The 54,648-nt window shown below is 71.3% G+C and carries 58 protein-coding genes (2 of these 58 cut by a window edge); 29 read left to right on the top strand and 29 right to left on the bottom strand.

The window, feature by feature from the left end; genetic code table 11:
• From ABZ855_RS08590 to ABZ855_RS08580, 3 genes are all read right to left on the bottom strand, one after another.
• On the bottom strand, positions 1–337 hold the 5' portion of the coding sequence (locus ABZ855_RS08590) for a sugar kinase (RefSeq protein WP_360803064.1). 266 nt of this gene lie to the left of the window's left edge; 337 of the gene's 603 nt are visible here — the first part of the coding sequence; it begins with the start codon at positions 335–337; the stop codon falls past the left edge of the window.
• The gene (locus tag ABZ855_RS08585; RefSeq protein WP_360803061.1) at positions 334–1,524 is read right to left on the bottom strand and encodes an ROK family glucokinase; all 1,191 of its coding nucleotides are present in this window, start codon (positions 1,522–1,524) and stop codon (positions 334–336) included. Before ABZ855_RS08585 ends, ABZ855_RS08590 begins: the two co-directional genes overlap by 4 nt.
• Positions 1,525–1,653: 129 nt before the next feature.
• Complete coding sequence (locus tag ABZ855_RS08580) at positions 1,654–2,391, bottom strand: GntR family transcriptional regulator (RefSeq protein WP_360803435.1); 738 nt, start codon at positions 2,389–2,391, stop codon at positions 1,654–1,656.
• Positions 2,392–2,521: 130 nt separating this feature from the next.
• On the opposite strand from ABZ855_RS08580, the gene ABZ855_RS08575 reads away from it, so the two are divergent.
• Positions 2,522–3,535, top strand: coding sequence for a Gfo/Idh/MocA family oxidoreductase (locus tag ABZ855_RS08575; RefSeq protein ID WP_360803058.1), 1,014 nt, complete (start codon positions 2,522–2,524; stop codon positions 3,533–3,535).
• A 49-nt stretch (positions 3,536–3,584) separates the two neighbouring features.
• On the opposite strand, the gene ABZ855_RS08570 is transcribed toward ABZ855_RS08575, so the two are convergent.
• Positions 3,585–4,265 carry a response regulator transcription factor gene (locus ABZ855_RS08570; protein ID WP_360803055.1) on the bottom strand — a complete coding sequence of 227 codons (681 nt, stop codon included), beginning with the start codon at positions 4,263–4,265 and terminating at the stop codon, positions 3,585–3,587.
• A gap of 110 nt (positions 4,266–4,375) precedes the next feature.
• Between ABZ855_RS08570 and ABZ855_RS08565 the strand changes: the two genes are divergently transcribed.
• On the top strand, positions 4,376–5,410 hold the full coding sequence (locus ABZ855_RS08565) for an aldo/keto reductase (RefSeq protein ID WP_360803052.1): 1,035 nt from the start codon (positions 4,376–4,378) through the stop codon (positions 5,408–5,410).
• Positions 5,411–5,418: 8 nt separating this feature from the next.
• On the opposite strand, the gene ABZ855_RS08560 is transcribed toward ABZ855_RS08565, so the two are convergent.
• Complete coding sequence (locus ABZ855_RS08560; protein ID WP_360803049.1) at positions 5,419–6,738, bottom strand: histidine kinase; 1,320 nt, start codon at positions 6,736–6,738, stop codon at positions 5,419–5,421.
• Between the two features lie 177 nt (positions 6,739–6,915).
• On the opposite strand from ABZ855_RS08560, the gene ABZ855_RS08555 reads away from it, so the two are divergent.
• Complete coding sequence (locus tag ABZ855_RS08555) at positions 6,916–7,113, top strand: hypothetical protein (protein ID WP_360803046.1); 198 nt, start codon at positions 6,916–6,918, stop codon at positions 7,111–7,113.
• Positions 7,114–7,121: 8 nt separating this feature from the next.
• Here ABZ855_RS08555 and ABZ855_RS08550 read toward each other — a convergent pair whose 3' ends face one another.
• Entirely contained in the window at positions 7,122–7,808 is a 687-nt protein-coding gene (locus ABZ855_RS08550) for an SDR family NAD(P)-dependent oxidoreductase (RefSeq protein WP_360803043.1), read from the bottom strand.
• Between the two features lie 138 nt (positions 7,809–7,946).
• On the opposite strand from ABZ855_RS08550, the gene ABZ855_RS08545 reads away from it, so the two are divergent.
• Positions 7,947–8,807: a fumarylacetoacetate hydrolase family protein gene (locus tag ABZ855_RS08545; protein WP_360803040.1), complete on the top strand. Its 861-nt coding sequence runs from the start codon at positions 7,947–7,949 to the stop codon at positions 8,805–8,807.
• Between the two features lie 25 nt (positions 8,808–8,832).
• Here ABZ855_RS08545 and ABZ855_RS08540 read toward each other — a convergent pair whose 3' ends face one another.
• From ABZ855_RS08540 to allB, 4 genes are all read right to left on the bottom strand, one after another.
• Positions 8,833–10,194 carry an MFS transporter gene (locus ABZ855_RS08540; protein WP_360803037.1) on the bottom strand — a complete coding sequence of 454 codons (1,362 nt, stop codon included), beginning with the start codon at positions 10,192–10,194 and terminating at the stop codon, positions 8,833–8,835.
• Between the two features lie 34 nt (positions 10,195–10,228).
• Positions 10,229–10,855, bottom strand: coding sequence for a dihydrofolate reductase family protein (locus ABZ855_RS08535; RefSeq protein WP_360803432.1), 627 nt, complete (start codon positions 10,853–10,855; stop codon positions 10,229–10,231).
• Between the two features lie 103 nt (positions 10,856–10,958).
• The gene (gene alc, locus ABZ855_RS08530) at positions 10,959–12,074 is read right to left on the bottom strand and encodes an allantoicase (protein WP_360803034.1); all 1,116 of its coding nucleotides are present in this window, start codon (positions 12,072–12,074) and stop codon (positions 10,959–10,961) included.
• A gap of 75 nt (positions 12,075–12,149) precedes the next feature.
• Positions 12,150–13,490: an allantoinase AllB gene (gene allB / locus ABZ855_RS08525; protein WP_360803031.1), complete on the bottom strand. Its 1,341-nt coding sequence runs from the start codon at positions 13,488–13,490 to the stop codon at positions 12,150–12,152.
• A 237-nt stretch (positions 13,491–13,727) separates the two neighbouring features.
• Between allB and ABZ855_RS08520 the strand changes: the two genes are divergently transcribed.
• Complete coding sequence (locus ABZ855_RS08520; RefSeq protein WP_360803028.1) at positions 13,728–14,534, top strand: IclR family transcriptional regulator; 807 nt, start codon at positions 13,728–13,730, stop codon at positions 14,532–14,534.
• A 44-nt stretch (positions 14,535–14,578) separates the two neighbouring features.
• Here the strand turns inward: ABZ855_RS08520 and ABZ855_RS08515 are convergent, their stop codons facing one another.
• On the bottom strand, positions 14,579–14,947 hold the full coding sequence (locus ABZ855_RS08515; protein ID WP_360803429.1) for a DUF805 domain-containing protein: 369 nt from the start codon (positions 14,945–14,947) through the stop codon (positions 14,579–14,581).
• A gap of 590 nt (positions 14,948–15,537) precedes the next feature.
• On the opposite strand from ABZ855_RS08515, the gene ABZ855_RS08510 reads away from it, so the two are divergent.
• On the top strand, positions 15,538–16,212 hold the full coding sequence (locus tag ABZ855_RS08510; protein WP_360803025.1) for an SDR family NAD(P)-dependent oxidoreductase: 675 nt from the start codon (positions 15,538–15,540) through the stop codon (positions 16,210–16,212).
• Positions 16,213–16,280: 68 nt separating this feature from the next.
• On the opposite strand, the gene ABZ855_RS08505 is transcribed toward ABZ855_RS08510, so the two are convergent.
• Together ABZ855_RS08505 and ABZ855_RS08500 are read right to left on the bottom strand one after the other, a co-directional pair.
• Positions 16,281–16,961 (bottom strand): SDR family NAD(P)-dependent oxidoreductase, encoded by a 681-nt coding sequence (locus ABZ855_RS08505; RefSeq protein ID WP_360803022.1) that lies wholly within the window; start codon positions 16,959–16,961, stop codon positions 16,281–16,283.
• Between the two features lie 33 nt (positions 16,962–16,994).
• A complete protein-coding gene (locus ABZ855_RS08500; RefSeq protein ID WP_360803019.1) occupies positions 16,995–17,939 on the bottom strand; it encodes an NADP-dependent oxidoreductase in 945 nt (314 codons plus the stop codon).
• A gap of 100 nt (positions 17,940–18,039) precedes the next feature.
• On the opposite strand from ABZ855_RS08500, the gene ABZ855_RS08495 reads away from it, so the two are divergent.
• Positions 18,040–18,744 carry a helix-turn-helix domain-containing protein gene (locus ABZ855_RS08495; RefSeq protein WP_360803016.1) on the top strand — a complete coding sequence of 235 codons (705 nt, stop codon included), beginning with the start codon at positions 18,040–18,042 and terminating at the stop codon, positions 18,742–18,744.
• 388 nt (positions 18,745–19,132) lie between these two features.
• Here the strand turns inward: ABZ855_RS08495 and ABZ855_RS08490 are convergent, their stop codons facing one another.
• Entirely contained in the window at positions 19,133–19,417 is a 285-nt protein-coding gene (locus ABZ855_RS08490) for a DUF5955 family protein (RefSeq protein ID WP_360803013.1), read from the bottom strand.
• 212 nt (positions 19,418–19,629) lie between these two features.
• Here ABZ855_RS08490 and ABZ855_RS08485 point away from each other — a divergent pair, with 212 nt between their 5' ends.
• Together ABZ855_RS08485 and aceB are read left to right on the top strand one after the other, a co-directional pair.
• Positions 19,630–20,229: a nucleotidyltransferase family protein gene (locus ABZ855_RS08485; RefSeq protein WP_360803010.1), complete on the top strand. Its 600-nt coding sequence runs from the start codon at positions 19,630–19,632 to the stop codon at positions 20,227–20,229.
• 130 nt (positions 20,230–20,359) lie between these two features.
• Positions 20,360–21,982 (top strand): malate synthase A, encoded by a 1,623-nt coding sequence (gene aceB, locus ABZ855_RS08480; protein ID WP_360803007.1) that lies wholly within the window; start codon positions 20,360–20,362, stop codon positions 21,980–21,982.
• Positions 21,983–21,994: 12 nt separating this feature from the next.
• On the opposite strand, the gene ABZ855_RS08475 is transcribed toward aceB, so the two are convergent.
• The 3 genes from ABZ855_RS08475 to ABZ855_RS08465 are packed head-to-tail and all read right to left on the bottom strand — an operon-like array spanning position 21,995 to position 24,769.
• Positions 21,995–22,300, bottom strand: coding sequence for a SelT/SelW/SelH family protein (locus tag ABZ855_RS08475; RefSeq protein WP_360803004.1), 306 nt, complete (start codon positions 22,298–22,300; stop codon positions 21,995–21,997).
• A complete protein-coding gene (locus ABZ855_RS08470; protein ID WP_360803001.1) occupies positions 22,297–23,211 on the bottom strand; it encodes a HipA family kinase in 915 nt (304 codons plus the stop codon). The genes ABZ855_RS08475 and ABZ855_RS08470 overlap by 4 nt, the downstream gene beginning before the upstream one ends.
• Positions 23,212–23,251: 40 nt before the next feature.
• Positions 23,252–24,769: an IucA/IucC family protein gene (locus ABZ855_RS08465; protein ID WP_360803426.1), complete on the bottom strand. Its 1,518-nt coding sequence runs from the start codon at positions 24,767–24,769 to the stop codon at positions 23,252–23,254.
• Between the two features lie 147 nt (positions 24,770–24,916).
• On the opposite strand from ABZ855_RS08465, the gene ABZ855_RS08460 reads away from it, so the two are divergent.
• From ABZ855_RS08460 to ABZ855_RS08450, 3 genes are read left to right on the top strand one after another with little or no spacing between them, the layout of a single operon-like run.
• The gene (locus ABZ855_RS08460; RefSeq protein WP_360802998.1) at positions 24,917–26,434 is read left to right on the top strand and encodes an IucA/IucC family protein; all 1,518 of its coding nucleotides are present in this window, start codon (positions 24,917–24,919) and stop codon (positions 26,432–26,434) included.
• Between the two features lie 46 nt (positions 26,435–26,480).
• Complete coding sequence (locus tag ABZ855_RS08455) at positions 26,481–27,743, top strand: VWA domain-containing protein (RefSeq protein WP_360802995.1); 1,263 nt, start codon at positions 26,481–26,483, stop codon at positions 27,741–27,743.
• Entirely contained in the window at positions 27,743–28,588 is an 846-nt protein-coding gene (locus ABZ855_RS08450) for a hypothetical protein (RefSeq protein ID WP_360802992.1), read from the top strand. The genes ABZ855_RS08455 and ABZ855_RS08450 overlap by 1 nt, the downstream gene beginning before the upstream one ends.
• A gap of 96 nt (positions 28,589–28,684) precedes the next feature.
• Here the strand turns inward: ABZ855_RS08450 and ABZ855_RS08445 are convergent, their stop codons facing one another.
• Positions 28,685–29,329, bottom strand: a complete 645-nt coding sequence (locus ABZ855_RS08445) for a helix-turn-helix domain-containing protein (protein WP_360802989.1) — start codon at positions 29,327–29,329, stop codon at positions 28,685–28,687.
• Between the two features lie 87 nt (positions 29,330–29,416).
• Between ABZ855_RS08445 and ABZ855_RS08440 the strand changes: the two genes are divergently transcribed.
• The 4 genes from ABZ855_RS08440 to ABZ855_RS08425 all read left to right on the top strand — a co-directional run bounded on the left by ABZ855_RS08440 (position 29,417) and on the right by ABZ855_RS08425 (position 32,444).
• Positions 29,417–30,625, top strand: coding sequence for a pyridoxal phosphate-dependent aminotransferase (locus ABZ855_RS08440; RefSeq protein ID WP_360802986.1), 1,209 nt, complete (start codon positions 29,417–29,419; stop codon positions 30,623–30,625).
• A gap of 50 nt (positions 30,626–30,675) precedes the next feature.
• The gene (locus ABZ855_RS08435; protein ID WP_360802983.1) at positions 30,676–31,224 is read left to right on the top strand and encodes a hypothetical protein; all 549 of its coding nucleotides are present in this window, start codon (positions 30,676–30,678) and stop codon (positions 31,222–31,224) included.
• Between the two features lie 63 nt (positions 31,225–31,287).
• Positions 31,288–31,935, top strand: a complete 648-nt coding sequence (locus tag ABZ855_RS08430) for a hypothetical protein (RefSeq protein ID WP_360802980.1) — start codon at positions 31,288–31,290, stop codon at positions 31,933–31,935.
• 86 nt (positions 31,936–32,021) lie between these two features.
• Positions 32,022–32,444 carry an acyl-CoA thioesterase gene (locus ABZ855_RS08425; protein ID WP_360802977.1) on the top strand — a complete coding sequence of 141 codons (423 nt, stop codon included), beginning with the start codon at positions 32,022–32,024 and terminating at the stop codon, positions 32,442–32,444.
• Between the two features lie 216 nt (positions 32,445–32,660).
• Here the strand turns inward: ABZ855_RS08425 and ABZ855_RS08420 are convergent, their stop codons facing one another.
• From ABZ855_RS08420 to ABZ855_RS08395, 6 genes are all read right to left on the bottom strand, one after another.
• A complete protein-coding gene (locus tag ABZ855_RS08420) occupies positions 32,661–34,034 on the bottom strand; it encodes an 8-oxoguanine deaminase (protein ID WP_360802974.1) in 1,374 nt (457 codons plus the stop codon).
• Between the two features lie 13 nt (positions 34,035–34,047).
• A complete protein-coding gene (pucL, locus tag ABZ855_RS08415; protein WP_360802971.1) occupies positions 34,048–34,983 on the bottom strand; it encodes a factor-independent urate hydroxylase in 936 nt (311 codons plus the stop codon).
• Positions 34,984–34,989: 6 nt separating this feature from the next.
• Positions 34,990–35,406 carry a hydroxyisourate hydrolase gene (gene uraH / locus ABZ855_RS08410; protein ID WP_360802968.1) on the bottom strand — a complete coding sequence of 139 codons (417 nt, stop codon included), beginning with the start codon at positions 35,404–35,406 and terminating at the stop codon, positions 34,990–34,992.
• Between the two features lie 16 nt (positions 35,407–35,422).
• Positions 35,423–35,935 carry a 2-oxo-4-hydroxy-4-carboxy-5-ureidoimidazoline decarboxylase gene (gene uraD, locus ABZ855_RS08405; RefSeq protein ID WP_360802965.1) on the bottom strand — a complete coding sequence of 171 codons (513 nt, stop codon included), beginning with the start codon at positions 35,933–35,935 and terminating at the stop codon, positions 35,423–35,425.
• A 196-nt stretch (positions 35,936–36,131) separates the two neighbouring features.
• Positions 36,132–37,721, bottom strand: coding sequence for an acyl-CoA carboxylase subunit beta (locus ABZ855_RS08400; protein WP_360802962.1), 1,590 nt, complete (start codon positions 37,719–37,721; stop codon positions 36,132–36,134).
• Positions 37,722–37,811: 90 nt separating this feature from the next.
• Positions 37,812–38,603, bottom strand: a complete 792-nt coding sequence (locus ABZ855_RS08395; RefSeq protein ID WP_360802959.1) for an AfsR/SARP family transcriptional regulator — start codon at positions 38,601–38,603, stop codon at positions 37,812–37,814.
• 257 nt (positions 38,604–38,860) lie between these two features.
• On the opposite strand from ABZ855_RS08395, the gene ABZ855_RS08390 reads away from it, so the two are divergent.
• The 4 genes from ABZ855_RS08390 to ABZ855_RS08375 all read left to right on the top strand — a co-directional run bounded on the left by ABZ855_RS08390 (position 38,861) and on the right by ABZ855_RS08375 (position 43,473).
• Positions 38,861–39,166 carry a hypothetical protein gene (locus tag ABZ855_RS08390; RefSeq protein ID WP_360802956.1) on the top strand — a complete coding sequence of 102 codons (306 nt, stop codon included), beginning with the start codon at positions 38,861–38,863 and terminating at the stop codon, positions 39,164–39,166.
• Entirely contained in the window at positions 39,160–41,448 is a 2,289-nt protein-coding gene (locus ABZ855_RS08385) for a TOMM precursor leader peptide-binding protein (RefSeq protein ID WP_360802953.1), read from the top strand. The genes ABZ855_RS08390 and ABZ855_RS08385 overlap by 7 nt, the downstream gene beginning before the upstream one ends.
• An 85-nt stretch (positions 41,449–41,533) precedes the next feature.
• Entirely contained in the window at positions 41,534–42,808 is a 1,275-nt protein-coding gene (locus tag ABZ855_RS08380) for a histidine kinase (protein ID WP_360802950.1), read from the top strand.
• Positions 42,809–42,858: 50 nt separating this feature from the next.
• Positions 42,859–43,473: a response regulator transcription factor gene (locus ABZ855_RS08375; protein ID WP_360802947.1), complete on the top strand. Its 615-nt coding sequence runs from the start codon at positions 42,859–42,861 to the stop codon at positions 43,471–43,473.
• Between the two features lie 21 nt (positions 43,474–43,494).
• On the opposite strand, the gene ABZ855_RS08370 is transcribed toward ABZ855_RS08375, so the two are convergent.
• From ABZ855_RS08370 to ABZ855_RS08355, 4 genes are all read right to left on the bottom strand, one after another.
• Positions 43,495–44,739, bottom strand: coding sequence for an acyltransferase domain-containing protein (locus tag ABZ855_RS08370; protein ID WP_360802944.1), 1,245 nt, complete (start codon positions 44,737–44,739; stop codon positions 43,495–43,497).
• A gap of 24 nt (positions 44,740–44,763) precedes the next feature.
• Complete coding sequence (locus ABZ855_RS08365; protein WP_360802941.1) at positions 44,764–46,503, bottom strand: fatty acyl-AMP ligase; 1,740 nt, start codon at positions 46,501–46,503, stop codon at positions 44,764–44,766.
• 41 nt (positions 46,504–46,544) lie between these two features.
• Positions 46,545–46,754, bottom strand: coding sequence for an acyl-CoA carboxylase subunit epsilon (locus tag ABZ855_RS08360; RefSeq protein ID WP_360802938.1), 210 nt, complete (start codon positions 46,752–46,754; stop codon positions 46,545–46,547).
• Between the two features lie 87 nt (positions 46,755–46,841).
• Positions 46,842–47,525 (bottom strand): hypothetical protein, encoded by a 684-nt coding sequence (locus tag ABZ855_RS08355; protein ID WP_360802935.1) that lies wholly within the window; start codon positions 47,523–47,525, stop codon positions 46,842–46,844.
• A gap of 223 nt (positions 47,526–47,748) precedes the next feature.
• Between ABZ855_RS08355 and ABZ855_RS08350 the strand changes: the two genes are divergently transcribed.
• The 9 genes from ABZ855_RS08350 to ABZ855_RS08310 all read left to right on the top strand — a co-directional run bounded on the left by ABZ855_RS08350 (position 47,749) and on the right by ABZ855_RS08310 (position 54,545).
• Positions 47,749–47,991 (top strand): DUF6059 family protein, encoded by a 243-nt coding sequence (locus ABZ855_RS08350; protein WP_360802932.1) that lies wholly within the window; start codon positions 47,749–47,751, stop codon positions 47,989–47,991.
• Positions 47,992–48,045: 54 nt separating this feature from the next.
• Positions 48,046–49,797 (top strand): acyl-CoA dehydrogenase, encoded by a 1,752-nt coding sequence (locus ABZ855_RS08345; protein WP_360802929.1) that lies wholly within the window; start codon positions 48,046–48,048, stop codon positions 49,795–49,797.
• Positions 49,798–50,209: 412 nt separating this feature from the next.
• Positions 50,210–50,962, top strand: a complete 753-nt coding sequence (locus ABZ855_RS08340; protein ID WP_360802926.1) for a 4'-phosphopantetheinyl transferase superfamily protein — start codon at positions 50,210–50,212, stop codon at positions 50,960–50,962.
• A 76-nt stretch (positions 50,963–51,038) separates the two neighbouring features.
• Positions 51,039–51,800 carry an alpha/beta fold hydrolase gene (locus ABZ855_RS08335; protein ID WP_360802923.1) on the top strand — a complete coding sequence of 254 codons (762 nt, stop codon included), beginning with the start codon at positions 51,039–51,041 and terminating at the stop codon, positions 51,798–51,800.
• Positions 51,801–51,828: 28 nt separating this feature from the next.
• Positions 51,829–52,650 (top strand): AfsR/SARP family transcriptional regulator, encoded by an 822-nt coding sequence (locus ABZ855_RS08330; protein ID WP_319212513.1) that lies wholly within the window; start codon positions 51,829–51,831, stop codon positions 52,648–52,650.
• A gap of 47 nt (positions 52,651–52,697) precedes the next feature.
• Positions 52,698–52,967 (top strand): acyl carrier protein, encoded by a 270-nt coding sequence (locus tag ABZ855_RS08325; protein ID WP_319212511.1) that lies wholly within the window; start codon positions 52,698–52,700, stop codon positions 52,965–52,967.
• On the top strand, positions 52,964–53,707 hold the full coding sequence (locus ABZ855_RS08320; protein WP_360802919.1) for an SDR family NAD(P)-dependent oxidoreductase: 744 nt from the start codon (positions 52,964–52,966) through the stop codon (positions 53,705–53,707). Before ABZ855_RS08325 ends, ABZ855_RS08320 begins: the two co-directional genes overlap by 4 nt.
• Positions 53,707–54,096, top strand: coding sequence for a SchA/CurD-like domain-containing protein (locus ABZ855_RS08315; RefSeq protein ID WP_319212508.1), 390 nt, complete (start codon positions 53,707–53,709; stop codon positions 54,094–54,096). Before ABZ855_RS08320 ends, ABZ855_RS08315 begins: the two co-directional genes overlap by 1 nt.
• Positions 54,093–54,545, top strand: a complete 453-nt coding sequence (locus tag ABZ855_RS08310) for a DUF1772 domain-containing protein (RefSeq protein ID WP_360802916.1) — start codon at positions 54,093–54,095, stop codon at positions 54,543–54,545. The genes ABZ855_RS08315 and ABZ855_RS08310 overlap by 4 nt, the downstream gene beginning before the upstream one ends.
• Before the next feature lie 72 nt (positions 54,546–54,617).
• Here the strand turns inward: ABZ855_RS08310 and ABZ855_RS08305 are convergent, their stop codons facing one another.
• A protein-coding gene (locus ABZ855_RS08305; RefSeq protein WP_360802913.1) for a SchA/CurD-like domain-containing protein crosses the window boundary here: on the bottom strand, positions 54,618–54,648 show its end. 380 nt of this gene lie beyond the right edge of the window; 31 of the gene's 411 nt are visible here — the last part of the coding sequence; its start codon lies beyond the right edge, outside the window; its stop codon occupies positions 54,618–54,620.

Genomic DNA, 54,648 nt, shown 5'->3' with positions numbered 1-54,648 from the left:
GGCTGGTGCGCCAGTTGTTCGTCTCGTAGTACGCGACCTTCGTCGACAGGATTCCCGGGCCGTCGGCCACGCGCGGGACGGGCACCTCGTAGATGTGGCGCTGCACCTTGGACGGCCATGCCTTGGTGAGGCCGCGCGCCGCCCACTTCCGTTCCTTGTCCAGGCCGCTGTCCCGGCTCTGGTTGGCGGAGATCACCAGATAGCCGGCCGGGACACCGATGAGCAGCACGATGATCAGCAGGGTCAGGGCGCGGCGGCGGATCATGTGGCCGCGGTCCTCGGGCGGCCCGGGCGGCTCGTCCGGGGTCATGGCCTGGCGGGGCAGGGAGGCGGTCACTGCGGCCCCTGGGTGGCGCGGCGGGTGGTCTCGACGAACTTCTCGAAGCGCTCGTACCGCTCGACGCGGCGCCGGTTGGCGCGCCGGAAGCGGCGGGCGACCAGGCGGGCGAGGTCGGCGGCGCCCACCATGCCGGCCTCCGGACCGAGCTGGGCGCGCGCGATGCGGGCCTCCGGCCGGTAGCCGCGGCCGGTGAGGTGCCGGCGGAAGGCGTCCCGGGCGGGGCCGATGAGCAGGTCGTCGGCGGCGGAGACACCGCCGCCGATGACGAAGCAGGAGGGGTCGAGGGCGGCGGCCAGGTTGGCGATGCCGACGCCGAGCCACTGGCCGATGTCCTGGAGCAGCTCGATGCACATGGCGTCGCCCTCGCGGGCCAGCTCGGTGATCATCGGGCCGGTGATGTCGGCGATATTGCCCTTGACGTGCTCGATGATCCCGTACGCCACCGGGGAGTCGGCGGCCGCGAGTTCGCGTGCCTCTCTGACCAGCGCGTTGCCGGAGCTGTACTGCTCCCAGCAGCCTCGGTTGCCGCACGGGCAGCGGTGGCCGCTCGGCACCACCTGCATATGGCCGAACTCGCCGGCGACGCCGAACTTGCCGCGCTTGACCTGGCCGTCCTCGAGGATCGCGCCGCCGATACCGGTGCCGAGCGTGATCATGACCAGGTGGTCCTCGCCGCGTCCGGCGCCGAAGCGCCACTCCGCCCAGGCGGCGGTGTTGGCGTCGTTGTCGACCAGGACGGGGACGGCGAGCCGGCCCGCGAGGCGGTCGCGCAGGGGCTCGTTGCGCCAGGACAGGTGGGGGGCGAACAGGACGCGACTGCGTTCGGCGTCGACCCAGCCGGCCGCGCCGATGCCGACGGCGTGCACGTCGTGCCGGTCGGAGAGGTCGAGGACCAGCTCGGTGATGGTGTCCTCGACGACCTTGGGGCTCTTTGACTTGTCCGGGGTCTCGGTGCGGAGCTTCTCCAGGATGTTGCCGTCGGCGTCGACGACTCCGGCCATCACCTTCGTGCCGCCGATGTCGATGCCGACGGTGGGCACGCGGGGGGCCGTGAGGTGGGAACGGCGCTCACGCGTGCCGACAGTGCGCAGGGCGGGGGCTCTGCGGGAGCCGATGGGGGCGCCGGCCTCTCTGGCGGAGCCGGCCAGTGCCCTGGGGAGTGCGAGGTCGCGGTAGCTGCTCATCGGGAGTGATTGTGCCTCACCGGCGAGGGGGGTGCGTTGCGGGGGAGCAATGGGGGGTGTGCGTTGTTCGCCGGGTGCGGGTGGGTTGTGGTTGCTCGCGCAGTTCCCCGCGCCCCTAAGGGCTGCGCCCTAGGGGCGTACCAAGAGCTGGAATTCGAAGGAGTAGCGGGTGGGGCGGTAGGTGTGGGTGCCGAATTCCACTGCTCTGCCTGTGTCGTCGAAGGTGGTGCGTTGCATGGTGAGGAGGGGGGCGCCCTCGTGTTCGGCGAGGCGTTCCGCCTCCTCGGGCGTCGCGCCTCGGGCGCCGATCGACTGGCGGGCGCTGTGCAGGGTGATGCCCGCGGTGCGCATCAGGCGGTACAGGCCGGTGGCCTCCAGTTGGGCGGTGTTCAGGTCGAACAGGCCCGGCGGCAGGTAGTTGCAGAGGTACGCCATCGGCTCGCCGTGCGCCATCCGCAGCCGTTCGACGCGGTGCACGTCGCTGTCCTCGGCCACGTTGAGCGCGGCGGCGACCTCGGCGGAGGCCTGGACGACGGTGTTGACGAGGACCCTGGTCGCGGGGCGCTGGCCCGCCGCCTCCAGGTCGTCGTACAGGCTGCTCAGTTCCAGGGGGCGTTTGACCTGGCTGTGCACGACCTGCGTGCCGACACCCCGGCGGCGTACGAGCAGGCCCTTGTCCACCAGGGACTGGATGGCCTGGCGGACGGTGGGACGGGACAGGCCGAGCCGTCCGGCCAGCTCTATCTCGTTGCCCAGCAGGCTGCCGGGAGTGAGTGCTCCGTGCTCGATCGCGGCTTCGAGCTGCTGGGACAGCTGGAAGTAGAGCGGCACCGGACTGCTCCGGTCCACACGGAGTTCCAGCGGCACTGTCGGGTCCACATCTGGTTTCGGCACGGGCCGAGCGTAGCTGTGGTGCTTGTTGACGGGAAGTCGTGTAGTTCGATTGTCCGGACATACGCATTGACAGCGTGCCTGGTCGGACCCCAGTTTGGTTCTCATGCGCATCGGAGTCATCGGGACGGGCCGAATCGGCACATTCCACGCGAACACCCTCAGCCGCCATCGTGAGGTCGGGGGCTCCCTCATCGTCACGGACGCGGACAGCGGGCGAGCGCAGGATCTCGCGCACCGTTTAGGAGCCACGGCCGCACCGGGTGTCGACGAGATCTTCACCTGGGGCGTGGACGCCGTGGTGATCACGGCGGCGACCTCCGCACACGCCGAACTGATCGGTCGGGCAGCACGCTCGGGTCTCCCGGTGTTCTGCGAGAGGCCCATAGCGCTCGGTCTGCCCGCCACCCTGGCCGCGATCGCGGAGGTGGAGGCGGCCGGGACGATCCTCCAGATGGGCTTCCAGCGCCGTTTCGACAGCGGTTACACCGGGGCCCGCGAGGCCGTGCGCTCCGGGAAGCTCGGCCGGCTGCACACCGTCCGCATGATGACCTCGGACCAGACGCCGCCCCCGCCCGACTATCTGCCGCTGTCCGGCGGTCTGTACCGGGACACCCTGATCCAGGACTTCGACATCCTGCGCTGGGTGACAGGGCACGAGATCGTCGAGGTGTACGCGACGGGGTCGGACGCCGGGCCCCCGATGTTCCGCGAGGCGGGCGACATCGGTACGGCCGCCGCGGTACTCACCCTGGACGACGGCACGCTCGCCACGGCGACGGCGACGCGTATGAACGGCGCCGGGTACGACGTCCGCATGGAGCTGGCCGGCGAGCTGGACCAGGTCGGTGTCGGCCTGGACGACCGTACGCCGATCGCGTCGACCGAACCGGCCGGACCGCCGGCCGCGAGCAAGCCGTGGACGGGCTTCCTGGAGCGCTTCGGGCCCGCCTACGAGGCGGAACTGTCGGCCTTCGTCGAGGTGGTGCGCGGCGAACGCGCCAACCCGTGCGACGGCCGCGAGGCACTGCAGGCCCTGCGCGTCGCCGAGGCCTGCGAACTGTCCAGACGGGAGCGCAGACCCGTACATCTCGCGGAGATTCCGGGCGGCTGGGAGTGAGCAGCGGGGAGGGCGGCCGCGACCGCGCCGGGCGGCCGTCCGCCGCGCTTCAGGGGCCGTCCCGACCGTCCTCGTCCAGGAGGCCTGCGTCGTACGTCAGCAGGGCGATCTGTACCCGGTTGTTGAGGTCGAGTTTGGCGAGGATGCGGGAGACGTGCGTCTTGACGGTCGGCACGCTCATGTAGAGGGCCGCGGCGATCTCGGCGTTCGACCGGCCCCGGCCCACGGCGACCGCGACCTCGCGTTCGCGTTCGTTCAGCGCGCCGATCCGTTCCCGGGCGCCGGCCCGCCGGGTGTCGGCCGTGCCCGCCACCGCGTGGGCCATCAACTGGCGGGTCACCGCGGGCGAGAGCACGGGGTCCCCCGCCGCGACCCGGCGTACGGCGGCCAGGATCTCGGCGGGCGGGGTGTCCTTGAGGACGAAACCGGCGGCGCCCGCGCGCAGGGCGCGCAGTACCTGGTCGTCGGCGTGGAAGGTGGTCAGGACCACGACCTGCGGGGCGCCCTCGAGAGCCCGGAGCCGTTCGGTGGCGGCGAGGCCGTCCACCGTCGGCATCCGGATGTCCATGAGCACGACGTCCGGGCCGGTGCGGCGGACGAGTTCCTCGACCTCGCCGCCGTCGGCGGCCTCTCCGACGATCTCGATGTCCTCGGCGCCGCCCATCATGAAGGACAGGCCTGCCCGTACCAGGGGGTCGTCGTCGACGAGGAGCAGTCTGATCACGGTCATGGCCCTACGTAATCACGGCGGCGGCATCACGGTTGTGCGGCGCCCGGACGTTTCCGTGTGCCGCACGGCTAGATTGCCGACCTGAACTCCCGTGTAGTGAGGGGCCTTTCGTGCGTTACCGGCTGCTGGGCCGAACCGGCCTGCGTGTCTCCGAGCTCTTCCTGGGAGCCATGACCTTCGGTGAGCAGGGCGGGGTGGGAGCGCCCAAGGAGGAGTGCGCGCGCATCCTGGACGCGTACGAGGACGCCGGCGGCAACGTCGTCGACACCGCGATCAACTACCGCGGTGGTGCGAGCGAGACGATCCTGGGCGAACTTCTCAGAGGGCGGCGCGACCGTCTCGTACTGTCCACGAAGTACACGATCTCGCGTGACGGCTCCGATCCCAACGGCGCGGGCAACCACCGCAAGAACCTGGCGCTGTCCCTGGAGACGAGCCTGCGCCGGCTCGGCACCGACTACGTCGACGTGTACTGGGTGCACATCTGGGACCGCGCCACGCCCGTCGAGGAGACCATGCGTGCCCTGGACGACGCCGTGCGCTCGGGGAAGGTGCTGTACGTCGGTATCGCGGACGCGCCGGCCTGGGTGGTGTCCCGGGCCAACACCCTGGCGGAGTGGCGGGGTTGGTCGCAGTTCGCGGCGCTGCAGGTGCCGTACAGCCTGCTGAACCGGGACATCGAGCGTGAACTGCTGCCCATGGCGGAGATGTTCGGGATGTCGGTGGCGGCCTGGAGTCCGCTGCACAACGGCATTCTGTCCGGCAAGTACACGCGCGCGCGTGGCATCGCCCCCGACGAGTCGGTGCGGCTGTCCGTGGACGCGATCGGGGAGCGCGAGCACACGGTGGCGCGGGCGGTGCAGACGGTGGCGGACGAGCTGGGCGCCTCCCCGGCGCAGGTGGCCATCGCGTGGACCATGGCGCACTCCCCCGCCGTGCACCCGATCGTCGGAGCGCGCCGGGTCGAGCAGCTCACCGAGAACCTCGGCGCGGCCGAACTGGCGCTGCCCGCGGGCCTGGTGGCGAAGCTGGACGAGACCACCGGGTTCCGGCCCGGCTTTCCGACCGAGTACATCGAGGAGACCTCGGCCTGGGTGTACGGGGAGGCGGGACTGCGGGTGATACCGCGTACGGCGACGGGTTGAGGTCGGCTTCAGGGGCCCCACGGCAGCCACGCGCGTACCGCGAACCCTCCGTCCGCTCCCTCGCCGTGTTCGAGTCGGCCGCCCGCGAGGGCCGCGCGTTCGGTCAGGCCGATGAGACCCTGCCCTGAGCCGGGGACGGGCGGGACCTCCCCCGGAGGTGCGGGATTGCGCACGGAGACGGTCAGGCCGTCGCCCGGGGCGCCCGTGAGGCGGACGGTGACCTCGGCGCCGGGGGCGTGCTTGCGGGCGTTGGTGAGGGCCTCCTGGACGATCCGGTAGGCGGTGCGGCCGACGGAGGCGGGGACGGCGGCCGGTGCCGTCACCCGGCTGTCCAGCACGATCTTCATACCGGCCGCGCGGGACTCGGTCACGAGCGGGTCGAGAGCGGCGAGCGTCGGCTGCGGGCGCCCGGCCTCCTCCGCGTCGCCTGCCCGCAGGACGCCGATGATCTCCCGCAGGTCCTGGAGGGCCTCGTGGGCGCTCTCCCGGATGACTCCGGCGGCCCGCGCGACCTCCTCGCGGGGCGCGTCGGGCCGGAACTCCAGGGCGCCCGCGTGGACGCTCAGCAGGGTGAGCCGGTGGGCGAGTACGTCGTGCATCTCGCGCGCGATGGCCTCGCGGGCGAGCCGTTGCGCCTGCTCGGCCCGCAGCGCGGCCTCCGTCTCGGTCCGCCGCAGCCGGTCCCGCAGACTCAGGGTGAGCTGCCGCTTGGCCCGCACGAACATGCCCCAGCCGACCGCGGTCGCGGTCAGCAGGATGCTGAGGATCACCGAGACGACGTACGGCAGGTCCGGGTCGGGCCGCGCCCAGTAGTAGAACGGGACCACCACGGCGGAGGCCGCGCCGACAAGGCCGGCGTACCGGAAGGGCCGGTGCACGGCGAGGGAGAAGAGGGCGACCAGGCCGGCACCGCCCGCGGTGCTCGAGACGAGGCTGACGGCGACCATCGCGACGGCGAGGCCGAGCGGCCAGCGGCGCCGCAGCCATACGGCGGCGCAGGCGAGGGCGCCGAACCACTGGTCGACGAGGGCGACGGTATGAGGGGTGTTCGGGTCGTCGGCCAGGGCGTGCGCGCCCAGCACACCGACGAGGACGGCCAGCAGGAAGCAGGTGAAGTCGACGACCCAGTCCCGCGCGGTACGCCGGGGCCGCGCGGCCGTGCCGAAGCGGCCCAGCCATCTCCGCGCGGGGCCGGAGCCGGGGTCCGCGCCGGAGTCGCTTCCGGGTCGCGGACCGAGTTCTTCCAGCAGGGCCGACGGGAAGAGCCATCGCCGCCCCGGGAATGCCGTCGGGGCCTCGGAAACGGATGTCGGCCTGTCACCACTCACGGTCGACAAATCTACGCAGGGACGGGCCGCGCCGCCCGCCCCGCTTCGTGATCGTCGACCAAAGTCGGCCCACCGCAGACTTTCGGCGCGGATTCGGCGCGGACCGGCGACTTCGGGAGAGCGGGAATCGCCCTGCGGCCGATGGAAGCGGAGGGCGCGCCGGGCGAGGATCCCGGTATGAAGCAGCTACTGGAGATCGTCGGGTTCGTCGCTCTGGTGCAGGGCGTCGCGGGCCTGCTGCAGGAGTTCACCGACCTGCACTGGGGCCTCGTACACAAGATCGGTTTTCTTGACGGCTACGAGGTCTACGCGAGCGTGACCCTGCTCGTGCTGTCGTTCGCGCTGTTCGCCGCCGCCGAGAGCCGCCGTGGTTGATGAGGGCGTCAGTAGGTGGCCCTTCCGCCGCTGATGTCGTAGACCGCGCCCGTGGAGAAGCTGACGCGGTCCGACGCGAGGAAGGCCACGAGTTCGGCCACCTCCTCCGGGCGCCCGATGCGCTTCATCGGGATGAGCCCGGTGATGTGGTCCAGCACCTCGGGGGCGGTGGAGCCGTTCATGGGGGTCGCGATGACGGCGGGCGTGATGACGTTGACGAGCACACCGCTGGTGGCGAGTTCCTTGCCCGCGGATTTCGTCAGGGCGATCACGGCCGCCTTGGACGCGGAGTAGACCGACAGGTTGGGGTTGCCGTCCTTGCCCGCCATGCTGGCGAAGTTGACGACCCGGCCCCAGCCGCTCTCGCGCATTCCGGGCACGAAGGCCCGCATGGTGTTGACGGTCCCCAGGACATTGACGTCGAGGACGCGCCGCCACTGCTCGGGCGTGGTGTCGAGCAGCGGCGCGTTCGGTCCGACGATGCCGGCCGAGTTCACCAGGATGTCCACGGGCCCGAGTTCGCCGGCCAGCCGGCTCAGCTGCGCCGCGTCCGTCACGTCCGCCGCGATGTCCGCGCCGGCCAGGTCGAGCGTGGTCACCTCGATGCCGTCACCGCGCAGCCGTACGGCCGCGGCGGCGCCCAGGCCGCTGGCTCCTCCGGTGACGAGCGCGGTCCTGGCAGGTTTGGTCGCCATGTCATCTCATTCCAACAATCGATACGCTGGTCTAATCTTTGGAATGTCTTGGACGATACGCAGAGGTTGGACGGTCCGAAACCCCTCGGCCACCAGAAGGCCCTGCTGAACTCCCCTTCACCGCCTGGAGATTGACCCATGTATCTGATGCGCATCGGAGCCGTCGGCGCCGAGAAGCCGATCGCCCGCCTCGACGAGGACACGTACGTCGACCTCTCCGACGTCGTCACCGACTTCGACGAGGCGTTCTTCGGGTCGGGCGGCCTCGACCGCGTACGGCCCGTCGTGGCCGAGCGCGCGGCGGCCGGGCAGGTGTCCCGTTTCGCCGGAGAGCGCGTCGGCGCGCCCATCGCCCGCCCGCACCAGATCCTGTGCATCGGCCTCAACTACCGGGACCACGCGGCGGAATCCGGCATGCCGGTGCCGGACGAGCCGATCCTGTTCACCAAGTCGCCGAACACCCTGATCGGCCCGTACGACGACGTGCGCATCCCGCGCGGATCCACCAAGCCGGACTGGGAGGTGGAGCTCGGCATCGTCATCGGCAGGCGCACCAGCTACCTGGACTCGGTGGCGGAGGCGCGCGACGCCATCGCCGGGTACGTCGTCGTCAACGACGTCAGCGAGCGCGCTTTCCAGCTGGAGCGCGGCGGGCAGTGGGCCAAGGGCAAGTCCGCCGAGACCTTCAACCCCGCGGGGCCGTGGCTCGCGACCACCGACGAGATCGACGACGTCCTCGCGCTCGGCATGCGGCTCGACGTCAACGGCGTGCGCCGCCAGACCGGCAACACCAAGACGATGATCTTCGATCCGTACTTCATCGTGCACTACCTGAGCCAGTTCCTGGTTCTGGAGCCCGGTGACCTCATCAACACCGGCACCCCGCCCGGTGTCGGCATGGGCTTCACTCCGCCCGTCTGGCTGCAGCCGGGCGATGTCATGGAGCTGGCGATCGACGGTCTCGGCACTCAGCGCCAGCGCGTCCTTGGACCTCGCTGAGCCGGAGCCGTGCGCGCTTTCGTCCTCACTGGCCCCGGGACGTACGAGGTGCGGGAGCCGCCCGGTCCTCGTCAGCGGTGACGGGTGCGTCGGCATCGGTGACCGACCTCGCGGCCGGGCCCTCGGTACGGGCCCGGGTCTCCACCGCCGGGGCCAGGAAGGCGGCGCACACGACACAGGCCAGGACGACGAACATGGCGGGACGCAGGCCGACCTGGCCGCCGAGAAAGCCGAGTCCGGGTGGTCCGACGAGAAAGGCGACGTAGCCGATGACGGCGACCAGACTGACGCGTGCCGTCTGGTCCGGGCCGGACTCCCCGGCGGCCGAGAGCGCGAGAGGGAATCCGAGCGAGGCGCCAAGTCCCCACAGCAGTACGGCGGTTCCGGCCAGGACAGCGTTGTCGGAGACGATGACGGCGAGGAGGCCGACCGCACCCGAGACGGCACTGGCGCGTACGACGACGGTGCGGCCGAGGCGGTCGATGAAGAACGCGCCACAGAAGCGGCCCAGCGTCATCGCGGCGGCGAAACCGGCGTACACCAGGGACCCCGCCGTCGCGTCCATGCCGTGGCCGTCGACCATCAGCAGCGGCAGCCAGTCGTTGGCCGCTCCCTCGGCCAGCGCCATCGCCAGCACGATCCCGCCGATGAGCAGCAGCCGCCCGTCCTTCCAGACCGCCGGGCGCCGCTTGCCGGCGCCCGCTTCGTGCGCCTCGACGGGCGCGGCACGGCCCGTGCCCGCCGGGACGGCCCGCACCGCGTGGAGGAGGAGGGCGGTGGTGAGCAGGACGACCGCGGCGAGGTGCCAGTACACCGGTACGCCCGCCGCCGTCGCCGCCATGCCCGCCCCGGCGCCCAGTACCGTGCCCAGGCTGAAGCAGCCGTGCAGCGCGGGCAGGGTGGTCCTGCCGCCGACCCGCTCGACGTCCGTGCCGTCGACGTTGATCGCCACGTCGCCGACGCCCATCCCGGCGCCGAAGGCGCACAGGCCGGCGGTCACCGCCGGCACCGACGCCAGGGCGCTCCCCCAGCAGATCGCGGCCATCCCCGCGATGAGCAGCCATGTTCCCCAGACGATGACGGGCCGCGTCCCGAACCTGGACACCAGCCGTCCCGAGCAGGAGATCCCCGCCATCGAACCGAACGACAGCCCGAACAGCACCAGCCCCATGTGCGCGGTGGAAAGGTCCAGCCGGTCCCGGATCGCGGGCGTGCGCGTCACCCAGGAGGACATCGCGATCCCCGCCAGCAGGAAGAGCAGGAACAGCGCCTGCCGCCGCCGACGCACGTCCTGGTCCATGAGTGCACTTCTCCGTCCGGCGAGGCTTGGGGGCGGCTCGCGGCCGGGCCTCGACACCCCGCCCGGCTGGATAAATGTACATGCCATTTCAGCAACGGCGGAGGGACCAGGAGGCCACCGCTCAGGCGTTGTCCGGAAGTTCGTACGTGCCGTACTCCGGGCGGCCCGCGAACTCGTACGTCTGGATGGAGACGCCCGCCTCCGTCGTACGGCCCCCGGTGCGCCGGAAGGCGGTCGGGACGGCGCCCTCCGCGAAGAGGCGGCGGCCGGAACCGAGGACGACCGGGAAGGTCAGCAGGTGGACCTTGTCGACGAGGTCGAGCGCGAGGAGGGACTGCGCGAGGGCGCCGCTGCCGTGCACCTGGACCTCGCGGTCGGTGCGTTCCTTGAGGGCGGCCACCTCCTTGCCGAGATCGCCGCTCAGCACGGTCGTGTTGGCCCACTCGGGGTCCTTGAGGCCGGCGGAGGCGACGTACTTCGGCAGGGCGTTCAGCCGGGACGCGATCGGGTCCGCGGGGTCGGTGACCTTGGGCCAGTACGAGGCGAAGATGTTGTACGTGCGGCGGCCCAGGAGGAACGCGTCCACGCGTTCGAACACCTCGACCATGAACCGGCCGAAGTCCTCGTCCCCGTACGGGACGCTCCAGCCGCCGTGCTCGAAGCCGTCTCGCGGGTCCTCCTTGGGGCCTCCGGGGGCCTGGTAGACGCCGTCGAGGGTGACGAAGGACGTGAGGGTGAGGGTGCCCATGGCGGGTGCCTGCTCTCTGGGAGGGGTCTGGTTCATCAGCTCAGACCCCTCCGGCGCCCGCAACTCATCAGCGGGAGGGACAAGGACCGCCGGGTACGGCGGTTCAGCCTCCGAGTTCCTGGTGGCGGGCCCGCAGTTCGTCCGCCCCCTCCTGGGTCAGGGAGCCGAACAGGCGCAGCCGGGAGATTCCGCCGTCCGGATAGATGTCCACGCGCGCGTGCGTGCCCGTCGCCGGGGCCGGCAGGACGAAGCGGTGGTTGGTGTCGGGCTGGAGGCGGGTGCGCGGCAGGATCTCCGTCCAGTCGCCGTCCTCGCCGTCGCGCAGCGAGACCGAGGCCCAGCCCGCGCTGTTGCCCTTCAGATACGCCGTGTCGATCTCCAGGGCCCTGATCTCCGAGCGGGCCACCAGCCGGTAGCGGATCCAGTCGTTGCCCCGGTCGCGGCGGCGGCGCGTCTCCCAGCCGTCGTCCATCTTGCGGGAGCGCCCCGGCTGGATGGTGTTCGACGCCGGTGAGTAGAAGAGGTTGGACGCGTCCTCGGCCCGGCCGCCGTTCTCCAGGGCGACCACGTCGAAGGTGCCGAGCACCGCCAGCCAGTCGGGGTCCGGGGCGACCTCGCCGTACACCCGCAGGCGCGCGATCCCGCCGTCCGGGTGCTGGTTGATCCTCAGGTGTGTGAAGCGCTGTTCGAGCGACACCTCGAAGCCGTTGGCCGCGTGCCCGCCCACCTTGGTGCGCGGTACGAGCGTCGTCCACTTCACGTCGTCCGCCAGGAGTTCCTCGGGGGACGGGGAGCCGGGCACCGACACGCCCTCCACCGACACGGCCTGCGGGTAGTTGCCGCGGAAGTGGGCGGTGTCGACGACGATGCCGCGTACGACGCCCGGCGCGCCGAGCCGGACCAGCGCCCAGTCGTGGTCCTCCTCCGTCGGCCACGGGTGCTCGGCGGACGCTCCGCGCCGGCGCCGGGTCTCCCAGCCGTCCATGATCTTGCCCTTGTGCCCGAAGTGCTCGGGCACGAACTCGGCGGGCTCGGGCACCAGCATGTTCTCGCGGTCGGCGAAGAACTCGTCGTTGGCGGCGATCACCCCGGCGCCGAGGCGGCGGTCGGCGAGGTTGGCGTACTGGGTGAAGGGGAAGTCCGCGGTGCGGTGGTCCGCGTACGGGTCGCCGCCTCCGTAGGGTTTCGCGTCGCCGGTGAAGCTCGGAATCGCGGTCACGGTGATCAGTTCTGCCTTTCGGACTTCGGCCTCGGCCGGTGCGGGTGCCGTGGGAGCCGTGGGAGGGGGATCGGGTCAGGGGTTCCGGGTGAGGAGTTGTCCCTTCGGGTCGGTGAACTCGCCCTCGGACACGATGCGTTCGCCGCGCAGCCAGGTCGACCTGACGACACCGCTGAGAGTCCTGCCCGCGTATGCGGTCACCCGGTTGCGGTGCTGGAGGGCGGCCGGGTCGACGGTGAACGTCTCGTCCGGCGCGAGGACGGCGAAGTCGGCGTCCCGGCCCGCCTCGATGGCGCCCTTGCGCGCGTCGAGGCCCACCAGGGCCGCCGTACGGGTGGACATCCAGCGCACGACGTCCTCCAGGGAGTGACCCCTGCGCCGTGCCTCGGTCCACACCGCGGCGAGGCTCAGCTGCAGCCCCGAGATGCCTCCCCACGCGGTGGCGAAGTCGGCGGTCTTCAGGTCGGCGGTGGACGGCGAGTGGTCGGTGACCACGCAGTCGATCGTGCCGTCGGCCAGCGCCTGCCACAGGAGGTCCTGGTTGGCGGCCTCGCGGATGGGCGGGCAGCACTTGAACTCGCTCGCGCCGTCCGGGACCTCCTCGGCGGTGAGGGTCAGATAGTGCGGGCACGTCTCCACGGTGATCCGTACGCCCTCCGCCTTCGCCTCGGCGATCAGCGGCAGCGCGTCGCTCGACGACAGGTGCAGGACGTGCACGCGCGCGTGGAGGCGTTTCGCCTGTTCGATCAGGTTCGCGATCGCCCGGTCCTCCGCGCCGCGCGGACGCGAGGCGAGGAAGTGCGCGTACTCGGGGCCGCCCTGCTGCGGGGCCGTGCCGAGGTGGTGGGGGTCCTCGGCGTGCACGATGAGCAGGCCGTCGAAGCCGGCGATCTCGCCCATCGACCGGCCGAGCTGCTCCTGGTCGAGGTGCGGGAACTCGTCCACGCCGGACGGCGACAGGAAGGCCTTGAAACCGAAGACGCCAGCGTCGTGCAGGGGGCGCAGGTCCTTGACGTTGTCGGGCAGGGCGCCGCCCCAGAAACCGACGTCGATGTGTGCCTTGGAGGCAGCCACTTCCCGCTTCGTACGGAGGTGGTCGACCGTGGTCGTCGGCGGGAGGGAGTTGAGGGGCATGTCGACGAGGGTGGTGATGCCCCCGGCCGCCGCGGCGCGCGTGGCGGTCCAGAAGCCCTCCCATTCCGTACGCCCGGGGTCGTTGACGTGCACATGGGTGTCGACCAGACCGGGCAGCAGGACGTCGTCGCCGAAGTCCTCCAGCCGGGCGCCGGGCGGCACGTCGGCCTCGTACGGGAGTACGGCCGCGATCCGGCCGTCGGTGACCGCGACGGTGGCCGCACGCGTCCCCTCGGGTGTGATGACGCGCGTCGAGCGCAGCACCAGTTCGATGTCGGACACCCCGACCCCTCTCTGTCACCGTGAATCCCGCCGTTAACTTCCACGTAACGGAATTCAACGTTCTGTTGAAGGAGTCTTCACCGCGTGCGCCATACCGTCAAGAGTGCGACAACCTGGAGGTTTCCACAAAACGGAAGGAGAATTCCAAAAATCAGAACGTAGCTACATACAAGCAGGCCGTCAAGCAACCGCCCGGTAGGCTGCACATTCGCCTGTCAGCCGTGAAAGGAACGCGCCGTGCCGACGCCCAGCGCCAGCTCCACCGACGCAACCAAGCCCGCCGCCGCCGGCGGTGGTGTCCAGTCCCTGGAGCGTGCCTTCGATCTGCTGGAGCGCATGGCCGACGCGGGCGGTGAAGTCGGCCTCAGCGAACTGTCCGTGAGCAGCGGGCTGCCGCTGCCCACCATCCACCGGCTCATGCGCACGCTCGTGTCCTGCGGTTACGTACGCCAGCAGCCCAACCGCCGGTACGCGCTCGGCCCGCGCCTGATCCGCCTCGGCGAATCCGCGTCCCGGCTGCTCGGCACCTGGGCCCGCCCCTATCTGGCCAGGCTGGTCGAGGAGACCGGCGAGACGGCCAACATGGCGCTTCTGGACGGCGACGAGATCGTGTACGTGGCGCAGGTTCCGTCCAAGCACTCGATGCGCATGTTCACGGAGGTGGGCCGGCGCGTCCTGCCGCACTCCACCGGCGTCGGCAAGGCCCTCCTCGCCGGCTTCCCGCCGGACGAGGTGCGCTCCCTGCTCGCCCGTACGGGCATGCCGGCCGCGACGGAGAAGACCCTCACGACCCCGGACGGCTTCCTGACCGCCCTGGAGGACGTACGCCGCCTCGGTTACGCGGTCGACGACAACGAGCAGGAGATCGGCGTCCGTTGCCTCGCGGTCTCCGTCCCCGGCTCCCCCACCGCCGCCGCGATCTCGATCTCGGGCCCGGCGGGCCGGGTCACCGAGGAGGCGACGGAGAGGATCGTGCCGATACTGAAGCAGGTCGCCCTCGACCTCTCCGAGGCCCTGGCCAGCTCGGGCAACCCCGCCCACTGAGCTCCGCTCGATGCCCCGGACAGGCCGGGCCTATCAGTATCGGCTCAGGCGACGGGCTGCGCGACGGCCTTGGGAGAGGGGCCGTACCGGTTGGTGCCCGGGGTGCCGTCGAGCGTCATGCCCACGAGATAGACGATCGGGCCGACGACCGGGATCAGGGCGATGAACATCCGCCGGCCGGACTTGCCGGTGTCGTGCAACCGGCGGACCGAGACGGTCAGCATGGGCACGATGAACGGCAGCAGGAGAAGGTTCAGCAGGGGGACCTCGATCGCGAGGCCGGCCCCGGCGATCACCGCGGTGGCGATCACGTAGAGCACCGAGAACCACCAGTACTCCGCGCGCCGTGCGCGACCGGAGAACGAGGCGTACTTGGCAATGAGGCAGGTACGTACCGCGTCGGTGAACGACATGCTGGTCACGGCGGGTCCTTTCGCAAGCACTACTTGATTCGGATAGGCCATTCCGGTTCATGGCAGAGTAGCACTCGAAGCGGATAGGCCTATCCGACTACTGCTCACAGCCCCCACCTCCGACGGAGTGACGCACATCACACCTGGGGCGAGAAATAAATGGAACGCCCGGGCCACTTATCTGCATCACCGAGAATCAGGAGGCTGCCGTGCCCCAGTCCGGCGCGGGCAGTGGCGCCACCGCGGCCGGCGAAGCGCTCGCGGAACTGACGGAAGGCCGCAGGCGGGGCCTGAGCGACGAGCAGCTCCTGGAACGTCACCCCGTGCTGCTGCCCCTGCTGCCCCCGACGCTCGGCGATCGCCCCCCGCTGCCCGAGCGGACCGGGTGGACCACGGCGCCGAGGGGCGTGGGCGCGCTGCCCGTGCGGGAGGGGCTGCGGCTGCGGATCCGCTGCGGCCCATGGCAGCCGGCGCCGACGGCCCGACAAGCGGTACACCCTATCCGTTTTCGGTGGTACGGTGGAACCGGAGATCCGGATAGGCCTATCCGGATACCCCCTTCTTCGACCATGTTCCGCGAAAGGATCGCTGTGACCAGCATCGCCATCATCGGAGCCGGCCCCCAGCTGGGCCTGGCCATCGCCCGCACCTTCGGTTCCCAGGGCTTCGACGTCGCCCTCGTCTCCCGCAACCCCGAGAACCTCGATGCTCTCGTCGGCACGCTCAGCGCCGAGGGCATCACCGCGGCCGCGTTCCCCGCCGACGTACTCGACCGGGACGCACTCACCCAGGCGCTCAAGGACGCCGCCGCGGAGTTCGGCGGGATCGACGTCCTGGAGTACTCCCCGGTCGCGGGCCTGACCACGACGATGGTCACCCCCACCGAGGCCGAGCCGGCCCACGTCCAGCACGAGATGGAGTTCCAGCTGTACGGCGCCATCGCCGCGACCAGGGCGGTGTTGCCGGCGATGCGGGAAGCCGGTACGGGCACGCTGCTCTACACCACCGGCGCCGGCTCCATCGACCCCGTCCCGCAGGTCGGCAACGTCAACGCGGCCGCCGCCGCGCTGCGCAACTGGGTGCTCAACCTCCACAAGGAACTGGACGGCACCGGCGTCCAGGCGGCCCACGTCGGCATCGACGTGTCGATCGGCACGCCGGCCGTCCCCGGTTTCCCGACGGCCCAGCCCGAGGAGATCTCCCCCGTCTACTGGGAGCTGCACACCACCAGGCGCGACGAGGCGGAACTCGTCTTCAGCCTCTGATCACGCACCGTCACGGGGAGGGGAGGGAGCGGTCGCGCCCTCGCGGGGCGCGACGCAGGTCCGTTCGGTCAGGCGCTGAAGACGGCTTCGGAGCGGTCGCGCGTGTCGTGGAGGTCCCAGTACAGCGGGGCGATCTCCTCTGCCGATGCCGTCGGGAAACCTTCGGGGCCGCCCCCGCCGATCCAGACGCCGATCGCCACATGGGCGGCGTGCACACCGCTGCCGGCCAGCTCCTTGTTCAGGTTGACGACCCAGTTGCGCAGCGCCGCACCGGCCGCGTTGACGTTGCCGAGCATCGGCAAGGGGTCGACGGAGCCGCCGCCGGAGGTGAACAGCAGGGTTCCGGCGCCGGCCTCCCGCATCGCGGGCAGGACCGACCGGGTGGCCGTGACGGCGCCGTAGAGGAGGTACTCGATCTGCGGCTGCAGATTGTCCACCGTGGCCTCGGAGGGGGTGGCCAGGACGTGACCGGGCACCGGTGAGTGCGGAGCCGGTGAGTACTCCAGTACGTCGATGCCGCCGAAGCGCGCCTTCACGGCGTCCAGGGCAGCGGTCAGGGAGGGCCGGTCGAGGACGTCGGCGGGGAAGGCCTCGGCGGTGATGCCCTCTTGGCCGAGTTGGCCGACCAGGGTCTGCAGTTTCTCCTTGGTTCGGGCGATCAGGGCGACATCGAAGCCCCGGCTGCCGAAGGTGCGGGCGATGGCCAGCCCCATGCCGGGGCCGGCACCGATGATGGCGATGGTGGGCATGCTGAACTCTCCTCGTCAGTGGGTGTGCGGACCTCAGGAGCAGGCGACGGCGATCTTGCCCGGGGCGCCGGAGCTGAAGGCGGCGAAGGCCTCCGTCGCCCGGTCCAGCGGGTACGTCGCGGTGACGGGTACGCGCAGGTCGCCGGAGACCGCCTGTTCGGCCAGGGCGGTCAGGGTCGACGCGTTCGGGTCGGCCATGATCGTGTGGACGGTGACGTCCAGGTCCTTGACGGCCTCCTGGGTCACGCCGAGGGTCGAGGCGATCCGTCCGCCCGCGCGCAGCAGGCCGGAGAGTTGGGCGATGTCGCCCGCCAGTTGCAGCGCCGTGTCCACGCCGTCCGGGGCGATCGCGCGGACCTGACTCTCCAGGTCGCCGGTGAAGTCGACCACGTGGATCCGGGTGCCGGAGTCGGTCAGACCGGTGAGGAAGTCGGTCTGCGCACCGGGGCGGGCGGTGGCGATCACCTTGGCGCCGCGAGCGGCCGCGAGCTGGACGGCCAGCGATCCCACCCCGCCGCCCGCTCCGGATATCAGCACCGTCTCGCCCTCGGCCAGGGCCACCGCGTCCAGACTGTCCACCGCGGTCGCCCCGGCCACGCCGAGCGCGCCCGCGTCCATCACGGCCAGGCCCGCCGGGAGCGGGGCGACACCGTGTCCGGCGGGTACGACGACGTATTCGGCCAGCGATCCCGCACCCAGGAACGGCTTCATCACGGCACCGAAGACCGCGTCACCCACCGCGAAGCCGTCCACGCCCTCGCCGAGGGCTTCGACGGTGCCCGCGAAGTCCCCGCCGAACACCAGCGGGAACCGGTGCTCCATCATCCCCTGCAGATAGCCGGCGGCGGTGGCGATGTCGATGCCGTTCAGCGAGGCGGCGCCCACCTTCACCAGCAGCTCGCCGGCCTCCGGGCGGGGAATGTCCAGCTCGGTCACGGCCGGGGCCCCCGGAACCGAGTCCACAGTCACAGCGCGCACGACAGCACCTCTCCATAAGTGGACCGGCCTTCCCGGTTCCGCTGGCGCCGAGCGTAACAGCAGAAGCGGCCCGGGCGTTCCACTTGGCTAGAATGGCGGGATGACCTCACCTTCCGACGGGGCCTCGGACCAGCAGCCCGAGGCGAAACTCCGCGCCGACGCCGAGCGCAACCGCGATCTCATCCTGGCGGCCGCCCGCCGCCTCTTCGCCACGGAGGGACTCGGCGTGTCCATGGCTTCCGTCGCCCGTGAGGCGGGCGTCGGCAAAGCCACGCTCAGCCGGCGTTTCGCCACCCGGGAGGAGCTCATCAACGCGGCCTTCGCCGACCGCATGGACGGCTACGCCGGTGCCGCCGCCGAGGCACTGGCCGACCCCGATCCCTGGCGCGGTTTCACCGGCTACATCCACGCCGTCTGCGCCATGCAGGCCGCCGACCGCGGCTTCGCGGACGTCCTGACCATGGCCTTCCCCGCCGCCAAAGCGCTGGAGGCCCGCCGCAGGGAGTCGTACGACGACTTCGTCGAGCTCATCGCCCGCGCCCGGACCAGCGGGCACCTGCGCGAGGACTTCGTCCCGGAGGACCTCGTCATCCTCCAGATCGCCAACGCCGGCGTCATCGCCGCCGGAGGTGACGCCGCCCCCGACACCTGGCGCCGCCTGGTCGGTCACATGATCCGCTCCTACGCCGCCCCCGGCGCACCGATCCCCGAGGTCCCCGACGCCCCGACACCCACCGCCCTCTACCGCGCCATGGTCCACCTAGCCCGCTCGGGCCCGTGCGCCACCCAGACCGCCGGCCACTGAGACCGCCGCACGCCTTCCGCGCCCCGGCGACGCGTCTCCTTCGACCTCTCCGAAGTAGAACGCGACGTTGTTCCACCGGCCAGGGAAACACACCTTCAGGGGCGCGAGGAACTGCGCAACCAGCCCCCACCCACCCGCAGCCGGCCCCTCGGCGCTCAGCGCGACGGGCCGCCGAGTCGACCGCAGCGTTTCCACCGGCCAGGGGAACACGCCTTCAGGGGCGCGGGGAACTGCGCGACCAGCCCCCGCCCACCCGCAGATCAGGGGCGCGGGGAACTGCGCGACCAGCCCCCACCCACCCGCAGCCGACCCCCAGCCCTCACCGGCCCTCACCCACCCTCAGCCGGCCCCAGCCGATACCCACCCGCACGGCCCGCCCCCGCGCCGCTCAGCGCGACGGGCTGCCGAAGCGTTCCACCGCCGCGCGGACCTCCGACAGTCCCCGGCCGAGCGCGCTGACCGAGCCGATCGCGCCCGCGATCAGGAGCAACGAGCGGCGCAGCCGCGGAACTTCCGGGCTGCCGGTGACCGTCATCGCCGCCAGGCACGCCAGTTCGTCCTCGGCGATGCCCCGGTCGGGGAACTCGGCCGGATGCGCGGCGAGTTCACGGCGCAGCCGGGACACCGCGGTCCGCAACTCCGCCACTCTCGGATCTTCGTCGCTGCCGGCCACCGACCTCTGTCCCACGCTCCGCAACACAGCTCTCCCCCACCTGTCCCCCGACTCGCGCCCCCGCGCAGGCCCCCCGTACGCCCCGCCGCGCTGGTCGGGCGCCGCCGGACGCGGGACAGTAAACGCCACCCACGCGACCGACGCCACACCACGGACCGAAATTCAGCCCGTGAACACCGCCGGTCCGACGTCGCGTCAGGTATGCAGGAGGCATGACGGAGAAACCGGACCAGGTGGCAGGGCTGTTGCTCGCGGCGGGCGGGGGCCGCCGGCTCGGCGGTCGCCCCAAGGCCCTGCTCGAACACCGAGGACACCTCCTCGTCGAACGCGCGGCCGAGGCCCTGCTCGCGGCGGGCTGCGCCCCGGTCCATGTCGTCCTCGGAGCGCGTGCCGACGAGGTGCGGGAGCGGGCGGCGCTGCCCGGATGCGTCCTGGTGGACAACCCGGGGTGGGAGGAGGGCATGGGGTCCTCGCTGCGGGCCGGCCTGGCGTCGCTGCGCGGCACACCGGCCCGCGCGGCCCTCGTCTCACTGGTCGACCAGCCGGGCATCGGGCCGGAGGCCATGGTTCGCGTCCTCGCCGCGTACACGTCCGAGGAGAGTCTCGCGGCGGCCTCGTACGACGGAACGCGGGGGCATCCGGTGCTGTTCGGTGCCGCTCACTGGGCGGGCGTCGAGGCGGCGGCACTCGGCGATCGCGGCGCCCGGGACTACCTCAGGGCCCACGAGGACACGATCACCCTCGTGGCATGCGGCGATGTGGCCCAGCCCTACGACATCGACACGGCGGACGACCTGGAGCGCCTCGCGTGACGGCTTCTCGCCACGAGGAATCTCGACATCAACAAATTATTGAACTTCCACGATGAGGAAACTAGCATCCACTGACAGAAACAGAATCATCAGTTCGCCCACAGCAGCCCGCTGAAGGAAGTGACCGCTCATGTCCGCACCAGCGCCGTCCCCGCTGGCCATCGTCGACGCCGAGCCCCTGCCCCGGCAGGAGGAGGTGCTCACCGACGCGGCGCTCGCGTTCGTGGCCGAGCTGCACCGGCGGTTCACGCCCCGGCGTGACGAACTGCTCGCGCGCCGCACGGAGCGCCGTGCGGAGATCGCCCGCACCTCGACCCTCGACTTCCTCCCCGAGACGGCCGCGATCCGCGCCGACGACTCCTGGCGGGTCGCCCCCTCCCCCGAGGCCCTGAACGACCGGCGCGTCGAGATCACCGGCCCGACCGACCGCAAAATGACGATCAACGCCCTCAACTCGGGCGCCAGGATCTGGCTCGCGGACTTCGAGGACGCCTCCGCGCCGACCTGGGAGAACGTGGTCCTCGGTCAGGTCAACCTGGCCGACGCCTACACCCGCAAGATCGACTTCACCGACCCGGCGAGCGGCAAGTCGTACGCCCTCAAGGACGACGCCGAACTCGCGACCGTCGTCATGCGTCCGCGCGGCTGGCACCTCAACGAGCGCCACCTCCAGCTCGACGGGGAGCAGGTGCCCGGCGCCCTCGTCGACTTCGGCCTCTACTTCTTCCACAACGCTCAGCGGCTCATCGACCTCGGCAAGGGCCCGTACTTCTACCTCCCCAAGACCGAGTCGCACCTCGAAGCCCGCCTGTGGAACGACGTGTTCGTCTTCGCACAGGACTACGTCGGCATCCCGCAGGGCACCGTCCGCGCGACCGTCCTCATCGAGACGATCACCGCCGCGTACGAGATGGAGGAGATCCTCTACGAACTCCGCGACCACGCCTCGGGGTTGAACGCGGGCCGCTGGGACTACCTCTTCTCCATCGTCAAGAACTTCCGTGACGGCGGCGCCAAGTTCGTCCTCCCGGACCGCAACGCCGTGACGATGACGGCCCCGTTCATGCGCGCCTACACCGAACTCCTCGTCCGCACCTGCCACAAGCGGGGCGCCCACGCGATCGGCGGCATGGCGGCGTTCATCCCGTCCCGGCGTGACGAGGAGGTCAACAAGGTGGCCTTCGAGAAGGTCAAGGCCGACAAGGACCGGGAGGCCGGCGACGGTTTCGACGGCTCCTGGGTCGCCCACCCCGACCTGGTCCCGATCGCCATGGCCTCCTTCGACGCGGTCCTCGGCGACCGCCCGAACCAGAAGGACCGGCTGCGCGAGGACGTCCACGTCGAGGCCGCCGACCTGATCGCCGTCGACTCGCTCAAGGCGAGCCCGACGTACGACGGACTGGTCAACGCCGTTCAGGTCGGCATCCGTTACATCGAGGCGTGGCTGCGCGGGCTCGGCGCGGTCGCCATCTTCAACCTCATGGAGGACGCGGCCACCGCCGAGATCTCCCGCTCGCAGATCTGGCAGTGGATCAACGCGGGCGTCGAGTTCGAGAACGGCGAGCGGGCCACGCCGGAGCTGGCCCGCAAGGTCGCCGCCGAGGAACTCGCCGACATCCGCGCCGAGATCGGCGAGGAGGCCTTCGTGGCCGGCCACTGGCAGCAGGCCCACGACCTGCTGCTCCAGGTCTCCCTGGACGCCGACTACGCGGACTTCCTGACCCTGCCGGCGTACGAGCAGCTCAAGGGCTGAGCACGGCGTACGTCATTTCTCCGAGTGGCCCAGGGACTTGTCCGGGGCCACTCGGTCGCGTACGAGGCGCTTGACCGCCGCCGGTTCGGGGAAGCCCTGCTCGCGCCGGTCCCACACCACCTCGTCGTTCACGCGGACGACGAAGACGCCTCCGGTGCCGGGCCTCAGGGACAGTTCCGTCAGCTCGGTCTCGAAGGTCGTGAGGAGCTCCTGCGCCAGCCAGGCCGCGCGGGGCAGCCAGCGGCACTGGGTGCAGTACTCGATCTCCACCCGGTGCACGGCGTCCATGTCGATCTCCACCCACTGTGTGTCCGTCATCCGAGATGCGCCGACCAATCCCGTTCCGCCGCCGGTTTGCCGTGCAGGTCGGGGACCCGCTTGAGCCAGTCCGGCCGGCCCTGCTCCGTCTTCGCCGCGCGTCGGGCGTCCTCGGCGGCGAGTTCCTCGCGGCCGGGGAAGTCGGTGGGCAGCCACGACGCGGACGCCCGCACGCGCGCGTGGAGGTACGTCACATAGGCGTCCCGGACCTCGTCCGGGGTCGCGAAGCCCGCCTCGACCTCCAGCCAGGCGTCCGGCACCTCCGCCAGGACCTCGCGCAGCAGCTCCTCCGTCACACGGGGCGCCAGTTCGGCGTCGGCGGCGAGGGTGTCCGGGGCGTGGCCGCCGAGGGCGTGGCGGCGGAAGTCATAGGCCTTGTCCGGGGCCGACAGGTCCCACCTGTGGTGGAAGACGAGGGCGGCGCCGTGGTCGATCAGCCACAGGCGCGGCGGCGCGATGCCGAACGTGGGCCAGACCATCAGGTTGGAGCTGTGCGTCGTACGGTCCACGTTGACGGTCAGGGCGTCCAGCCAGACGATCCGGCCCGCCTCCAGCGGGTCGACGTCGAACGCGGCAGCCGTCTCCGGGGTGAAGTCCTTGGCGCCCGGGAGGTAGTCCATGCCGAGGTTGAGGCCGGCGCTGGCGTGCAGCAGGTCCTGGACCTCCTGGTGGGGCTCGTGGGCGCCGGTGGCCGGGTCGAAGTGGACGAGGACCAGCTCGGGGAAGCGCAGCCCGAGGGCGCGCGCCAGTTCCCCGACGACCACCTCGGCGACCAGCGCCTTGCGGCCCTGCGCCGAGCCGGTGAACTTCACGACATACGTGCCGAGGTCGTCGGCCTCGACGACCCCGGGTACGGAGCCGCCCGACCTCAGCGGGGTCACGTATCGAACAGCAGTCACTTCGCGCAGCACACGGGCCACTGTAAATGAGCGGGTCGTCCGGCCCGGCGGATTATTCGCGCAGCGGATTCGGCAGGGGCAGATACCGGGCGTCCGCCCCGTCCGCGCCCGTCCAGCGGAGCAGCAGGTTCGTCTTGCCGGGGAGGGTGGGCGCGGTGAGCAGGGCGGCGGCCTCGGGGAGGTCGAGACGGCGGCTCTGGCGTTCGAATTCGGTGCGTACGGCGGGCCAGGGGTCGAGGTGCGGGTGGCGCTCGCGCAGTGCCTCGGCGATCTCGACGAGGTGGTTGACGACCAGGCAGTACATCAGCCGCTCCCACCCGGCCGTCCGGCTCACCTCCGGCAGCAGCTTCACGCCCTCCGCGTCCCGGAACAGCGCCTGTACGGGCTGTCCGGCGCCGTCGACGGCGATCAGGCAGTTCTGCAGGTGGGCCTCGACGACGACGCCGTGCCGGGCGAACAGTTCGAGGGCGGGGGGCACGACCGCCCGCAGATACGCCGTCCACCAGGCGGCGGGGTCACGGAGACCGTCCAGCGGGGTGCCGTCGAAGCCCTCCACCAGGGCGGCGGCGAGCAGCGGTGTGGCGCCGGGGACGACGTGATCGTGCAGGCCGTCCCTGACCAGTACCGCCAGGGCCTCGAAGGCGAAGTCGGCGGTGCGGTAGCCGCGGTCGCTCAGCCAGGCGCCGGGGGTCTCGCAGGAGGCTGCGGCTGCGGCGACCGCGCTGTCCGTGCGGCGCAGTTTCAGCAGGTCGTGGCGCCAGAGCCGGCGTATGTCGTTGGTGATGCGGACGTCGAGGCTGAACTTGACGAAGAGGTCGTGCCCGGGCGCGTACAGCGTGCGGATCGCCGCCGTGGGCCAGGTGTCGAAGCCGGCCGTGCCCAGCCGGATCAGCCGGCCGTCGGCGAAGGCGTCCGTGAGGGCCGGGCCGACGAGGTCGAGCTGCCAGGGGTGGGCCGGCAGCAGCCGGTAGCCGGGCGGGGCCGTCCCGAAGGCGTCCAGGGCGGACACGTCGCCCTCCTCCACGACCGCGTCCTCGCGCACTGCGAGCAGCACCAGCGGGAACGCGGCGTACGCCTCGGGCGCGTACGGCAGCCAGCCCGCGACGGGGCCGCCCCCGCGTGCCTTGGGCGCCGGGTGGTAGGGGTGCCCGGTGAGGAGGGACTGCTCGGAGCGCCGGTACGGGTCCTCGGGCGGGGTGATACGGGCGCGGGCGGTGAGCAGCGCGGCGACCGTGTCCCGGCTGTCGGCCATCTCGGCGGGCAGCTCGGGGTTGGACAGGCCGGTGTGCGCCCGGAGTTCCTCGGCGACGAGCTTGACGAGTTCGGCGTGCCCGACCCGGTGCCAGGTGCCGTCCGTGCTCACCTCGGGCGCCGCGGGCCGCCGTCCTCCGCGCACGCGCAGCAGACGCTCCCCGCTCGGCAGCCGGTACACCCGCGGCTCGCCCGGTCCTGGCACCGGCCGTGCCACTTCCCGGAGCAGGCAGTTGAGCAGGGGCGCGGTCGCGTACGCGTCGGCGCGCGCCCCGATGCCGTCGTGCGCGGGCACGGCCTCGGGCGTGGTGGGCGGCATGGTGGAGTCCACGCGTTTCCTTCGTTTCTTACGGTGCTCTTCCACGTGCGGTTTCCCGCGGTGCACTGGCGATCAGTATGTCTGTCGTCGTCCCCGCCCGCTCACCAGCACTTACCCGCACCCAAACCCGTACCCGAGGAGCCCGCCGTGCACCGTCCCAGCAGCGCAGAGGCCGAGGTCGCCGACGAACTGGCCGCCGTACGCCCCGACCTCGCCTCGCGCTACGCGGCCGAGCTGCCCGGGGCGCGGGCCGCCGTCCTGACCCGGTTGTGGCGGGCGCTCGTCCACGAGCCGCTGCCGTGGATCGTCCGCCGCGAGCACGCCGGCGGTCTTCTGCTGGCGGACGGCCGCAGGCTGGAGGGCCCGTACGCCGATCCGTACGCCGTCGACGACCGCGTCACCGCCGTACGGCTCGGGACACGGCTCGCGGGGGTGTCGTACGACGATCCGGTGCGGCTGATGACGGACCTGGCCGTTCCGCACGGTCCCGGTTTCGCGGCCGAACTCGGCCACAGTGTCGCGTCGTTGGCGTTGTCCCGGGCGAACCAGGAAGGTGCTCCGCAGGACCCTGTCGCCGGGTGGGAGTGGGAGCAGCGGGTCGTCGACGGGCATCCCTTCCACCCCAACTGCCGTTCCCGGCCCGGGTTCTCGGTCGCCGAGCAGCTCGCGTACGGTCCTGAGCACCGGCCGGTGGTGGAGCTGGCGCTGGTGACGGGGGACGCGGGTGGCGTGCGGGGCGAGTGGCCCGAGTGGCTGTGGGACGGCGGGCGTCCGCTGATCCCGGTGCATCCCTGGCAGGCGGAGCATGTGCTCCAACTCCCCAGCAGGGGACAGCTGTCGGCGCATCCGCTGATGTCCCTGCGCAGCCTCGCCGTGCCGGACGGCGGCCCGCATCTCAAGACGGCGCTGAGCGCGCGGCTCACCTCCTCGGTACGGGACATCTCGCCGTACTCGATCGGGACGGCGGCGACCGTGTCGGCGTTCATGGAGTCGATGGCCGCGCGTCTCGACGGGCTGCTGCACATCACCCGCACCCTCGGCGCGGTCACCGCCGACTCCCCCGATCTGGCGGCGGTGTTGAGGGAGCCGCCCGACCTGTACGCGGACGCGGCGGCGGGCGAGCACGTCGTCCCCGTCGGGGCGCTGGCCGGCACGGAACTTCCCCGATCCCCCTCCTGGCTGGCCGAGTTCACGCGTCTCGCCCTCACCGTAGGACTGCGGCTGCTCGATCTGGGCGTCGCCCTCGAGGCGCACGGCCAGAACCTCCTCGTCGTGCTCTCGGCGACCGGGGATCCCGTACGGCTGGTCTACCGCGACCTCGCCGACATCCGCGTCAGCCCGGCCCGGCTCGCCCGGCACGGCATCCCCGTACCGGAACTGACCGGACGGATCGTCACCGACGACGAAACCACCCTGCGCCGCAAGCTGTTCGGCTCGCTGGTGGCGGGCGCGCTGGGTGCGACCGCCGGCGGTGAGGCGGCGCTGCGGGCGGCACTGGAGACGGCGGTACGAGGGCTGCCGCACACTCCCGATCTCCTGGCGCTGCTCGAACAGCCGTTGCCCACCAAGGCGTTGACCCTGATGCGGCTGTCGCCGGAGTCGCCCGGCGACCTGTGGACCCAACTGCCCAACCCCTTGGGAGAGGTGAAGCGGGGAGGGAGCTGAGGGACCCGTTTTGAAGCGGGTCGCCACGGGTCAATAGGATCCATCGATGATCACAAGACAACGGCTGGCGGCGGGCGCCTGCGCCCTGTTCGCCGCCCTGGCGGCCGGGATCGCGGTCCCGGCCTCAGCCGTCGCCGACGAAACCACCGCCCTCGCACCAAAGGTCGATCTGGTCCTCGACGTCAGCGGTTCGATGCGGGCCCGGGACATAGACGGCCAGTCGCGGATGGCCGCGGCGAAGCAGGCGTTCAACGAGGTGCTGGACGCGACCCCCGAGGAGGTCCAGCTCGGTATCCGCACGCTGGGCGCCAACTACCCCGGCGACGACCGCAAGGAGGGCTGCAAGGACACCGCGCAGCTCTACCCGGTGGGCCCGCTCGACCGCGTGGAGGCCAAGACGGCGGTCGCGACACTCACGCCCACCGGCTGGACGCCGATCGGCCCCGCGCTGCTGAAGGCCGCCACCGACCTCGACGGCGGTGAGGGCACCAAGCGCATCGTGCTGATCAGCGACGGTGAGGACACCTGCGCGCCGCTCGACCCGTGCGTGGTGGCCCGGGAGATCGCGGCCAAGGGCATCGGCCTCACCATCGACACCCTGGGCCTGGTCCCCAACACCAAGATGCGCCAGCAGCTCAGCTGTATCGCGGAGGCAACCGGCGGGACGTACACCTCGGTCGAGCACACCGACGAACTCGCCGACAAGGTCAACCAGTTGGTCGTCCGGGCCGCCGACCCGGTGGTGACGCCGGTGGCCGTCGAGGGCGCGGCCGGATGTGCGAACGCGCCGGTCGTGAAGTCCGGGCTGTACACGGACCGTGAGGAGTTCGGCCTCCAGCGCTGGTACCGCGTCGAGGTCGACCCGGGGAAGGAACTGCGCGCCTCGGTGAGCGTGGCGGCCGACCGTGCCGTCAACCCCGACTACGGGGTGCTGCTGCGGGCGGTGACCACGCACGGCCGTGAGATCGTCCGCGGCGAGGGCAACGGCACCGGGCGTACCGATGTCATCTCGACGGGTCTGCGCTATGCGAAGGCAGAGGCCGACGACGACGAGTCGACGGCCGAGACGGTGTGTCTCCAGGTCACCAACTCCTTCTCGGCGGCCGGTGGTGTGAAGTCCGCGCCCGGTCTGCCGCTCGAGCTGACCGTCGACGTCGTCGACGGCCCGAGCCAGGCGAGCGACGTGGCCTCCTTCGGCCTCGGCCGCGGCTGGTGGCTGCTGGGCACGCTCGTCCTGGTCGGCTTCCTCACGGGTGTCCTGTGGGGCTGGATCTCGCGTTGGCGGGTCGCGGTCTGGAGGACCAACTGATGCGAGTAGGACACGTGATGAGAGTGGTCAGGGAGCAACTGGTGGGCGGTACGCGGGTGTTGGGCTCGGCCGTGCTGCTGCTCGGGCTGGCCGCGGCCCCGGCCGTCGCCGACGCCTCGCCCTCCGCGAGCCCCTCGGACGGCAGCGCGGCCCCCACCTCGGCGGGCACGTCGTTCCGTACGGCGACGGAGATCGACCAGGGCGAACAGGCCACCGCAAGCGGCTCGGCGGGCGACTACCTGTACTGGTCGTTCCCGGCGGACGCCACCCAACGCCCCACCGTCAAAGCGACGGTGAAGCTGCCGGACACGCACGCCTCGGAGGCGTGGCAGCTGGATGTGTACGACGGTCTGCGGCGCCGCCAGGCCTGCCAGTACGGCGCGCAGACGCGCACCGCCGCCGCGGGCACCGCGTCCGTGGAGCTGGCGTGCACCCTGCGCACGGTCCGCGCCTGGTCGGAGCAGTGGGCCAACGACCCGCTGCCGGGCACGTACTACGTCAGGCTGACGGCGGTGGACCTTCCGACCTCCGACCTCGGTCTGCCGGTCAGCGCGGAGATCCGGGTCGACTCCAAGGACATCGGTGGTGCGGCCGCGGTGGACGGCTCGCTCGCCGAGCCGCTGGTCCCCGGGATCGCGGTCAAGTCGGAGGAGAAGGAGGACAGTTCGGCGGCTTCCGCGGTGCTGTCGAGCATCGAGCCCGACGACGGCTGGTCCTCCGGCTGGTGGTCCGACCGCTGGGTCTGGACGGCGATCGGGGGCGTGCTGGCGGCCCTGGCGGGGGTCGGCGGCTACGCGCTGACGCGCGGCATGGGCCGCCCGAGGCAGGTCCCGCCGGGCGCCTGACCATTCACTGACGGTCCGTCAACATGCCCGCCGCGCACGGTAGTGCGGCGGGCATGCCCGTTTCCGGACCACTGCCATCCGGCACCCCGTCCCTCCTCAGCCCTCCCTCAGGGCCTTGGCGAGCGTCCCCTCGCCGGTCACCTCGATACGTCCGTCGCGTACGGCGTCGAGCACGCCCACCTCTCCCCGGCCGACCGCCGCGCACGTCCCGGTGTCCATCGACAGACGGGCGTCGGGCTCACCGGGGGCGGGCCCGGCGCCGTACACCGGAACGTCCTCGGCGCCGACGTACAGATGGAACTCGCCCTCCTCCAGCCGGACTTCGACCAGTCCCCCGCCGCTCGCCCCGCCCACCGCCTCGAGTCCGCGCAGCAACGGCAGCGCGAACCAGTGCGCCCGTACGGCGTCCGTGGGCCGGCGCTCGCCCAGTTCGGGCGCGCCCCACTCCCCCAGCGCCTGGAGGACGGGCAGCAACTGCCGCCCCCGGCGGGTGAGTTCGTACACATACGCGGCCCCCGGCGGGGGCAGCCGGCGTCGGGTCGTGAGGCCGTCGCGCTCCATGTCCTTCAGCCGTGAGGCCAGTACGTCCGTGCTGACGCCCGGGAGATCCGCGTGCAGATCGGTGTAGCGGCGCGGGCCCGCCAGCAGCTCCCGGACGATCAGGAGGGTCCAGCGGTCGCCGACGACGTCGAGGGCGCGAGCGGTGGAACAGTACTGGTCGTAGCTTCGGCGAGGTGACATGCGACGCAGTCTAGACATGTTGTTGGACTTTCCAAGCGGGAACTTGGTAAAACCAAGCATCACCACGAACCGGAGGGGCGTAAGCGCATGGAGTTCCGGCAGTCGAGCAAGCTCAGCGAGGTCTGCTACGAGATCCGCGGACCGGTGATCGAGCACGCCAACGCACTGGAGGAGGTGGGCCACAGCGTCCTGCGCCTCAACACCGGCAACCCCGCGCTCTTCGGCTTCGAGGCACCGCCGGAGATCCTCCAGGACATGATCCGCATGCTGCCGCAGGCCCACGGCTACACGGACTCGCGCGGCATCCTCTCCGCCCGCAGGGCCGTCGCCCAGCGCTACCAGGAACGCGGCCTCGAGGTCGACGTCGACGACGTCTTCCTCGGCAACGGCGTCTCGGAACTGGTCTCGATGGCCGTCCAGGCCCTGGTCGAGGACGGCGACGAAGTCCTCATCCCCGCCCCCGACTTCCCCCTCTGGACCGCGGTCACGACCCTCGCCGGGGGCAAGGCGGTCCACTACCTCTGCGACGAACAGGCCGACTGGTACCCGGACCTGGACGACATGGCGGCGAAGATCACCGACCGCACCAAGGCCGTCGTCATCATCAACCCCAACAACCCCACCGGCGCGGTCTACCCCAAGGAGATCATCGAGGGCATCCTCGACCTCGCCCGCCGGCACGGCCTGATGGTCTTCGCCGACGAGATCTACGACCAGATCCTCTACGACGACGAGGTGCACCACTCGGCCGCCGCGCTCGCCCCCGACCTGGTCGTCCTGACGTTCTGCGGCCTGTCCAAGACGTACCGGGTGGCCGGCTTCCGTTCCGGCTGGCTGGTGGTGACCGGGCCGAAGCAGCACGCGCGCAGCTACCTCGAGGGCCTGACGATGCTCGCGTCGATGCGCCTGTGCCCCAACGCGCCCGCGCAGTACGCCATCCAGGCCGCGCTCGGCGGCCGGCAGTCGATCGACGAACTCACCGCCCCCGGGGGCAGGCTGCGCGAACAGCGCGACCGTGCCTGGGAACGCCTCAACGAGATCCCGGGCGTCTCGTGCGTCAAGCCGAAGGGCGCGCTGTACGCGTTCCCGCGCCTCGACCCGGCCGTGCACAAGATCCACGACGACGAGAAGTTCGTCCTTGACCTGCTCCTCCAGGAGAAGATCCAGGTCGTCCAGGGCACGGGCTTCAACTGGCCCTCCACCGACCACTTCCGCATCCTCACCCTCCCGCACGCCGACGACCTGGAGGTGGCGATCAGCAGGATCGGCCGCTTCCTGAGCGGCTACCGGCAGTAGCGCCCGCAGGGGCGGGGTCACCTGCCGTCCGTCATGGGTATCCCGTCCTCATGACGGACCGACCGCTGCTGCTCCTCGACGTCGACGGCCCCCTCAACCCGTTCCGCGCCCGGCTCCTGCGCCACCGGGGCTATGTGAGCCGCCGGGTGCATCCCGCCGACTGGTCCTCCCGCCAGAAACCGGGCTCCCGGCGGCTCCGGCGGGGCCTGCGCATTCGGCTGCACCCGGGCCACGGCGCCCAGCTGCTCACCCTGCCGTACGAGCTGGCGTGGGCCACCGCCTGGATGCACGAGGCCAACGAGATGATCGGCCCGGCGATCGGGCTGCCCGCCGACCTGCCGGTCATCGAGTTCACCGACCTGTTGTTCACCGAGGACCCCGACGGGCTGTGCTGGAAGACACGGCGCGTCGTGGAGTGGGCCGCCGGGCGGCCCTTCGTCTGGGTCGACGACCTGATCACCGACCTCGACGTCCGCCATGTGGCCGAGCATCATGCCGGGCGGGCCCTGCTGCTGCGGATCGACCCGCGCAGGGGTCTCGGGGAGCGCGAGTTCGCCGAGCTGGAGCGCTGGGCTCGCGATGTCAGTCCCTGGTCGTAGTCTTCGAAAGGGTCGGGTCCACCGGTCGACCCGCACCTGTCGACGACCTGGGAGGAGTACGTCATGACACGCCCGCCGACCGCCGCCCAGCGACGCGTCATCGACGCCGCCGACCCCGTCACCGGCCGGTTGCGGGGTACGGACTTCCAGCTCGCCGCGCTGGTGAAGCGTGGGCTCGCGTTCCGGCATCCACGGCCACCGCACGATCACTTCCTGACGCCCGCCGGTCATCGCGTCCGGGAGGAGGAGCGGCCCACGACCGCGCCTGCCGCCGCCGAGCCCGCCCCTGCTCCGGGGGTCGCCGGAGTGTTCGCCGCGCGGGTGGGCGGCGAGGAGGAGATACCGGTCACCGGGCCCGCCCGGACACGTGAGGTGCACAGTGCCTGGCAGGGGCTGCTGGAGCTGCGTCGGATGACCAACACGGACGGGGCCGTGGACCGTCCGTGCGGCTGGGAGCGTACGCATCTGGTGCAGGCCGCCGCGCTGGCGCTGGAGGCCGCCTGTCACCGCCCGGCGGACGGGGGTGCGGGCAGCGGTGGCTACCGGGTGCGGGCCACTCCGCAGCCGGAGGCCGTCGCCGTGCGCGAACCGGACGCCGACGCGCTGCGGGCCTGCGCGGCCACGCTGGAGAAGGCGGGCTGGCAGGCGGGCGAGTACACCGAGCCGCGTACCGGCGTGCGCTATCTGCTGGCGTCGCCCCGGCGGACGTAACCGGGCTGTGCGCGTGGGCAGTTGAGACCCGCGAGCGACCGCTCAGTACGCTTGCGCCCTCATCGACCAGTCGTGAAGGGAAAGTCGTGGCCGAACCGTTTTCCGTCCCGGTGACCGTGCGCGGGTACGAGACCGATGTGCAGGGGCACCTCAACCAGAGCGTGTATGTCAACTACGCGGAGCACGCCCGGTGGTCGTTACTCCACGCCGCCGGGATCACCCAACAGGGGCTGATATCCAAGGGAGTCGGTCCGGTGGCCCTGGAGACCACCATCCGCTACCAGCGGGAACTGCGCGCGGGCGACGAGGTCGAGGTGACGTGCGACTTCACGTTCAGCGAGGGCAAGACGTTCCGTATGCGGCAGACGATCCGCAAAACGGATGGCACGGTCGCCGCCGAGATCACGGCGGTCGGCGGGCTGATGGACCTCACAGCCCGCAAACTCGTCGCGGACCCGAAGGAGTACTTCCGCGCACTGGCGTCCCAGCCGCAGCTGTTCGGCCTCTGACGCGCGTGCCGGCTCGGCGTGCCGTCGGCCCGGAACACCTTGCGGACGCCGGCGGTGGTGGCCTGCTCCGCCTCCAGCGCCTTCGCCGCGCCGAGCCGGCCGCCGCCCGGACCGTTGCCTCATCGGCCCCCGGCGGTGACGGCGGCTCCGGCCGAGAGCTGTCCTCCCCTCGACCGGAGCTCTTTTCGAACCCCCTGATCAGGCGCGTCCGGCGTCTCAGGCGCTCGCCGCGAGGGCGGCCAGCCTGCGGGCCTCCGCCCGTGTCGAGCGGGCGATCTCGTCCTCGTCGACGCGCAGCAGCCGCCCGTTCTCGACGATCTGTTCGCCGTTCACGAAGGACGCGGTGACCGGGGCCGCCGCGCCGAAGACAAGGGCGGTGACCGGGTCGGCGATCGACGCGTGGGCGAGGGTGTCCAGGTTCCACAGGACCAGGTCGGCGAGCTTGCCCGGCTCCAGTGACCCGGTCTCCGTCGCCCGGCCCAGCACCTGGGCGCCGCCGTACGTGCCCAGGCGCAGCGCCTGTCGGGCGTTCAGCGCCGCTTCCCGGTGTGCGCCGAGGCGGTTGATGAGGAGGGCGTTGCGCAGTTCGGTGTGGAGTTCACCGGACTCGTTGGACGCCGTGCCGTCGACGCCGAGGCCGACCGGGACACCGGCCGCCAGCATGTCGGGGACGCGTGCGATGCCCGCCGCGAGCCGGGCGTTGGAGGACGGACAGTGGGCCACGCCCGTCCTCGTACGGGCGAAGGCGGCGATGTCCGAGTCGTTCATATGGACGCAGTGCGCCATCCACACGTCCTCGCCGAGCCAGCCCGTGGACTCGAAGTAGTCGGTCGGGCCCATGCCGAACAGCTCCTTGCAGAACTGCTCCTCCTCGACCGTCTCCGAGCCGTGCGTGTGCAGCCGTACGCCCTTGCGCCGCGCCAACTCCGCGCCCTCGCGCAGGAGTTCGGTCGAGACGGAGAACGGTGAGCAGGGCGCGACCGCGATCTGGGTCATGGCGTCGAAGGAGGGGTCGTGGTGCTCGTCGACCGTGGCCTCGGTCGCCGCGAGGGCGCCCTCCAGGGTCTCGACGGCGAAGTCCGGGGGCAGCCCGCCGTCCTTCTCGCTGCGGTCCATCGAGCCTCGGGCGAGAGTGAAGCGGACGCCCATCTCGCGGGCCGCGCCGATGATCGCCCCGGACAGGTCGCCGGAGTCCTTCGGGAAGACGTAGTGGTGGTCCATGGCGGTCGTGACACCGCCGCGGGCCATCATGGCCAGCGAGCCCTGCGCCGCCGCCCGCACCATCGGCTCGTCGATGCGCGCCCACGTCGGATACAGCGCCACCAGCCAGTTGAAGAGGTTGTGGTCGGTGGCCAGGCCCCGGGTGATCCACTGGTAGTAGTGGTGGTGGGTGTTGACCAGGCCGGGGGTGACGAGATGACCGCTCGCGTCGATGCGCCGGACCACGTCCGTGAGGCCCTCGGGCGCTCTGCCCGGGCCGACCGACTCGATGCGGTTGCCGGCGATCACCACATGGCCGGACGCGTACTCGGTGTCGGCGGCGTCCACGGTCGCGATCGCACAGTTCTCGATGACGATGCGCTGAACCATCGTTCGAACGTCCTTAGAGGTTGGTGAGGTCGGCGGGGATGCGCGCCTCGGCGCCGTCCCGCAGGATCGTGCCCTCGATCAGGCCGTAGGGCCGGTCGGCGGCGAAGTACACCTCGTTGTCGTTCTTCAGCCCGAACGGCTTCAGATCCACCAGGAAGTGATGCTTGTTGGGGAGGGCGAAGCGCACCTCGTCGATCTCGTCCCGCCGCTCGATGATCCGCGCGCCCATCTGGAAGAGGGTCTGCTGGAGGGAGAGCGAGTAGGTCTCCGCGAAGGCCGCGAGCAGATGTCCCCTGGTCTGCGCGTAGGAGTCCTCCCAGTCGGGCATCTCCCGTGTGTCGTCGGACCAGTTGAAGCGCCAGCGCGCGGACACCTGGGTCGCCAGGATGCGGTCGTAGGCTTCGGGGAGCGTCGTGTACTTGTCCTTGACGTAGCCCCAGAACTCGGAGTCGGTCGTGTTCATCACGACGAGGTCCTTGAGCCCGGAGACCACCTCCCACGACGAACCGTCGTAGGTGATCTGGGTCAGCCGGGTCTCCTGGCCCTGCCGGACGAAGGAGTGCTCGCCCTCCCCGGCCGCCTCGATCCGGTCCCAGGAGTACTCCTCGATCCGGATGCGCGCCCGGTGGATCGGCTCCTGGCTCGTCACGAAGTGCCGGGCCAGGTGGATGCCGAACTGCTCGGCGGAGTCGATGCCGTGCTCCTTGGCGAAGGCGTACACCGTGTTCTTGGTGGTGTCCGTCGGCAGGACGTTGGCGTTCGATCCGGAGAGGTGGACCTCGTCCATGTCGCCGGAGAGCGACACGGAGACGTTGAGATCCTTGATGTGGTGGGTGGCGCCGTCGCGGGTGACGCGCACGACGCGGTTCTCGGCCTTGCCGTACTGGTTCTGGCCGAGGAACACGGGGCGGCCGGGCCCCGCCGCGTCGGTCGTGACTGAATCGGTCATGTGCTGCTAGCTCCCTCGGTATACGGAGTAGCCGAACGGGTTGAGCAGCAGCGGTACGTGGTAGTGCTCGCCCGGTACGACGGCGAACGTGACCGCCACCTCCGGGAAGAACGCTCCCGCCGCACCGCTGTCCCGATTCGCGGGGGCGTCCTGCTGCGCATCGGCCTGTTTCTTCTCCAGGTAGGCCTCGACCTCGAAGTCGAGCCGTACCTGGGTCGTGCCCTCCGGCAGCGCCGGCAGGTCCTTGCACCGCCCGTCGGCATCGGTCGCGCTGCCGCCGAGCGCCCGCCAGCCCGCTTCCCGTCCGCCGCGCGCGGCGAGCCGGACGGCGACGTTCGCGGCGGGCCGTCCGACGCTGGTGTCCAGGATGTGCGTGGACACGGAGGCGACGGGGGCGATGGGATCAATGGCGTCGGTGCTCATGTGTGTCACTGGTCTGTCACTGCTCTTCCTGTACGAGATTGCCGAGCCGGATGCGGTTGATCTTCCCCAGTTCGGTGCGGACGATCTCCCGCTCCCGCTCCGGCGTGTTTCCGATCCGTTCCCGCACGGCGTCGCGCATCCGCTCGCCGGTCAGGCCGGTCGCGCAGATCAGGAAGACATGGCCGAACCGCTCCTGGTAGGCGAGGTTCAGTTCGAGCATCTCGGCCTTCAGCTCCTCGGAGGCGCCGGCCATACCGCGCTGTTCACGGGCGGAGGTCCAGTCACCGGGCCTGGGGCGGCCGATGGGCGGGTGGCCGGCCATCGCCTCGGCGAGGTCGTCGGCGGTCAGTCCGGCCGTCGCGGTGTCGCTCGCCGCGTACAGGTCCTCGGTGGTGGCGTAGGGGCGCTTCGCGAGCAGGTGCCGTCCCCAGGCCGTCGAGGCGCAGGCCTCGTGGAGGGCGGCGCGGGCCGCGGACTCCTCCAGGGCGTTGAACCGGGCGAGGCCGCCAGGGGTCGTACTCGACGTCACGGCATGCCTCCGTGGCCTTGTGCGTGCGGGGCGGCGTGCTGGACGCACACCGGGCTGGCTGCGCCCAGCTAACGCCGTCCGACGACAAGACGTCAACACTTTGTTGAAAATTCCGGGTTACGGCGGCCGCCACCCCGGTCCGGCCTCACCTCACAGCGCAGTCCGGCCCGCCTCACAGCCGCAGTCCGGCCGCGCCTCACAGCGGGACGTTGCCGTGCTTCCGGTCGGGCAGCACGGTGTGCTTGCCGTGCAGCATGGCGAGCGCGCGGATCAGTGTGCGGCGGGTGTCGCCGGGGTCGATCACGTCGTCGATCAGTCCCCGCTCGGCGGCGTAGTACGGATGCATCAGTTCCGACTTGTACTCCTCGACGAGTCGGGCGCGGGTGGCCACCGGGTCCTCGGAGGCGGCGATCTCGCGCCGGAAGACCACGTTCGCCGCTCCCTCCGCGCCCATGACGGCTATCTCGTTCGTAGGCCAGGCGAAGGACAGGTCAGCTCCGATGGAGCGGGAGTCCATGACGATGTATGCGCCGCCGTACGCCTTACGCAGTACGAGGGAGATGCGCGGGACTGAGGCGTTGCAGTACGCGTGCAGCAGCTTCGCCCCATGCCGGATGATCCCCCCGTGCTCCTGGTCGACTCCGGGCAGGAACCCGGGCACGTCCACCAGGGTCACCAGGGGGATGTTGAAGGAGTCGCAGATGGAGACGAAACGGGCGGCCTTCTCCGAGCCGTGGATGTCCAGCACCCCGGCCAGCGCGGCGGGCTGGTTGGCGACGATGCCCACGACCTGTCCGCCGAGCCGCGCGAACGCGCACACCACGTTGCGGGCCCAGGCCTCGTGCACCTCGAAGAACTCGCCGTCGTCGACGATCTCCCCGATGACCGCGCGCACGTCGTACGCCTGGGCGGGATCGGCGGGAACGATCGAGGTCAGGGCGTCGGTACGCCGGTCGACCGGGTCGGTGCCGGGGGCGTGTGGGGGCAGCTCGCGGTTGTTCTGGGGCAGCAGCGAGAGCAGGTAGCGGACGTCCTTGAGGCACTCGCCCTCGTCGTCGTAGCAGAACCCGGCGACTCCGGAGACGCCGGCGTGCACGTCCGCGCCGCCGAGGCCGTTGTGGGTGATCTCCTCGCCGGTCACCGCGTGCACCACGTCGGGGCCGGTGAGGAACATCTGCGAGGTCCCGCGGACCATGAACACGAAGTCGGTGAGCGCCGGGGAGTAGGCGGCGCCGCCCGCGCACGGGCCGAGCATGACGCTGAGCTGCGGGACGACCCCCGAGGCGCGGGTGTTGCGCTGGAAGATCCCGCCGTACCCCGCGAGCGCGGTGACACCCTCCTGGATCCGGGCCCCGGCGCCGTCGTTGAGGCCGACCAGGGGCGCCCCGGCGGAGAGCGCCAGGTCCATCACCTTGTGGACCTTCGCGGCGTGGGCCTCGCCCAGAGCGCCGGCGAAGACACGGAAGTCATGGGCGTACGCGAAGACCGTACGGCCGTGGACCTGGCCCCAGCCGATGACCACACCGTCGCCGTGCGGCTTGCGGTCCTCGAGGCCGAAGCCGGTGGCGCGGTGCCTGCGCAGGGGCTCGATCTCGGTGAACGTGTCCGGGTCGAACAGCAGGTCGAGGCGCTCCTGGACGGTGAGCTTCCCCTTGGCGTGCTGGCGGCGCGTGGCGTCCGGGTCGGGGCCCCGGCTCACTTCTTCCTTCAGAAGATTCAACCCGGCGGTCGCCCGGCGCAGGTCGGGCCGGGGTGCCGCGGCCAGGAGTTCGTCGAAGGTCGTCATCGCCCGAAAGTAGTAACCACTGCTCAAAGGGGGCTGAAGACGGGGTGGAGCGCGTCCGGCGGGCTGAGCGCCGGCCGAGGCCGGCGGACCTCAGTCGACTCCCGCGGTCTGCTGGTCCATGACCGTGTCACCGGAGAGCACCGCGTGGTGGAGCTGCCGCAGTGACACCGAGGGCTCGAGCCCCAGCTCCGTGACCAGGGCGCCGCGCAGCCGCTGGTAGGCCTCCAGCGCCCGCCAGGACCCGCCGGACCGGTGCAGGGCCAGCATGAGCTGCGCGCAGAACCGCTCATGCATGGGATGACGGGCGGTCAGGACCCTGAGTTCCGGGACCACTTCGGCGTGCCGCCCGAGGCGCAGGTCGGCGTCGATCCGCCGCTCCAGCGCGGCCATGCGGTTCTCCTCCAGGCGCAGCACCTCGAGTTCGAGCATGCTGCCCGTGCGTACGTCCACCAGGGCCGGGCCCTGCCACAGGGCGAGGGCGTTGCCCAGCAGGCGTGAGGCGGTGCGGTAGTCGGTGGCGTCGTAGGCCGACCGCCCGTCGGCGACCAGTTGTTCGAACTCCTGAACATCGATCTGGCCGGGCCGCACCCGCAGCAGATAACCCCCGAACTGCGTCACGAGGACATCCTTCGCGCTGCGGGCGGGCTCCGCGGGGGTGGCCGCGATCTTCCGGCGCAGCTGGAGGATGTACGTCTGCAGGGTCGTGGACGCGCTGCGCGGGATCCGCTCTCCCCAGATCTCCGCCATCAGCGTGGGGACGGTGACCACGTGCTCCGCCTGCAGGGCGAGCAGCGCGAGTATCTGCCGGGGCTTGGCCGCGCTGGGGACGACCGAGACCCCCTGTTCGTGAGCGGTCAGCGGCCCAAGTAGCTTGATCTCCATAGCGCGCTCTCCCCTTTAGGTCGCATCCCCTGAAACCAGACCCGGGCCAACCTCGCTCGGTGCAGGGCAGGCTCCCATCCATGGCCGGGGCCGCCCAGTGAGCAACACATGAACACAATCATGAAAAGTTCATAGTCATCCCATGACTCCCGCACTCCCCTGTCCAGTCCCGCTCGGCTCAAAATCACCGCACAGACGGAGAGCATCCGCTCGAATCCGCCGAATGTGACTCACTCCCCACGGGAAGGACCCTTGTCATGGACACCCTCTTCACCAAACCTGCACTCGTCGCCGTCGACCTCGTCGAGGACGATCTCCGCTTCGCCGAACTGACCGCCCGCGCCGGCCTGGAGCCGGAACTGGGCCGGCGCTACGAGAACAGCCCCACCCTCGTCCTCGCGGAGTTCGGCCTGTCCGGCGCGGTGCGGGCGCCCGCGAGCGCCGGTGTGGTCATCGAGGACCTGAGCCGGTCCGCCGCCGGAGCCATGGCCATTCCGACCTGGACCACGGCCGGTCCCACCCCCGAGGAGCCGAAGGTCCCGGCGGTGGCGCCCCGATGGTGAACCGGCCTCCGGCCACCGACGCCCCCACCGTGGGGTTCAAACGGCATCTGAGAGTCCAGGCGATCGGCGACAAGGCCGTCTACCTGCTCTCGGCGCGCGGCGTGCAGGTGCTGCACGGACCGGAGATCGTGGCGCTCGCCCCGCTCCTGGACGGCACCCGCACCCTGCCCGGCCTGCTGCGCGAGGCCGCCGCCCGGATGCCGGCCCCCGAGGCCGGCCGGGTGGTGGGCGAGCTGGCGAGGGCCGACCTCATCGGCTACCGGGAAGCCGCCCCCCGGGAGCCGGCGGACACGGCCGGCCCGGCCTACTGGGACCTGCTCGGCAACGGCAGCGCCGCCATCGCCAACCTCGCCCGTACGGCGGTGGAGGTGATCGGCGTCGGGCAGGCCGACCGGGCGGCCGCCGTCGCGGCCTGCCGGGCCACGGGCCTCACCGTCGTGGACGAGGACGACGGCGGCCCCGGCGCGGGCCTCGCGCTCGTCCTGTGCGAGGACTACCTCGCACCGGAGCTGGGCGAGGTCGACCTGCGGATGCGGGCCGCGTCCCGCCCGTGGCTGCCGGCCAAGCCCGGCGGCCCGGAGTTCTGGGTCGGGCCGGTCTTCTCGCCCGGGGACGGCCCCTGTTGGTCCTGTCTGGCACACCGGCTGCGCGCGCACCGCTCGGCGGAGGAGGCGGTGTGCCGCGCCGGGGGATTCACCGCACCACTGCCGGTGCCGGAGGCCTCGCTGGCCGCGGGCCGGGCCCTGGGCATCCAGGCGGCCGTACTGGAGGCCGCCAAGTGGATCGCGGGGGTCCGGCACGACAACGCACGGAGCGTGTACACCCTGGACACCTGCACGCTGCGCTCCGCGCACCACACGGTGACCCGCAGGCCGCAGTGTCCGCGGTGCGGGGACGGCTCCCTGGTGGCCCGGCGCGCCTTCGAGCCGATACCGCTGGCCTCCCGTCCCAAGGCGCGGCACACCGGCTCGAACCACCGTTCGCTAACAGCCCGTCAAGTACTGGAGCGGTACCGGCAGTTGGCAGACCCGGTCACCGGGATCGTCTCGGAGGTCGCCCCGGATCCGAACGCCCCGGAGGGTGTCACCAGCTTTCTCTCCGGACACAACCTGGCGCTGGCCGGCCACACGCCGTCCGAGGTTCGCAGGGGGCTGCGGCAGTTGAGCGGCGGCAAGGGCGTGACGGCGGAGGAGGCGGAGGCCGGGGCCCTCTGTGAGGCGGTGGAACGTTTCTGCGGAACCCGGCAGGGCGACGAGGCCGTTGTCCTCGGCTCGTTCGAGGAGCTCGGCGAGGCGGCCCTCCACCCCAACGACTGCCAGCTCTTCCACGAGCGGCAGTTGCGGGACCGCGTCCGGTGGAACGCCACTCACGGGGCGTTCCAGCAGGTGTGCGCCCCCTTCGATCCCCGGCGCACCATCGAGTGGACGCCGGTCCACTCGCTCACCACGGGCCGGCAGCGGCTGCTGCCCACCTCGATGCTCTACTTCACCAACCCCGCGACCGAAGGCCTGCCCTGGGCCGACTCCAACGGGAACGCCGCCGGGAGCAGCCTGGAGGACGCGATCGTCCAGGGGTTCCTGGAACTCGTGGAGCGGGACGCGGTCGCCCTGTGGTGGTACAACCGCACCCGGCAGCCCGCGATCGATCTGGACGCCTTCGACGAGCCCTGGCTCGCCGAACTGCGGGAGACATACGAGCGCTTGAATCGTGAGGTGTGGGCGCTCGACCTCACTTCGGATCTTGGCATTCCGGTGATCGTGGCGCTGTCCCGGCGCACCGACAAACCCGCCGAGGACATCGCGTTCGGCTTCGGCGCGCACTTCGATCCCCGGCTCGCACTGCGCCGGGCGGTCACCGAAATGGGACAACTTCTGTCGCCCGCGGCAGGCGCTCGGGAGGACGGTACCGGATATGGAGTCGACGATCCGGAGATCCTCTCCTGGTGGACTCGGGCAACCATCAGGAATCAGCCATACCTCCTACCGGATCACGTCGAATCAGCTCGGTCACCCCAACATTTCCCCCGGGTTTTCCGCACCGATCTGCTCGATGACGTGAAGGCGGCGAGCGCCCTCGTGGCACGGCACGGGATGGAGTTGCTCGTCCTCGACCAGACGCTGCCCGACGTGGCTCTACCCGTGGTCAAGGTGTTGGTGCCGGGCCTGCGGCACTACTGGGCGAGGTTCGCTCCCGGGCGTCTGTACGACGTTCCCGTTCGCCTCGGTCTTCGCGAGCAACCGGTTGCTTACGAACGCCTGAACCCGATTCCCATATTCGCGTAATTTAATAGCCGTTCGGCCAACCTCCGATGGATCAGGCACCGTATATTTCGATCACAAGTCCAACGGTCTGACGAGGAGGCACTTCATGACCGACCCCTTCCGTCATCCGGAAACCGGACTCGTTCATGACGGTGTTCTCGAGAGACCCGGGGCCGGACAACAGGGGGCAAGACCAATACCGCGCGGGGGCGGGATACGAAGACCCCGCCCGGAACGAGATATTCCGGCTACGCACGTTTCGAAGATCATCACCGTCACCACCCTCGTCGGTTACGCGGCGGTTCTTCTGCTCAACGTCCTGTGGGCGAAGCCCAGTCCGGGCAAATTGATCCTCTGTCTGGCCTGTGTGACCGCCCTGTGCGGGGTGCAACTGCTGCACACCTCGCCGCGGACCCGGCGTCGGCCCATGCGGTGGCGGATCCTCACGCTCACCATCCAGGCGGTCCTCACCTTCCTGCCGTTCGTCTGGTTCGGCATCACCTGGGGCAGCATGGGCGGGATTCTCGGTGCCTCGATCCTGCTCATGCTGCCCCGTCCGGTGTCCTGGATCCTCTTCGGCCTGCTGGCGGCGGCGATCGGCGGCTACGCCTTCGCGCTGCACCTTCCGTTGATCAGTCAGATCTACGCGCCCCTCACCACCCTGCTCACCGGCCTCATCCTCTACGGGCTCACCCGGCTGACCGACCTGGTGCACGAAGTCCACGCGGCCAGGGCCGAGTTGGCACGTATGGCGGTCGCGCAGGAGCGGCTGCGCTTCTCCAGGGACGTGCACGACCTGCTGGGTTACAGCCTCTCCGCGATCACACTGAAGTGCGAGCTGATCCACCGGCTGGTACCGACCCACCCCGGCCGTGCCCTCGACGAGGTGGCCTCGGTGCTGAACGTGTCCCGGCAGGCCCTCGCGGACGCGCGTCTGGTGGCCCGCAGCTACCGCGAGATGTCCCTGGCCGACGAGGCGGAGTCGGCCGCGACGGTCATGGCCGCCGCGGACATAAGGATCACCATGGACATTGCCTGCGGCCGGCTGCACCCGGCGGTGGACACCGCGCTCGCGACCACGCTGCGGGAGGGGATCACCAATGTCCTGAGACACAGCAAGGCCCAGTCGTTCGACATCAGGGCGGTCCGCGAGGACAAGACCGTACGGCTCGTCCTGGTCAACGACGGGGTGGTGGAGAAGGGCCCGTCCACCGCTCCGGTCGGCAGCGGCCTGGAGAATCTGCGCACCCGGCTCGACGCCGTCGGCGGCCGACTGACCGCCGAAGTGGACGACGACGGCCGGTTCCGGCTCATGGCAGAGGTACCCGTCCGACCGATTCCTCCCGCGACAGTGGTCACTGGCGCGGGGAGCAACGCATAATCGCCACTGCACCTGCGGTACACGGGGACACGCTTGATCAGGGGAAATCGATGCTGTCGGTGAAGATTCTGCTCGCCGAGGATGTGCACATGGTCCGGGGAGCACTGATAGCCCTCCTCGAACTGGAGCCGGACTTCCAGGTGATCGCCTCCGTCGACCGCGGGGACCTGATCGTGGAGACCGCGCTGCGGACGCGCCCCGATGTGGCCGTCCTCGACATCGATCTGCCCGGCATGGACGGCATCACCGCCGCCACCGAACTGCACGAACGGCTACCCAGCTGCCGTGTTCTCATCCTCACCAGCCTCGGCCGGCCCGGCATGGTCCGCCGGGCCCTGTCCGCCCAGGTCTGCGGCTTCCTCCACAAGGACGCGCCGCCCTACCGGCTCGCCCACGCGGTGCGGGCGGTGGCCGCCGGGGAACGGGTCTTCGATCCCCAACTGGCCCTCTCCGCCTGGGAAGCGGTGGAGTGTCCGCTCTCGCCCCGCGAGGCCGAGGTGCTCCAGCTCGCCTCCCGCGGCGCGGACGCCGCCGAGATCGCCGCCTCCCTGTATCTGACCAAGGGCACCGTGCGCAACTACCTCACGGCGATCGTCGCCAAGCTCAACGCCCGCAACCGGATCGACGCCATACGGATCGCCAAGGAGGCCGACTGGATCCCGTGACGCCGGCTTCCGGTCGCCGTGTCATGGCCCCGGCGGGTCCTCGGCGAGCGGTCCTGCGTTCAGTGCGGAGAGCACTCCGGCGAGGTCCACCGCGTTGCTCTCCGGCCCGTGGCACACCGCGAGGCACCGGGGTCCGTCCGCGCCTCCGATCCGGCGCAGCAGCGGGGTCAGCACGGCCTTCGGGCCGATCTCCACCACATGGGTGGGGTCCAGCTGGGCCAGCATCCGCCGGACCGCTTCGGCGAACCTCACCGGTGAGGTGATCTGCCGGGCCCAGTAGGCGGCGCCGAGCGGCTCCGCCAACTCCCTTCCGTACACCGTCGAGTAGAAGGGGACGCGCGGCAGGACGTCGGGGAAGCGCCCCGCCACCGCCGTGAACCCGGGGACCACCGCCTCCATGCGCGGCGAGTGGAACGCGTGCCCGACCGGGAGGAGCCGACTGGAGATGCCGGCGTCCGCCAGCCTGTCGCTGACCCGCGCCAGCCCGTCGAGATCGCCGGAGAGCACGGTGGCCCGGGCCGCGTTGATGGCGCCGATCGACACCCCCGGCTCGGACGCGGAGACCTCCGCCGCCTCGTACGGATCCGCGCAGGTCGCCAGCATGCCGCCGTTGGTCGGCAGCCGCTGCATGAACGCGCCCCGCATCGCGACGAGCCGGGCCGCGTGCCCCGGCGTGAGGGCCTCGGCGACCGTCGCCGCGGCGAACTCCCCGAGCCCGTGACCGAGTACGGCCACCGGACGTACCCCGGCGTCCAGCAGGGTCCGCGCGAGGGCGTACTCGACGGCGAAGAGCGCCGGCTGGGACAGCGACGTCCGGTCGATGCCGGGATCCTGACTGAGGATCAGGTCGGCCACCGAGCGGCCCAGATAGGGCCGCAGCACCTCGTCCACCCAGGTCAGGCCGAGTCGGTAGCTGGTGGAATGGCGGTAGAGGCCCTCGGCCATGCCCGGGTACTGGCTGCCCTGGCCGACGAACACGAACACCACCCGGATGCGCTCGCGCCGCTTCACGCGCACCCGGCGGACCGCCAGATGGCCGGCCAGTTCCCGGACCGTGGGGTACACCCACATGTCCTGGGGGTCGATCAGTGAGCCGAACTCCGCCTCGATGTCCCCGTAGAGACTCAGCAGGGCCACCGAGTCGAGTCCGCACTCCACCAGGAGGGTCTCCTGCCCGACCTCCCGGCGCGCGTAGTCCGAGATCCGGCGCGTCAGCCAGGTGAGGAACTCCCGTTCGTGCCGCTCGTCGTGCGGTACGTGGTTCACACCAGTCCCCTCTGTCGCCCGGGTTCATCCGGCCAGCGCGTCCGGCCCCGTCACGAGATCCATGTCGAGCTCCTGGTGCAGGGGACGGATACGGCCGCGCAGGAACAGCTCGCGCATCGCGGAACGCTCCACCTTTCCGCTGGTCGTACGGCGTACGGTGCCGGGGCGGACCAGCAGGACACCGCCGACGTGTACGTCGAACTCCTCGGTGAGGCAGCGCTCCACCTGGGTGGCGAGCGCGGCGAGGTCGAGGTCGTAGCCGCTGCGGGTGCGCAGCTCCTGGACGACCACCACACGCTCGCGCTCACCGGGAACGGCGAAGGCGGTCCCCGGTCCGAACAGCGCGTTGACCCGCTGTACGGTGCGCTCCACGTCCTGGGGGTACAGATTGCGCCCCGCCACCACGATCACGTCCTTGAGGCGGCCGGTCACATAGAGGTGACCGCCGTCGAGGGTGCCCAGGTCCCCGGTACGCATGAAGTCGCGCTCACCGTCGGCCGTCGTGGCGCGGAAGACCCGCGCCGTCATGCCCGGGTCACGCCAGTAGCCGTGGGCGACCCCGCTGCCGCGGACCCAGATCTCGCCGATCCGCCCGTCCGGGACCACCGCCCGGGTCTCGGGATCGACGATCCGGATCTCGCAGCCCACGGCGGAGCCGCAGGAGGGCAGCCGCCTGGCCGGCCGCCCCGGGGTCGGCTCACGCCACAGGTGGCGTTCCAGGGCCTCCGCGTCCACCGTGCGTTCCTGGCGCGGTTGCGCGCCCCGGCTGCCGGAGACCAGCAGGGTGGCCTCGGCCAGGCCGTAGCAGGCCGAGAAGGCCCCGGCCCGGAATCCGGCGGGCGCGAACCGCTCGGCGAAGTCCCGCAGGGTCTTGGAGCGGACGGGTTCGCCTCCGGAGACGGCGGTGCGCCAGCCGGAGAGGTCGAGGCCGCTCAGCTGCTCGTCGGTCACCCGCCGCAGGCACAGGTCGTACGCGAAGTCCGGGGCGCCGCTGACAGAGATCCCGTGACTGCCGATGGCCTCCAGCCAGCGCACCGGCTGCCGGATGAACGACTCGGCCGGCAGCATGACGGACGTGCCGCCGAGCCAGAGCGGGTGGAGCAACTGGCCGACGAGGCCCATGTCGTGGTGGAGGGGAAGCCAGCCGCCCAGCCGCGCCCCGGCCGCCGTGCCCAGCGCGTCCTGGAGCGCGCGCTGGTTGGCGAGCAGGTTCTCGTGGGTGACGACCACTCCGTGCGGCTGTCCCGTGGAGCCGGAGGTGTACTGGAGGTAGGCGACGGTGTCCGAAGGCAGCTCGGGCAGGCTCCAGGGCGGTGCGGTGGGCACCGCGTCGCCGGGCAGACAGGGCGTGTTGCCGTAGCCGCAGCGGGCCAGCAGCCGGGACACCTCGGGGGCCAGGGCGGCGTCCGTGAGCGTGACGCACGGAGCGGTGTCCTTGACGATCCCGGCGATCCGCTCCTCGTGGTGGGCACGGCCGCCGCCCGGTGGCGCGGGAACCGCGATGGCCCCCGCGTACAGACAGGCCAGGAAACTGACGGCGAACTGGTGCCGGGAGCGGTGCACGAGCAACACCCGCTCCCCGACGGCTTTCTGACTCTGCAGCCAGCCCGCGAGCCTGCGGGCGGAGGCGTCCAGGCTCCGGTACGAAACGGATTTCGGACGTCCTCGCTCCGCGCTGTCCGGCAGCAGGAGCAACGCGTCCCTGCCGGGTGCTCGCGCGGCCCTGGCCAGCATGAGTTCGGTGAAGTTCCGATGACTGGTCAACGCCTCCCCCTCATATGTGTTCCGTCGGCGCCACCCCCGGGTCACCTGGCGGACCAGGCGACCGCGGAGCGGTGGCAGAGCCGCCCGGGGCCCCATTCGGCCCGCCGCGGGGGCGTTCCGCCGGAGGCGGAGTCGGGGCCCGCGGGGTCTTCGCAGGCTCGCAGCCGTGCCAGCAGCACGGCGGTCACGGCGGCCAGTTCGGTCTCGTCCGGCTGCCCCCGGACCACTTTGAGGAGCTTGTGTTCGGACATGGCACGAGCCTGTACCCGACAACTCGAACGTCGGTCGTGCCACAGCCGCAGGCAGGTGGAGCGGCCCGGCCGGTGCACCCCGGGCGGTCAGGACAGCGGGGACTCACAGGCGACCCGCGCCCGTTCGACGGTGAGCCGGGTCGTCGTGCCTTCCAGCCGGATCCGGCAGTCGGTGAACCGGCTGCTGCGCAGGGCGTCGTCACAGGGCTGTGCGCTGCTCCACCAGATCAGGCCCAGGTAGCCGCGCGGATCGGTGGTGGACCGCAGCAGCAGACCGCCCTGGCAGTTGGCGTCCTGCATGAACTGGCCGGCCAGGGCCCCGAAGTCCAGCTCGAACTGGGCCGCCTCACCGTCGAGCAGCGCCTCCACCAGCACCGCGTGCGCCGCGTCGGCCATGATGTGGTGGGCGCCCATCCGGCCCACTCCCACCGCCTGGCGCGGGTCGATGTCGGCGAGCCGGCCGAGCCGGTCGAGCTGGGCGCTGTAGGTGCCGGTGTGAATGGCGCTCAGCATGTTCCCGTACGAGCGCCAGCAGCTGAGGTGCAGATAGGTGCGCGGCCGGTCGAGGGACCGCAGTGTCACCTGGCCCCTGCTGCCCGTCTGGTGGCGCTGATGCCGCGCGCCGAGTTCCAGTTCCTGTTCGAAGCTCTCCCTGGTCCCTTCGTCGTTGAGCTCGAACCACCGCACGGCGACGACAGCGTGGCCGCGCTCGCCCTGGATGTCGGCCGGACGCGGTTCCCACCTCTCCCCGCTCGCCCCGTTCAGCGACACAGCACACCGTCCTTGGGGGCCTGATGATCTCGTTGGAGTCCCACGGCAACGCGCGCCCACGCAGCCTGCATCCTGTATCCGAGCAAGAAACACTCGAGGCCAACTCGAGCCCGTAGTGCAGAATGCCGAACCCCACGTTCCGGTTGGGCCGCGGCGCCGCTGCGAGGGTTCCTTGAGTCCTGGTTGAGCGCCGGTTGTCACCCTCCACTCCACGCTGTTGTCCATGCTGGAGGGAACCGACGACATGTCCGGCACAAGCAAGGGCCTCCGAGCGCTCGCCATGACAACGGCGAAGCGGCTGCTGCGGCCGGTGGGACGGGCCCTGGTGATCTACGGCTGGCTGTGGCTGCCGGGGCCGCCGCCGAAGGAACTCTTCGACTGGCCCGCGAAGGACGGAAGTCCGGTCGGCCATCCGCCGCCGGCCGAGTTCGAGCAATTCGAGCAACTGGACTCGCGGCGCTACTGAGTCCGGGGCGGGGCACACGCCCAGCCTGTTCCATGGAAGAACGGTAGGAAAGCGATGTCGTTTGCGGCGAGCGGGGCGGACCTCGACGGGGCGTCCGTGGAGGAGCGGATCGCCCGGCTCGAGCACGACTGGGGAGATCTGGACGACCCGGGAAATCCCCTGGGGGCCGAGCAGTTCGTGGCGGCGGACGCCGAGCGGCGCCCACTGCCCGCCGCTGAGCGGCTGCTCGACGACTTCCGGCTCAACGCCGAGTTCGTGCCGGGGGAGTTGGGCGGCAGACTGCTGCGGCTGGACGCGCTGGCACGGGTGTTGCGGTCGGTCTTCCGGCGGGACGCGTCGCTGGGCATGGGCTACGGGATGAGCTCGTACATGGCCGCCGCCGTCGTCTGGGCCGGGGGCTCGGCCGAGCAGCGGCGCGACACCGCCGAACTGCTGCTGTCCGGCGGGCGGATGGTGTGCGCCTATCCGGAGCCCGCCGAAGGCAACGACTTCCTGCAGAACAGCTTCACCACCACCCCGAGCGGTGACGGTTTCCTGCTCAGCGGCCGCAAGGAAGCCCTCAACAACGCCTCGCGGGCCTCGTCGCTGCTGCTGTTCGCGCATCCCGCGGGAGCGGCGCGGGACGCGGGGGACGGCCACAGCGCTTACCTCGTCCGCGCCCCGGAGCCCGGCAGCCCCGGCTTCCGGTCGCTGCCCAGGCGCTCCACGGTGGGCCTGCGCGGCTGTCTGGTCAACGGCGTGGAGTTCACCCGCTACGGGCTCACGGCCGACCAGTTGCTCGGGCCGCCGGGCGCCGGGGCCGAACTGGCCGCGCGCGCCTTCCCCGTCATCCGCTGCGTCGGCCCCTCGATGGCCCTGGGCTGCGCCGACACGGCACTGCGCACCGCCGTCGCGTTCGCCCGCTCGCACCGGTCGCGCAGCAGGGCTTCGCTGCGCACGCCCCGCACCCGCGCCGCGCTGGTCGACGCGTTCACCGACCTGCTGCTGTGCGACACGCTGGCTCTGGTGGCCACCCGGGGCCTGCATCTGCTGCCGCGCGAGGGCCCCACACTGAGCGCCGTGGTGAAGTACCTGCTGCCGACAGTGCTCACCGAGATGGTGTACGACCTGTCCATCGTGCTCGGCGCCGAGTCGTACGCGAGCCAGGGGCCGTACGCCGTCTTCCAGAAGTCGGCCCGCGACCTGCCGATGATCGGTCTGGGTCCGGTGGGCAGCACGGCGAGCCGGGCGGCGATCGTGACGCACCTTCGCCGGCTGCCCGGGCTGCGGGCGCCCGTGGACGAGGAGGTCCCGGCCGCGCTGTTCCAGCCGTTCGGCCAGGAACTGCCGGGCCTTCGCCCGGAGGAGCTGACCCGGGCCGCCGACGTGGACTCACTCCTCGGGACGCTGGAGTCCACCCTGTGGCAGGCGTCCGCCGCCGACGGCGGGGAACTGGAGAAGGCACTGGCCGGGTACGCCGCCGCGCTCGACGCCGAACTGACGCGACTGCGCCGGGCCGGCGCCCACCTGGCGGACCGGCCCGAAGGCGGCCCGGGGCTGCGGGGCTTCGCGCTGGCCGAGCGGTACGCCCTGATCGCCGCCGGCGCGGCCTGTCTGGGCGTACGGCGCTACCACAGCGGCTCCCCGGACGACTTCCTCTCCGGTCCGGCCTGGGCGGTCATGGTGCTCTTCCGCATCCTGCGCAGACTCGACCCCGGTACGCCGGAGCCGCCCCGCGTCGCGGAGGAGCAGCTGCTCGACGAACTGCTCCACCGCTTCGACGACGCCCGCAGCTACGACCTGTACGCGACCCTGATCGGCCGATGAGAACAAGAGGCTCCACCATGACTCCGAGGACGCACGAACGGCGGTCTCCCGAGAGCCTCGTCCCGAAACGGGACGGCGTCCCGCCGGGTGGTCCGGGCGATCAAGGCGGCGGAATCCGAAGGCCCGTGACGGTGGCTCCGCCCCTTGGGGTACTCGACCCGCCTCGGCAGGACGCCTCGTGGACCGCCGCTACTCCGGGGTTCGTCAGGGGCCTCGTACCGGAACGCACAACGCTTGAGCGGTGGCGCCCCGCGCCGACGGACGTGTCCCCGATGGACCCGTCCCCGACCAGCACGCTCCCGCACCGCGGTCCCGTCGACGAACCCGCCGACCGTCCCGCGGACCTGGTCCGCCCGCCGGTGCGCTGATGCCTCCTGGGCACGACCGAGGCCCCGGGGACCCCTGGCGGGGGATGCGCGGCGAACTCGACTCGGCGGGCACGTCGGTCGTCCACGCGGCCGTCGCCGACTGGCTCCCCGACGCCCTGGACTCCGACCGGCTGGCGGCGATGCTCGGCCAGGACCACTCCCGGCTGCGGCGGATCTCCCAACCCCAGCTCCGCGCGCGGTTCGCCGCCTCCCGGCTGCTGCTGAAGTCCGCGGCGGCAGCCGCCCTCGACACCTCGGCGGCGGACCTCGAACTGGCGTACAGGCCCGGCGGACGGCCGTATCTGCGCGGCATCGACCAGCTCGACGTGAGCCTGAGCCACACCGAGGAGCTGCTGGTGGTCGGGCTGGCCCGGCACGGCAGGATCGGGGTCGACGTCGAGTTCGCGGACCGGCGGATGCTGAACCTGGGCACGGAACGCATGGTGTGCACGCCTCACGAGCTGGAGGCGCTGCGTGGCATGGCGGAGGAGCACCGCAACCGGGAACTGGTGCGGCTGTGGACGCTGAAGGAGGCGTACAGCAAGGCGATCGGCCAGGGTCTGCGGTTTCCCTTCACCGGGTTCGGGTTCGACCCCGGGGACGAGCGGACGCGGATGCTGCGCCCGGACGGATCCCCGGTCGCGGGCGTGGACTGGACGTTCCACAGCTGGCTGCTGGACGACGAGTACATGGTGAGCGCGGCCGTCCACGACCCCGGCTTCGGGGACCGGCGGCGCCCCGGCGGCGAGCCGCTCCAGGCGCCGCCGCTCTCCGCTTCCGGCTCTACCACTCGTTGAGCGGCCTTCCAGAGGCTGCTGTGACGCTCATCGCCGTCCTGGCCGGAAGGCATCGCACGGAAGGGGGGTCGGCAAGGTGCATCGTTATCTCGCGACTCGGCCGTCGGCCGGCGGCTCGGCGCGCAGACTGCTGTGCTTCCACCACGCGGGAGCGGGCGCCATGGCGTTCGCCGGCTGGCGGCAGCGGGTCGGGCCCGGCGTCTCGGTCCTCCCGGTGCGACTGCCCGGCAGGGAGTCGCTGCGGCGGGAACCCCCGCTCACCGACGCCCAGCAGCTCGCCGAGGAACTCACGGCGGACTTCGGTCCGCTCCTGGACGAGCCGTACGCCTTCTACGGGCACAGCCTCGGGGCGCTGGTCGCCCACCGGCTCGCCCTGCACCTCGTGGCCACCGGCCGCAGGCCACCCGAGGTCGTCATGGTCGGCGCCTGCCCCGCCCCGCAGTTGCCCTCGCGTCTGCTCGAAGCCGCGTCGCTGCCCGGGGTGACCGACGAGCAGCTGGTGGGCCTGCTCGCCGACGACGAGAGCATGCCCGAACTGCTGCTCGAGCGCCCCGAGTGGCTGCGCGCCACTCTCACCACACTCCGGGCGGACCTACAGCTCGCACACAGTCTGCGCTCGGCGCCACCGGCCCGGCTCGCGTGCCCGCTGTGGGCCTTCGCGGGCCGGGACGACCGGATGGTGAGCACGGCGGAGGTCCGTGCGTGGGAGCACTGCACGACCTCCGGGTTCCACTTCCGGATGATGCCCGGCGCGCATTTCTTCGTCCGCGGCCGTGAGCTACCCCTAGCCGTCAAAGAGGCACTGCATACCGAAATGTCGCTGCCTCGCGTCGGCTGAAATGTTCGTTGTGGAAGGAGATCCGCGGATGGACATCAGCATTCTCGGCCCGTTCAGGGCGACTCAGTCCGGGGTGTCGGTGACCCCGACCGCCGTCAAGCCCCGCAAGGTACTCGCCCTTCTCGCCCTGCAGGCAAACCAACTGGTCTCGGTGTCCGCACTGGTGGAGGAGGTGTGGGGGGAGGCACCGCCGCGCAGCGTGCAGACCACCCTGCAGACCTACATCCTCCAGTTGCGCACCCTCATCGCCGCCGCCCTCGAGGAGGACTGCGCCGGGCTGCCGCACGGCGCGAAGAGCGTGCTGATCACCGAGCCCGGGGGGTATCTGCTCGACACCCAGGGCGGGTTGTTCGACATGCAGGAGTACGAGGCCCTTGCCGCGGCCGGGCACCGGTCACTGGAACAGGGCGACTGGTCGGCGGCCTCGGACCATCTGGGCCGGGCGCTCGCCCTGTGGCACGGCCGGGCCCTGGTCGACGTGCAGTGCGGTTCGCTGCTGGAGGTGGAGGCCACCCGCCTGGAGGAGTCACGCATGAGCGTGCTGCACGGGCGCATCGAAGCCGATCTGAGACTGGGGCGCCATCACGCGCTCATCGGTGAGCTGTCCGGGCTCGCCGCCCGCTATCCGTTGCACGAGGGCATCCACGGCCAGTTGATGGTCGCGCTGTACCGCGCCGGGCGCCGTGGGGACGCCTTGGGCACCTATCAGCAGCTGCGTACGGCCCTCGGCCAGAACCTGGGCCTCGACCCGTCGCCCTCGATCGAGGACCTCCAGCGCGCGGTCCTCGGCTCCTCCCTGCTCGACCTGGACGACGCCCTGTCGCCGGCACCGCTGGCCAAGGTCGGCTGACACCACCGAATCCCGGCGCCCGCCGGCATGCGAAAGGAACAACGACGATGAGCGACATCAGCCTGTCCGAGCTGAGCGAGCTGCTGCTCGAGTGCGTCGGCGCCCCCGAGGAGGGCACGAGCCTCGACAGCGACAACGCCCTCGACACGCCCTTCCTGGAGTTCGGTTACGACTCCCTGGCCCTCCTCCAGGTCACGGGGCTGATCACCCGCCGGCACAACATCGTGCTGTCCGACGACGCCGTGATGGAGGCCGAGACACCGCGCCTGCTGCTGAACATGATCAAAGAGGCGCCGCAGGCCGGGGCGGTCCGATGACGTCCGACGCCGCTTTCGAGGGCAGGCGGGTGGTGGTCACCGGCGGGACCCGGGGCATCGGGCGGGCGGTCGCCCTGGCCTTCGCCCGGGCCGGCGCACGCCTCACCGTGGTCCACCGCGCCGACGGCGAGGCGGTACAGCGGCTCGACGAGGAACTGACCGCCCTCGGCTGCGAACACGTTCTCGTCCGGGCGGACGTCACCGGTGACACCGGCGCCCGGCTGGTGGCGGACACGGTGCGCGAACGGTTCGGCGGTGTGGACGTCCTGGTCAACAACGTGGGCGTGGACGGCCACTCCAAGTTCGAGGACCTGTCCGAGGCGGAGTGGCACCGGGTGATGAACCACAACGCCACGTCCACGTACCTCGTCACCCACGCGCTGGTGGGACTGTTCCCGGACGGCGCGTCGGTGGTCAACGTCGGGGCCTCGGTGGCGCTGCGCGGCCGGCCGCTCGGCGTGCACTACAGCGCGTCCAAGGCCGCCCTGGTCGGGTTCACCCGGGCGCTCGCCAAGGAGCTGGGCGGCCGGGGGATCCGGGTCAACACCGTGGCCCCCGGCGTGACCGAGACCGAACCCGGCGCCGGGCTGCCGCCCGTGATCGCCGAACGGATCGCCGGGATGACGGCGCTCGGCCGGCTCGGACGTCCCGAGGACGTCGCCGGGGCGGTCCTCTACCTCGCCGGGGACACGGCCGCGTACGTCACCGGCGCCACCATCGAAGTCGACGGAGGAATCTGATGCCCTACGCAGCCATCACCTATCGCGTCAAACCCGGCCACGAGGAGGAGGTCGCGGAGATCTTCGCCGGCTTCCAGCGGGTCGACACCCCGGACTTCGCCGGGAAGGCGGGCGAAACGGCCGGCCGGCTGCTCGGTACGGCCGTGTTCATCAAGGACGACGTCCTCGTCCGGTTCATCCACTACGAGGGCGACTTCTCGGCCGTAGCCCGGCACATGGCAGCGCAGAAGGGCGTGCACGTCCTGGAGGAGAAGCTCGCCCCGTTCCTCGCCGAGCAGCGGGACACCAGTTCGCCGCAGGGCTTCGCCGAGTACTTCCGCAACGCCACGATGCGTTCGATCGCCCAGCTCACCGTCGACACCCACCCCACGGTGGCCCCGGCGTCATGACGGGACTGCTGGGCGTCGCCGCGCTGCTCGGCGGCGGAATCACCGCGGGGGTGCTGTTCGCCGTGGCGCTGAGTGTGGTGCCCGCGCTCTTCGCGATGGAGACGGGCACCTATGTGTACGCGCACGGGCTGCTGGGCCGTAACTGGGATCCGACGATGCCGGTCATCGTGCTCGGCAGCGCGCTCGCCAACGGGGTGCTCGCCGGCCTGACCGACGGGGCCGCACGGGTGCTCTTCGCCGTCGCGGTGGTCCTGCTGCTGGGGGTGTCGGGCGTCTCCCATCTGTGCAACGTGCCCATCAACCGGCGCGTCAAGGCCGTCACGGACCCTGCCGCGCTTCCTGCGGACTGGGAGGATCCCCGGCCCCTGTGGCGGCGCTGGCATCTGCTGCGCACCGCGCTGGCCGTCGTGGCACTGGCCGTGACGGCGGCGGCGGTCACGGCGGTCTGACGACTCGTCACACACCCCTGCCCTCCCATGTGTTGGTTCGCACGGGAGGGCAGGGGTGTGTGACGTCGGGCCTCAGGCCGGGTTCGCCGCGACCGCCGGTGCC

Origin of the sequence: Streptomyces sp. NPDC047042 (assembly GCF_040644035.1) — a bacterium.
Classification (GTDB): domain Bacteria; phylum Actinomycetota; class Actinomycetes; order Streptomycetales; family Streptomycetaceae; genus Streptomyces.
The sequence above is the reverse complement of the archived record's forward strand: the minus strand, read 5'-3'. Positions and strand labels throughout refer to the sequence as shown.

What these genes read in the sequence shown, in the direction of transcription:
- ABZ855_RS08585 (WP_360803061.1), bottom strand. Translation starts at nt 1,524, where the DNA reads ATGAGCAGCTACCGCGACCTCGCACTCCCCAGGGCACTGGCCGGCTCC.
- ABZ855_RS08575 (WP_360803058.1), top strand. Translation starts at nt 2,522, where the DNA reads ATGCGCATCGGAGTCATCGGGACGGGCCGAATCGGCACATTCCACGCG.
- ABZ855_RS08570 (WP_360803055.1), bottom strand. Translation starts at nt 4,265, where the DNA reads ATGACCGTGATCAGACTGCTCCTCGTCGACGACGACCCCCTGGTACGG.
- ABZ855_RS08555 (WP_360803046.1), top strand. Translation starts at nt 6,916, where the DNA reads ATGAAGCAGCTACTGGAGATCGTCGGGTTCGTCGCTCTGGTGCAGGGC.
- ABZ855_RS08550 (WP_360803043.1), bottom strand. Translation starts at nt 7,808, where the DNA reads ATGGCGACCAAACCTGCCAGGACCGCGCTCGTCACCGGAGGAGCCAGC.
- ABZ855_RS08545 (WP_360803040.1), top strand. Translation starts at nt 7,947, where the DNA reads ATGTATCTGATGCGCATCGGAGCCGTCGGCGCCGAGAAGCCGATCGCC.
- ABZ855_RS08540 (WP_360803037.1), bottom strand. Translation starts at nt 10,194, where the DNA reads ATGGCATGTACATTTATCCAGCCGGGCGGGGTGTCGAGGCCCGGCCGC.
- ABZ855_RS08535 (WP_360803432.1), bottom strand. Translation starts at nt 10,855, where the DNA reads ATGGGCACCCTCACCCTCACGTCCTTCGTCACCCTCGACGGCGTCTAC.
- ABZ855_RS08515 (WP_360803429.1), bottom strand. Translation starts at nt 14,947, where the DNA reads ATGTCGTTCACCGACGCGGTACGTACCTGCCTCATTGCCAAGTACGCC.
- ABZ855_RS08505 (WP_360803022.1), bottom strand. Translation starts at nt 16,961, where the DNA reads ATGCCCACCATCGCCATCATCGGTGCCGGCCCCGGCATGGGGCTGGCC.
- ABZ855_RS08495 (WP_360803016.1), top strand. Translation starts at nt 18,040, where the DNA reads ATGACCTCACCTTCCGACGGGGCCTCGGACCAGCAGCCCGAGGCGAAA.
- ABZ855_RS08485 (WP_360803010.1), top strand. Translation starts at nt 19,630, where the DNA reads ATGACGGAGAAACCGGACCAGGTGGCAGGGCTGTTGCTCGCGGCGGGC.
- aceB (WP_360803007.1), top strand. Translation starts at nt 20,360, where the DNA reads ATGTCCGCACCAGCGCCGTCCCCGCTGGCCATCGTCGACGCCGAGCCC.
- ABZ855_RS08475 (WP_360803004.1), bottom strand. Translation starts at nt 22,300, where the DNA reads ATGACGGACACACAGTGGGTGGAGATCGACATGGACGCCGTGCACCGG.
- ABZ855_RS08465 (WP_360803426.1), bottom strand. Translation starts at nt 24,769, where the DNA reads ATGCCGCCCACCACGCCCGAGGCCGTGCCCGCGCACGACGGCATCGGG.
- ABZ855_RS08455 (WP_360802995.1), top strand. Translation starts at nt 26,481, where the DNA reads ATGATCACAAGACAACGGCTGGCGGCGGGCGCCTGCGCCCTGTTCGCC.
- ABZ855_RS08450 (WP_360802992.1), top strand. Translation starts at nt 27,743, where the DNA reads ATGCGAGTAGGACACGTGATGAGAGTGGTCAGGGAGCAACTGGTGGGC.
- ABZ855_RS08445 (WP_360802989.1), bottom strand. Translation starts at nt 29,329, where the DNA reads ATGTCACCTCGCCGAAGCTACGACCAGTACTGTTCCACCGCTCGCGCC.
- ABZ855_RS08440 (WP_360802986.1), top strand. Translation starts at nt 29,417, where the DNA reads ATGGAGTTCCGGCAGTCGAGCAAGCTCAGCGAGGTCTGCTACGAGATC.
- ABZ855_RS08435 (WP_360802983.1), top strand. Translation starts at nt 30,676, where the DNA reads ATGACGGACCGACCGCTGCTGCTCCTCGACGTCGACGGCCCCCTCAAC.
- ABZ855_RS08430 (WP_360802980.1), top strand. Translation starts at nt 31,288, where the DNA reads ATGACACGCCCGCCGACCGCCGCCCAGCGACGCGTCATCGACGCCGCC.
- ABZ855_RS08420 (WP_360802974.1), bottom strand. Translation starts at nt 34,034, where the DNA reads ATGGTTCAGCGCATCGTCATCGAGAACTGTGCGATCGCGACCGTGGAC.
- pucL (WP_360802971.1), bottom strand. Translation starts at nt 34,983, where the DNA reads ATGACCGATTCAGTCACGACCGACGCGGCGGGGCCCGGCCGCCCCGTG.
- uraH (WP_360802968.1), bottom strand. Translation starts at nt 35,406, where the DNA reads ATGAGCACCGACGCCATTGATCCCATCGCCCCCGTCGCCTCCGTGTCC.
- ABZ855_RS08400 (WP_360802962.1), bottom strand. Translation starts at nt 37,721, where the DNA reads ATGACGACCTTCGACGAACTCCTGGCCGCGGCACCCCGGCCCGACCTG.
- ABZ855_RS08395 (WP_360802959.1), bottom strand. Translation starts at nt 38,603, where the DNA reads ATGGAGATCAAGCTACTTGGGCCGCTGACCGCTCACGAACAGGGGGTC.
- ABZ855_RS08390 (WP_360802956.1), top strand. Translation starts at nt 38,861, where the DNA reads ATGGACACCCTCTTCACCAAACCTGCACTCGTCGCCGTCGACCTCGTC.
- ABZ855_RS08385 (WP_360802953.1), top strand. Translation starts at nt 39,160, where the DNA reads ATGGTGAACCGGCCTCCGGCCACCGACGCCCCCACCGTGGGGTTCAAA.
- ABZ855_RS08380 (WP_360802950.1), top strand. Translation starts at nt 41,534, where the DNA reads ATGACCGACCCCTTCCGTCATCCGGAAACCGGACTCGTTCATGACGGT.
- ABZ855_RS08375 (WP_360802947.1), top strand. Translation starts at nt 42,859, where the DNA reads ATGCTGTCGGTGAAGATTCTGCTCGCCGAGGATGTGCACATGGTCCGG.
- ABZ855_RS08360 (WP_360802938.1), bottom strand. Translation starts at nt 46,754, where the DNA reads ATGTCCGAACACAAGCTCCTCAAAGTGGTCCGGGGGCAGCCGGACGAG.
- ABZ855_RS08350 (WP_360802932.1), top strand. Translation starts at nt 47,749, where the DNA reads ATGCTGGAGGGAACCGACGACATGTCCGGCACAAGCAAGGGCCTCCGA.
- ABZ855_RS08345 (WP_360802929.1), top strand. Translation starts at nt 48,046, where the DNA reads ATGTCGTTTGCGGCGAGCGGGGCGGACCTCGACGGGGCGTCCGTGGAG.
- ABZ855_RS08340 (WP_360802926.1), top strand. Translation starts at nt 50,210, where the DNA reads ATGCGCGGCGAACTCGACTCGGCGGGCACGTCGGTCGTCCACGCGGCC.
- ABZ855_RS08330 (WP_319212513.1), top strand. Translation starts at nt 51,829, where the DNA reads ATGGACATCAGCATTCTCGGCCCGTTCAGGGCGACTCAGTCCGGGGTG.
- ABZ855_RS08325 (WP_319212511.1), top strand. Translation starts at nt 52,698, where the DNA reads ATGAGCGACATCAGCCTGTCCGAGCTGAGCGAGCTGCTGCTCGAGTGC.
- ABZ855_RS08320 (WP_360802919.1), top strand. Translation starts at nt 52,964, where the DNA reads ATGACGTCCGACGCCGCTTTCGAGGGCAGGCGGGTGGTGGTCACCGGC.
- ABZ855_RS08315 (WP_319212508.1), top strand. Translation starts at nt 53,707, where the DNA reads ATGCCCTACGCAGCCATCACCTATCGCGTCAAACCCGGCCACGAGGAG.
- ABZ855_RS08310 (WP_360802916.1), top strand. Translation starts at nt 54,093, where the DNA reads ATGACGGGACTGCTGGGCGTCGCCGCGCTGCTCGGCGGCGGAATCACC.